Annotated in this window: 56 protein-coding genes (1 of these 56 running past the window's edge); 49 read left to right on the top strand and 7 right to left on the bottom strand. The window is 50.8% G+C overall.

Annotated features, from left to right (window positions below; all coding sequences use genetic code 11):
• Positions 1-706 carry the 5' portion of an alpha/beta fold hydrolase gene (locus EIZ37_RS22125; protein WP_134686941.1) on the bottom strand. 77 nt of this gene lie to the left of the window's left edge, so 706 of the gene's 783 nt are visible here — the first part of the coding sequence; it begins with the start codon at positions 704-706; its stop codon lies off the left edge, out of view.
• Positions 707-796: 90 nt separating this feature from the next.
• Between EIZ37_RS22125 and EIZ37_RS22120 the strand changes: the two genes are divergently transcribed.
• The 3 genes from EIZ37_RS22120 to EIZ37_RS22110 all read left to right on the top strand — a co-directional run bounded on the left by EIZ37_RS22120 (position 797) and on the right by EIZ37_RS22110 (position 4,339).
• Positions 797-1,888, top strand: a complete 1,092-nt coding sequence (locus EIZ37_RS22120; protein ID WP_134686940.1) for a M24 family metallopeptidase — start codon at positions 797-799, stop codon at positions 1,886-1,888.
• A 772-nt stretch (positions 1,889-2,660) separates the two neighbouring features.
• Positions 2,661-3,338, top strand: coding sequence for a sigma-70 family RNA polymerase sigma factor (locus EIZ37_RS22115; RefSeq protein ID WP_328591375.1), 678 nt, complete (start codon positions 2,661-2,663; stop codon positions 3,336-3,338).
• Positions 3,329-4,339, top strand: a complete 1,011-nt coding sequence (locus EIZ37_RS22110) for a hypothetical protein (RefSeq protein ID WP_134686939.1) — start codon at positions 3,329-3,331, stop codon at positions 4,337-4,339. Before EIZ37_RS22115 ends, EIZ37_RS22110 begins: the two co-directional genes overlap by 10 nt.
• A gap of 74 nt (positions 4,340-4,413) precedes the next feature.
• Here EIZ37_RS22110 and EIZ37_RS22105 read toward each other — a convergent pair whose 3' ends face one another.
• Positions 4,414-5,103: a VOC family protein gene (locus EIZ37_RS22105; RefSeq protein ID WP_167569084.1), complete on the bottom strand. Its 690-nt coding sequence runs from the start codon at positions 5,101-5,103 to the stop codon at positions 4,414-4,416.
• Positions 5,104-5,314: 211 nt separating this feature from the next.
• Between EIZ37_RS22105 and lepA the strand changes: the two genes are divergently transcribed.
• The 12 genes from lepA (at position 5,315) to EIZ37_RS22045 (ending at position 18,096) form a co-directional block, all read left to right on the top strand.
• Entirely contained in the window at positions 5,315-7,132 is a 1,818-nt protein-coding gene (lepA, locus tag EIZ37_RS22100; RefSeq protein WP_134686937.1) for a translation elongation factor 4, read from the top strand.
• 105 nt (positions 7,133-7,237) lie between these two features.
• Positions 7,238-8,386, top strand: coding sequence for a radical SAM family heme chaperone HemW (gene hemW / locus EIZ37_RS22095; protein WP_134686936.1), 1,149 nt, complete (start codon positions 7,238-7,240; stop codon positions 8,384-8,386).
• A gap of 201 nt (positions 8,387-8,587) precedes the next feature.
• Complete coding sequence (gene hrcA, locus EIZ37_RS22090; protein ID WP_134686935.1) at positions 8,588-9,619, top strand: heat-inducible transcriptional repressor HrcA; 1,032 nt, start codon at positions 8,588-8,590, stop codon at positions 9,617-9,619.
• A 38-nt stretch (positions 9,620-9,657) separates the two neighbouring features.
• Positions 9,658-10,203, top strand: coding sequence for a nucleotide exchange factor GrpE (gene grpE / locus EIZ37_RS22085; RefSeq protein ID WP_134686934.1), 546 nt, complete (start codon positions 9,658-9,660; stop codon positions 10,201-10,203).
• 56 nt (positions 10,204-10,259) lie between these two features.
• Positions 10,260-12,101: a molecular chaperone DnaK gene (gene dnaK / locus EIZ37_RS22080; RefSeq protein WP_134686933.1), complete on the top strand. Its 1,842-nt coding sequence runs from the start codon at positions 10,260-10,262 to the stop codon at positions 12,099-12,101.
• 121 nt (positions 12,102-12,222) lie between these two features.
• Positions 12,223-13,359 carry a molecular chaperone DnaJ gene (gene dnaJ, locus EIZ37_RS22075; RefSeq protein WP_134686932.1) on the top strand — a complete coding sequence of 379 codons (1,137 nt, stop codon included), beginning with the start codon at positions 12,223-12,225 and terminating at the stop codon, positions 13,357-13,359.
• A gap of 46 nt (positions 13,360-13,405) precedes the next feature.
• Positions 13,406-14,347: a 50S ribosomal protein L11 methyltransferase gene (gene prmA / locus EIZ37_RS22070; RefSeq protein ID WP_134686931.1), complete on the top strand. Its 942-nt coding sequence runs from the start codon at positions 13,406-13,408 to the stop codon at positions 14,345-14,347.
• Positions 14,348-14,365: 18 nt separating this feature from the next.
• Positions 14,366-15,112 carry a 16S rRNA (uracil(1498)-N(3))-methyltransferase gene (locus EIZ37_RS22065; RefSeq protein WP_134686930.1) on the top strand — a complete coding sequence of 249 codons (747 nt, stop codon included), beginning with the start codon at positions 14,366-14,368 and terminating at the stop codon, positions 15,110-15,112.
• Between the two features lie 36 nt (positions 15,113-15,148).
• A complete protein-coding gene (gene mtaB, locus EIZ37_RS22060; protein WP_134686929.1) occupies positions 15,149-16,507 on the top strand; it encodes a tRNA (N(6)-L-threonylcarbamoyladenosine(37)-C(2))-methylthiotransferase MtaB in 1,359 nt (452 codons plus the stop codon).
• Entirely contained in the window at positions 16,504-16,932 is a 429-nt protein-coding gene (locus tag EIZ37_RS22055; RefSeq protein WP_134686928.1) for an NUDIX hydrolase, read from the top strand. Before mtaB ends, EIZ37_RS22055 begins: the two co-directional genes overlap by 4 nt.
• Positions 16,933-17,056: 124 nt before the next feature.
• Positions 17,057-17,440 carry a CidA/LrgA family protein gene (locus tag EIZ37_RS22050; protein ID WP_167569083.1) on the top strand — a complete coding sequence of 128 codons (384 nt, stop codon included), beginning with the start codon at positions 17,057-17,059 and terminating at the stop codon, positions 17,438-17,440.
• Positions 17,441-17,442: 2 nt separating this feature from the next.
• Entirely contained in the window at positions 17,443-18,096 is a 654-nt protein-coding gene (locus EIZ37_RS22045) for an LrgB family protein (protein WP_134686926.1), read from the top strand.
• Here the strand turns inward: EIZ37_RS22045 and EIZ37_RS22040 are convergent.
• Entirely contained in the window at positions 18,093-19,043 is a 951-nt protein-coding gene (locus EIZ37_RS22040) for a Na/Pi cotransporter family protein (RefSeq protein WP_134686925.1), read from the bottom strand. The two genes, EIZ37_RS22045 and EIZ37_RS22040, sit on opposite strands and share 4 nt — an antisense overlap.
• An 83-nt stretch (positions 19,044-19,126) precedes the next feature.
• On the opposite strand from EIZ37_RS22040, the gene EIZ37_RS22035 reads away from it, so the two are divergent.
• Together EIZ37_RS22035 and EIZ37_RS22030 are read left to right on the top strand one after the other, a co-directional pair.
• Entirely contained in the window at positions 19,127-20,488 is a 1,362-nt protein-coding gene (locus EIZ37_RS22035; RefSeq protein WP_134686924.1) for a class I SAM-dependent rRNA methyltransferase, read from the top strand.
• A gap of 229 nt (positions 20,489-20,717) precedes the next feature.
• Positions 20,718-22,217: a DEAD/DEAH box helicase gene (locus EIZ37_RS22030; RefSeq protein ID WP_134686923.1), complete on the top strand. Its 1,500-nt coding sequence runs from the start codon at positions 20,718-20,720 to the stop codon at positions 22,215-22,217.
• A gap of 70 nt (positions 22,218-22,287) precedes the next feature.
• Here EIZ37_RS22030 and EIZ37_RS22025 read toward each other — a convergent pair whose 3' ends face one another.
• Entirely contained in the window at positions 22,288-22,779 is a 492-nt protein-coding gene (locus EIZ37_RS22025) for a hypothetical protein (protein ID WP_134686922.1), read from the bottom strand.
• Positions 22,780-23,024: 245 nt separating this feature from the next.
• Between EIZ37_RS22025 and EIZ37_RS22020 the strand changes: the two genes are divergently transcribed.
• Entirely contained in the window at positions 23,025-24,140 is a 1,116-nt protein-coding gene (locus tag EIZ37_RS22020; RefSeq protein ID WP_134686921.1) for a D-alanine--D-alanine ligase, read from the top strand.
• A 170-nt stretch (positions 24,141-24,310) separates the two neighbouring features.
• Positions 24,311-25,468, top strand: coding sequence for an aminotransferase A (locus tag EIZ37_RS22015; RefSeq protein WP_134686920.1), 1,158 nt, complete (start codon positions 24,311-24,313; stop codon positions 25,466-25,468).
• Between the two features lie 108 nt (positions 25,469-25,576).
• On the opposite strand, the gene EIZ37_RS22010 is transcribed toward EIZ37_RS22015, so the two are convergent.
• Positions 25,577-26,953 carry a UDP-N-acetylmuramoyl-tripeptide--D-alanyl-D-alanine ligase gene (locus tag EIZ37_RS22010; protein ID WP_134686919.1) on the bottom strand — a complete coding sequence of 459 codons (1,377 nt, stop codon included), beginning with the start codon at positions 26,951-26,953 and terminating at the stop codon, positions 25,577-25,579.
• Positions 26,954-27,157: 204 nt separating this feature from the next.
• Between EIZ37_RS22010 and EIZ37_RS22005 the strand changes: the two genes are divergently transcribed.
• The 23 genes from EIZ37_RS22005 (at position 27,158) to EIZ37_RS21895 (ending at position 47,061) form a co-directional block, all read left to right on the top strand.
• Positions 27,158-27,481, top strand: a complete 324-nt coding sequence (locus EIZ37_RS22005; protein ID WP_134686918.1) for a histidine triad nucleotide-binding protein — start codon at positions 27,158-27,160, stop codon at positions 27,479-27,481.
• Positions 27,482-27,588: 107 nt separating this feature from the next.
• Positions 27,589-27,762 carry a 30S ribosomal protein S21 gene (gene rpsU, locus EIZ37_RS22000; protein ID WP_134686917.1) on the top strand — a complete coding sequence of 58 codons (174 nt, stop codon included), beginning with the start codon at positions 27,589-27,591 and terminating at the stop codon, positions 27,760-27,762.
• A gap of 21 nt (positions 27,763-27,783) precedes the next feature.
• Positions 27,784-28,230, top strand: coding sequence for a GatB/YqeY domain-containing protein (locus tag EIZ37_RS21995; protein ID WP_134686916.1), 447 nt, complete (start codon positions 27,784-27,786; stop codon positions 28,228-28,230).
• A 162-nt stretch (positions 28,231-28,392) separates the two neighbouring features.
• Positions 28,393-29,748: an NfeD family protein gene (locus tag EIZ37_RS21990; protein ID WP_134686915.1), complete on the top strand. Its 1,356-nt coding sequence runs from the start codon at positions 28,393-28,395 to the stop codon at positions 29,746-29,748.
• Positions 29,749-29,763: 15 nt separating this feature from the next.
• Positions 29,764-30,747, top strand: coding sequence for a flotillin-like protein FloA (gene floA, locus EIZ37_RS21985; protein WP_134686914.1), 984 nt, complete (start codon positions 29,764-29,766; stop codon positions 30,745-30,747).
• 9 nt (positions 30,748-30,756) lie between these two features.
• On the top strand, positions 30,757-31,191 hold the full coding sequence (locus EIZ37_RS21980; protein WP_134686913.1) for a hypothetical protein: 435 nt from the start codon (positions 30,757-30,759) through the stop codon (positions 31,189-31,191).
• A gap of 284 nt (positions 31,192-31,475) precedes the next feature.
• Positions 31,476-31,760, top strand: a complete 285-nt coding sequence (gene yqfC, locus EIZ37_RS21975; protein WP_134686912.1) for a sporulation protein YqfC — start codon at positions 31,476-31,478, stop codon at positions 31,758-31,760.
• A gap of 14 nt (positions 31,761-31,774) precedes the next feature.
• The gene (gene yqfD / locus EIZ37_RS21970; RefSeq protein WP_134686911.1) at positions 31,775-32,998 is read left to right on the top strand and encodes a sporulation protein YqfD; all 1,224 of its coding nucleotides are present in this window, start codon (positions 31,775-31,777) and stop codon (positions 32,996-32,998) included.
• Positions 32,999-33,049: 51 nt separating this feature from the next.
• Positions 33,050-34,012: a PhoH family protein gene (locus tag EIZ37_RS21965; RefSeq protein WP_134686910.1), complete on the top strand. Its 963-nt coding sequence runs from the start codon at positions 33,050-33,052 to the stop codon at positions 34,010-34,012.
• 27 nt (positions 34,013-34,039) lie between these two features.
• The gene (gene ybeY, locus EIZ37_RS21960) at positions 34,040-34,519 is read left to right on the top strand and encodes an rRNA maturation RNase YbeY (RefSeq protein ID WP_134686909.1); all 480 of its coding nucleotides are present in this window, start codon (positions 34,040-34,042) and stop codon (positions 34,517-34,519) included.
• A gap of 9 nt (positions 34,520-34,528) precedes the next feature.
• A complete protein-coding gene (locus EIZ37_RS21955; protein ID WP_134686908.1) occupies positions 34,529-34,903 on the top strand; it encodes a diacylglycerol kinase family protein in 375 nt (124 codons plus the stop codon).
• Between the two features lie 40 nt (positions 34,904-34,943).
• Positions 34,944-35,660 (top strand): DUF502 domain-containing protein, encoded by a 717-nt coding sequence (locus tag EIZ37_RS21950; RefSeq protein ID WP_134686944.1) that lies wholly within the window; start codon positions 34,944-34,946, stop codon positions 35,658-35,660.
• On the top strand, positions 35,638-36,036 hold the full coding sequence (locus EIZ37_RS21945) for a cytidine deaminase (RefSeq protein WP_134686907.1): 399 nt from the start codon (positions 35,638-35,640) through the stop codon (positions 36,034-36,036). The genes EIZ37_RS21950 and EIZ37_RS21945 overlap by 23 nt, the downstream gene beginning before the upstream one ends.
• The gene (gene era, locus EIZ37_RS21940; RefSeq protein ID WP_134686906.1) at positions 36,029-36,949 is read left to right on the top strand and encodes a GTPase Era; all 921 of its coding nucleotides are present in this window, start codon (positions 36,029-36,031) and stop codon (positions 36,947-36,949) included. Before EIZ37_RS21945 ends, era begins: the two co-directional genes overlap by 8 nt.
• A gap of 100 nt (positions 36,950-37,049) precedes the next feature.
• Positions 37,050-37,205, top strand: coding sequence for a YqzL family protein (locus EIZ37_RS21935; RefSeq protein ID WP_134686905.1), 156 nt, complete (start codon positions 37,050-37,052; stop codon positions 37,203-37,205).
• Positions 37,196-37,951 carry a DNA repair protein RecO gene (gene recO, locus EIZ37_RS21930; protein ID WP_134686904.1) on the top strand — a complete coding sequence of 252 codons (756 nt, stop codon included), beginning with the start codon at positions 37,196-37,198 and terminating at the stop codon, positions 37,949-37,951. Before EIZ37_RS21935 ends, recO begins: the two co-directional genes overlap by 10 nt.
• A 316-nt stretch (positions 37,952-38,267) precedes the next feature.
• Positions 38,268-39,158 carry a glycine--tRNA ligase subunit alpha gene (glyQ, locus tag EIZ37_RS21925; protein WP_134686903.1) on the top strand — a complete coding sequence of 297 codons (891 nt, stop codon included), beginning with the start codon at positions 38,268-38,270 and terminating at the stop codon, positions 39,156-39,158.
• Positions 39,151-41,229: a glycine--tRNA ligase subunit beta gene (gene glyS, locus EIZ37_RS21920; protein ID WP_134686902.1), complete on the top strand. Its 2,079-nt coding sequence runs from the start codon at positions 39,151-39,153 to the stop codon at positions 41,227-41,229. The genes glyQ and glyS overlap by 8 nt, the downstream gene beginning before the upstream one ends.
• 115 nt (positions 41,230-41,344) lie before the next feature.
• Entirely contained in the window at positions 41,345-41,989 is a 645-nt protein-coding gene (locus EIZ37_RS21915; protein WP_134686901.1) for a helix-turn-helix transcriptional regulator, read from the top strand.
• Between the two features lie 11 nt (positions 41,990-42,000).
• Positions 42,001-42,828: a pyruvate, water dikinase regulatory protein gene (locus tag EIZ37_RS21910; RefSeq protein WP_134686900.1), complete on the top strand. Its 828-nt coding sequence runs from the start codon at positions 42,001-42,003 to the stop codon at positions 42,826-42,828.
• A 157-nt stretch (positions 42,829-42,985) separates the two neighbouring features.
• Positions 42,986-44,833, top strand: a complete 1,848-nt coding sequence (gene dnaG / locus EIZ37_RS21905; RefSeq protein ID WP_134686899.1) for a DNA primase — start codon at positions 42,986-42,988, stop codon at positions 44,831-44,833.
• A gap of 37 nt (positions 44,834-44,870) precedes the next feature.
• Positions 44,871-45,983: an RNA polymerase sigma factor RpoD gene (gene rpoD / locus EIZ37_RS21900; protein ID WP_134686898.1), complete on the top strand. Its 1,113-nt coding sequence runs from the start codon at positions 44,871-44,873 to the stop codon at positions 45,981-45,983.
• 103 nt (positions 45,984-46,086) lie between these two features.
• Complete coding sequence (locus EIZ37_RS21895; protein ID WP_134686897.1) at positions 46,087-47,061, top strand: hypothetical protein; 975 nt, start codon at positions 46,087-46,089, stop codon at positions 47,059-47,061.
• Positions 47,062-47,134: 73 nt separating this feature from the next.
• Here EIZ37_RS21895 and EIZ37_RS21890 read toward each other — a convergent pair whose 3' ends face one another.
• A complete protein-coding gene (locus tag EIZ37_RS21890; protein ID WP_235828159.1) occupies positions 47,135-47,710 on the bottom strand; it encodes a pyridoxamine 5'-phosphate oxidase family protein in 576 nt (191 codons plus the stop codon).
• Positions 47,711-47,979: 269 nt separating this feature from the next.
• Here EIZ37_RS21890 and EIZ37_RS21885 point away from each other — a divergent pair, with 269 nt between their 5' ends.
• From EIZ37_RS21885 to EIZ37_RS21855, 7 genes are all read left to right on the top strand, one after another.
• On the top strand, positions 47,980-49,119 hold the full coding sequence (locus tag EIZ37_RS21885) for an acyl-CoA dehydrogenase (RefSeq protein ID WP_134686895.1): 1,140 nt from the start codon (positions 47,980-47,982) through the stop codon (positions 49,117-49,119).
• Between the two features lie 109 nt (positions 49,120-49,228).
• Positions 49,229-49,984: a tRNA (adenine(22)-N(1))-methyltransferase gene (locus tag EIZ37_RS21880; protein ID WP_134686894.1), complete on the top strand. Its 756-nt coding sequence runs from the start codon at positions 49,229-49,231 to the stop codon at positions 49,982-49,984.
• Entirely contained in the window at positions 49,939-51,054 is a 1,116-nt protein-coding gene (locus EIZ37_RS21875) for a Nif3-like dinuclear metal center hexameric protein (RefSeq protein ID WP_134686893.1), read from the top strand. The genes EIZ37_RS21880 and EIZ37_RS21875 overlap by 46 nt, the downstream gene beginning before the upstream one ends.
• Before the next feature lie 27 nt (positions 51,055-51,081).
• Positions 51,082-51,579 (top strand): hypothetical protein, encoded by a 498-nt coding sequence (locus EIZ37_RS21870; protein WP_134686892.1) that lies wholly within the window; start codon positions 51,082-51,084, stop codon positions 51,577-51,579.
• A 36-nt stretch (positions 51,580-51,615) separates the two neighbouring features.
• Positions 51,616-53,622: an S-layer homology domain-containing protein gene (locus tag EIZ37_RS21865; RefSeq protein WP_134686891.1), complete on the top strand. Its 2,007-nt coding sequence runs from the start codon at positions 51,616-51,618 to the stop codon at positions 53,620-53,622.
• Entirely contained in the window at positions 53,619-55,109 is a 1,491-nt protein-coding gene (locus tag EIZ37_RS21860) for a S41 family peptidase (protein ID WP_134686890.1), read from the top strand. The genes EIZ37_RS21865 and EIZ37_RS21860 overlap by 4 nt, the downstream gene beginning before the upstream one ends.
• A 131-nt stretch (positions 55,110-55,240) precedes the next feature.
• Positions 55,241-56,716 carry an alkaline phosphatase family protein gene (locus EIZ37_RS21855; protein ID WP_134686889.1) on the top strand — a complete coding sequence of 492 codons (1,476 nt, stop codon included), beginning with the start codon at positions 55,241-55,243 and terminating at the stop codon, positions 56,714-56,716.
• On the opposite strand, the gene EIZ37_RS21850 is transcribed toward EIZ37_RS21855, so the two are convergent.
• Positions 56,691-57,356: an endonuclease/exonuclease/phosphatase family protein gene (locus tag EIZ37_RS21850; protein ID WP_167569082.1), complete on the bottom strand. Its 666-nt coding sequence runs from the start codon at positions 57,354-57,356 to the stop codon at positions 56,691-56,693. The two genes, EIZ37_RS21855 and EIZ37_RS21850, sit on opposite strands and share 26 nt — an antisense overlap.
• Between the last annotated feature and the right edge of the window lie 315 nt (positions 57,357-57,671).

Raw genomic sequence — 57,671 nt, 5'->3', positions numbered from 1 at the left:
CTTGATGCTTGACACCGGGTACGAGGTGCAATTGGGCATGAGGGAGCTTATGCTGGAGAAGCTGCGCGTAAGGAAGCATGGCGCGATCTTCTTCCCCATAGACAAGCATGACGGGGATTTTGATCGTCGGGAGTTGGTCCGTACATGTGTAATGGTGCCCGGCCAGGTACATCTGATGAAGAGAAAAGCCATCTGTTTTTTCTGCGTGAGCGATCCACCGTTTTTGCTCGTCGGGATCATCAAGATGCGAGCGGGCTGTGGAGTGTGCCAACCATTTCACGCCGTGCATGGAAGTGAGAGCTTCTGCCAAAAAGAAACGAGCATGCAAATACAGATCATTGACCTCAGAAAAGCTGCTTACCAAGATCGCTGCATGGAACCGATCCGGATAAGCAAGAAGGCATTCCAAGGCAATGGATCCCCCTTGCGAATAACCGCAGATACTGGCTTGCTCCACTTTTTCAGCATCGAGCATGGCGTGGATATCCGCTGCGATCGTTCTTAAAGTGAAGGGTTCACGAGCGGGGCTGCTCTCCCCATGTCCGCGCAGGTCAGGGATCAGCAATCGGTGGGAATGGGAAAGCGGCATTTGGCACGAAAAATTGGCCGACCCAATCCCAGGAGCATGGACCAATACAAGCGGTGGACCATCCCCGATGGACTGGTAGGCCATCGTTGCCGAATCAGAAAGCTGAACGTATTTCATCACTTTCACCTCTGTGCTCAACATAATCTTTTACGGATGCTTTTTTCGTGATATGCTCACAGTAAAACCCTAGAAAAGAAGGTGCCATCTATGGACCAATCTCGTTTGCAAAAGCTTCGTACATACATGGAAGAGCAGCAGCTTGACGCAGTTCTTGTTACTTTACCCAAACATGTGTATTATTTGACAGGCTTTTTGAGCGAACCCCATGAGCGCTTCCTCGGGCTCTTGATTCCACGCGATGGCGAGGCAACCCTTGTCGTGCCTGCCCTGGATCTGGAAGCGGCAGAAAAATCTTCGGCCGTCAAAAAGATAGCAACTCACAAAGATACGGACAATCCGTATGAGATCGTCAAAGGAATCCTTCCTGAGAACGTAAAACGGGTAGGGTTGGAGAAGGATCATCTGACCGTGAATCGATACGAAGCACTGGCAGCTGTTTTAGGAGCTGAGCTGTATGTGGATATGGAGCTTCCGCTGCGTGAAATGCGTCTCATCAAGACAGCAGAAGAAGTCGTCCGGATCAAGCATGCGATCGCCCTTGTGGAAAAAGTGCTGGCGGAAGGGCTGAAAAAGGTAAAAGCGGGTGTCACCGAAGCGGAAATGGTGGCAGAGCTGGAATATTTGATGAAACGCTTTGGAGCGAACGGCCCTTCCTTTGATACGATGGTATTGGCCGGAGAAAATTCGGCACTGCCTCATGGGCATCCAGGGGAGAGAGTGATTCGCGAGGGCGATTTGCTGTTGTTTGATATGGGCGTAGTGGCAGATGGCTATGTCTCTGATATCACCCGCACCTTTGCAGTGGGTGAAATTAGTGAAAAGCAAAAGGAAATCTACAACACGGTCCTTGCCGCCAATCTGGCTGCCATCGAGGCGACTCGCCCCGGCATGACGCTTGCCAGTCTGGACAAGGTTGCCCGTGACGTCATTACGGAAAAAGGCTACGGCGAGTATTTCATGCATCGACTCGGCCATGGAATGGGGATGGATATTCACGAGTACCCTTCCATCCATGGAGCCAATCAAGATACGGTTCGCGCGGGCATGGTGTTTACGATTGAACCGGGCATCTATCTCCCGGGGGTTGGCGGCGTACGGATTGAAGATGATGTATTCGTGACGGAAAATGGCTGTGAAGTACTGACCAGCTTCCCGAAAGAGCTGACGGTAATCGGATAATTGTATCTGCTCTTTCAGACCTGAACTCCTATGATGGGTTCAGGTTTTTTTACTGCTGCATATGAAAGGGGAAGAACATAGCCGAGATCGTTTCACCTCTTTACCACGAATTTTGGACAAACAAATGAGGGTGCTTCGTGACTGCGGTGGAGTGAGCATGTTCCGAAACTCCGCTTCATTCTACGCCCCGCTGCGGGTGGAGACTGTCCGCTCCGCAGCAAATCGCGGGGGTGTGCAAAAAGTAGTAAACGCTTTGTAGCCTAGCCAAGTTTGCACCCCTTTTTCCCGCGATTTTCTGCTCCGCTGGGACGGCTTCGCAGGCGCTCCGTTTCGGAGCATGCTCACTTGCTCGTGACTTAGGTGGAGTGAGCATGTTCCGAAACTCCGCTTCATTCTACGCCCCGCTGCGGGTGGAGACTGTCCGCTCCGCAGCAAATCGCGGGGGTGTGCAAAAAGTAGTAAACGCTTTGTAGCCTAGCCAAGTTTGCACCCCTTTTTCCCGCGATTTTCTGCTCCGCTGGGACGGCTTCGCAGGCGCTACGTTTCGGAACATGCTCACTTGAGTAGCAGCAGCTGTCATATTTTTTTGAAAGCCACGCGAGGAAGGGAAGAACGGGACGGGCGGAGTTTTTGTCACACCTACCGAGGTGGAGCTTGCGAAAACGGGACACGCTTGTCGCGCAACCTCTACGTATGAATACGCTTCCTCGAAACTTTTGCGTGACGTCCCGTTTTTGCGAGCGGAACCGGGCAGTCCTGCTTCCATGCGGGTGTGGCAAGTACGGAGCCCCGCCCGTTCTTCCCTTCCCCCACCACGATGTTTGCACAAACAATAAAAGTGGATGTAACGTTCTGCATCCTTGCTGCATCTAATCAACAAACCGCCACGTCAAAAAAAGAGGAGGAGAGACAACTGGCTGATCTGGAACCGTTACAGCAAACAATTGATGCACAATTGGAGCAGCTGATGCGCGAGTATGGAACCCGGATCTTGCGTCTCGTCTACCTTTTTGTGAAAGATCGCGCATTGGCGGAAGACATCACCCAGGATGTATTCGTGAAAGTGTATCGTCACCTCGATTCGTTCCGCGGAGAGAGTGACATTCATACGTGGATGTATCGCATCGCGGTAAATGAGTGCAAAGGTTATTTGCGGTCCTGGTCGTTTCGTCATATCTTTCCGGGACAGCTGCCCGAGAAAACGGATGAACGTACGGTGGAGCAAACCGTGATGCGGCGAGTGGAGCAAGAAAATATCGCTCATTTGGTATTGCGGTTGACCCGTGGGCATCGGGAAGTCATAGCTTTGCATTACTATTCCGATTTATCAGTGGCCCAGATCGCAGACATTTTGAAGATGAAGGAAGGAGCAGTGCGCACAAAGCTTCATCGTGCCCGCTTGCAATTGAAGGCTTTGATTGAAGAGGAGGAGGGGCTGGAATGGACGTAGAAAAATCATTGCGAGAGCTGAAGGCGGAAGCAGATTCCGGCCCGTTGAAAGAGATTGTCTTTACCTCAGATATGGAAAATGCTGTGAAGGAGAGATTGCGGAACAGACGGCGGCAGAGCATACGGATTCGTCTGCTTGCCTCAGCTGCGGTTGTTGTGTCTGCAGCTGCTATGTTCGTGCTTTCGCCATGGATGCCGGCTTACTGGCGAACAAACCATCAAGAGGCAGCCCATTCTGTAGCGGTGGAAGAACAAGAGCTGCATTTGCCAGGAACGGTATGGAATCCTCCATCACTATGGAAACCGTCTCCCCGCCATCAGGAGACATATATGCAGGATAGCGTTTCCTACATCGGAGAAAAGCCGGTACGCATCATTGCGGGTGATTTATATGAGAATCAAGCAGATAAGGTGATGTGGCTGCTTAATGGACTGCATGCAAATAAAGTGGAGCTGGTCGGCATCCATGAAAATGGTCAGCGCTATTATCTGGGCGATTGGGAGACTGCCGGACCGCTGTATGATGCCGATCGCCATTTCCCATCTGCAATTATGCTGCCTGAGCCGGGCATATGGAAACTGCAGGTGCTGGCCGATGATGTGCATTTCGGCCAAGTATTCGTGGAAGTGAAGCCGGGTATTTCGCCATCGAATAGAAGCTTGGCAGAACCATTAATCCAAACATATGTGGAGACCAATCAAGCATTTGCGGCGTCCGAGAAAGATGTGGAAGTCACCATTGAACTGCTTGGCATTAAGAAATATGATGCGGATCAATTTCAAGTCTACGCATGGATTACGGTCCATTCGGGGGACCCAGCAAGCTCTGCGGGTATCCGGGCACCAGTCAAATTTGAAATCCACTATGTCGGCCAATCCTATCGCGTGCTGGGACATACCATGCCTGAGCCGGGTGCCGCATACTGGGCGCAGGTTGAGCAGATCTTTCCGGCCAAGATTGCAGAACTGCTGAAGAAGCGGGCGGTGCAATCGAATCTATAAGAGAATATGGATAAAAAACAAGCCGCCTTCCCGTTATGGAAAAGGCGGCTTTGCAAAAGCTATGGGCAGAGCCTTTAATGGAGCTGTTGATTCGCTTCGTCCTCCAACGGTTTATCGAGCAGCATTCCTGCCGGATCGAAATAGGAGAAGCCATATTGCTCGGCAGATTCAATCCGCAGCGAAGCATTATAAAGCGGCAGCATCGCAGCGGTCGTATTGGGATATTGAATCGTAGTGGCTGGTACGCCCATGATCTTTTCGAGAATCTCCAAGTCAGCTGTAAAGGTAGTGGTGCGCAAGACGGCTGCTTGCGGATATCCGCGAGGGGTGTCACGAGGCTTGTCATACATGACAAACCACGGCAGATGAGGATATGTGCCCAGCATTTGAAACTGAAAAGGATTCCCGGATGCATCGGTCATGTGCTGGACAGGGGTCACGGTGACCGGGTACTTTTCTTCTTCAAGAATGCGTTTAACACGATCGAGATCATCGGTTTCTAAGACCATCGCCGTAAAGCTGTCCCCTTGTTCTTTCAGCAGCTCGGCCATGGCTTGTCCTTCGTTGGTTTTATTTGCTTCCACCGCATTTTCAATGAAAGCGACTTCAAGAAAGCCGCCGCCTGCAAATGGATAAATCCGGGTGGCTACCCCCGGAAAAGAGTGACCGGATGCCGTAAGCGTGAGCCCGCGCTTGGTTCGTATTTGTAAATCTACTTGATCTGGCTGGTTGGTGGCATAAACCAACCGGTCGAATTGAAACATGGCAGAATCTCCCTTCGAAAGTGACAGAAATATTTTCCAACTTCTCGTAATCCAATCTACCACAAGTATGAGACGGAGGCGAGACATGATGATCATTGGTTGCCGTGGGAATAGGGCTTTGCTATAATAAACCTTAGTGCATTTTTTCGTAAGGTAGCTCGCAAAGCAGGGATTTTACGAGTCTCGCTTGCGTGGGAGGGAACTAATCGACATGGATCGCCGTGAAAGACAGAAAAAAATCCGCAACTTTTCCATCATTGCCCATATTGACCATGGCAAATCGACATTGGCTGACCGCATCTTGGAAATGACAGGTGCGCTTACAGCCCGTGAAATGGAAGCCCAATTCCTCGATACCATGGAGCTGGAAAAAGAGCGCGGGATTACCATCAAGCTGAATGCCGTACGTTTGAATTACAAGGCGGATGACGGCGAGGAATACATTCTTCATCTCATCGATACCCCAGGGCACGTGGACTTCACATACGAAGTATCACGCAGTTTGGCAGCCTGTGAAGGAGCTTTGCTGGTCGTTGATGCTGCGCAGGGGATTGAAGCCCAAACGTTGGCGAACGTATATCTGGCACTCGACAACAATCTGGAAATTATCCCGGTTATCAATAAAATCGACCTGCCCAGCGCCGAGCCGGAGCGGGTAAAAGATGAAATTGAAGAGGTAATCGGCCTGGATGCCAGCGAGGCATGTCTCGCGTCGGCAAAAGCCGGGATCGGGATCAAGGAAATTTTGGAGGCAGTTGTGAAAAAGGTGCCTGCGCCAGAAGGAGATCCGGATGCGCCGTTACAAGCGCTGATCTTCGACTCTTATTTTGACCCATACCGTGGCGTGATCGCGTCCGTTCGTGTGTTGAACGGAACCATGCGCAAAGGCATGAAGATCAAAATGATGGCGACGGGCAAAACGTTTGAAGTGACGGAAGTAGGTACGTCTACTCCACGACAAACGCAAGTTGAAGAATTGACAGTAGGCGATGTAGGGTATGTGGCTGCAGCTATTAAAACAGTCGGGGATACGCGTGTCGGGGATACGATCACTGATGCGAGCAGACCGGCTACAGAGCCGCTCGCAGGTTACCGCAAAATTAACCCGATGGTATTCTGCGGTCTGTATCCGATCGATACGAGTGACTACAACGATTTGCGGGATGCATTGGAAAAGCTGCAGTTAAATGATGCTTCCTTGCAATTCGAGCCGGAAACTTCGCAAGCGCTTGGCTTTGGTTTCCGTTGCGGATTCCTCGGACTTTTGCACATGGAAATTATTCAAGAGCGGATCGAGCGTGAATTCAACATTGATCTGATCACGACAGCACCAAGCGTAATTTATCGTATTACAAAGACAGATGGCACTACGCTTGAAATCGACAATCCGTCCAAAATGCCGGAAGTGCAGAAGATCGAGCATATTGAAGAACCATACGTTACTGCGACTGTCATGGTACCGAAGGATTATGTCGGAGATGTCATGCAGCTTTGCCAGGGCAAACGCGGTGATTTCCTCGATATGCAATATCTTGGGGAGAACCGTGTGCAGCTGAAATATGACATGCCGCTATCCGAGATCGTGTACGATTTCTTTGATCTGTTGAAATCGGGTACGAAAGGCTATGCTTCCTTCGACTATGAGATGGCAGGCTACAAAATTTCAAAGCTGGTGAAGATGGACATTTTGTTGAATGGCGAAGTGGTGGATGCCCTTTCCTTCATTGTTCATAAAGACAGTGCCTACGCTCGTGGTAAGGTCATTTGCGAAAAGCTGAAAGAGTTGATCCCTCGTCAACAATTCGAGGTGCCGATCCAAGCGACGATTGGTCACAAGGTCGTCGCTCGTGAGACCATCAGCGCGATGCGCAAAAACGTATTGGCCAAATGTTACGGAGGAGACATTTCCCGTAAACGCAAGCTGTTAGAGAAGCAAAAAGAAGGGAAAAAGCGGATGAAAGCCGTTGGTTCCGTAGAAGTTCCACAAGAAGCATTTATGGCGGTACTCCGCATGGATGACAAGAAATAATCGAAGGAAGCAGATTTCCTTCCCATCAATGGACCTGGCGGGGGCAACCACTGTCAGGTCTCTCATTTTACTATCAACCTGTTAGCAGGGAAGGAGGGGAATGAGTTGTCCCCACATTCTGTCTATATTCATATTCCGTTTTGCACCAACAAGTGCTACTACTGTGATTTCAATTCGTTTGTGACCAATAACCCGCAGTTGATCTGGGATTACCTCGAAGCGCTCGATCGTGAAATGACATTGACCTTTGAACAAATGCCGCCGACGCGGATCGAGACGATCTTCGTTGGGGGAGGCACTCCTACGTTTTTGGATCATGCGCAAATGAAACGTTTTCTGGAAATAGTCCAGCGCCATCTGGGCAAGCATATGGCAGAAGGTAACGAATATACCATGGAAGCCAATCCGGGAACGACCGACAAGGAAAAGCTTGCCTTGATGCATGAGTACGGAGTGAACCGCCTCAGCTTCGGCGTGCAATCGTTTGATAATGAATTGCTCAAAAAACTGGGTCGCATCCATAGTAAGGACGATGTCTACCGCAGCGTGGATAATGCCTTGGCCGTCGGCTTCCAAAACCTATCGCTTGACTTGATGTTCGGCTTGCCCGGCCAAACCGAAGAGATTTTTCAAGCGACTTTGGAAGAAGCGCTGCGCATGCCGACTACCCATTTTTCCGCATATAGCTTGAAGGTGGAGGAAAACACGCTGTTCCACACGCTCTATCAAAAAGGGCAACTGCTGCTGCCGACCGAGGATGCGGAGCTTGCGATGTATCTCCAGTTGATTGATGCGATGGAAGCGAACGGCTACCAGCAGTATGAAATCAGTAATTTTGCCAAAAATGGCATGGAAAGCAGACACAATAAAACCTATTGGCTGAATAATGACTATTATGGAATCGGGGCAGGCGCACACGGCTATGCTGCAGGAGAGCGCCATGTAAACGCGGGTCCGCTGGCTATCTACATGCAGATGTGCAAAGAAGGCTTGCCGCGGGTAGACCAGTTCTCGGTAAGCAAGAGAGAGGCCATGGAGGATCAGATGATTCTGGGGCTTCGTCTGCGGGAAGGGGTTGACCTCCAACGTTTTGCCGACCGTTTTGACAGGACGGTGGAAGAAGAGTTCGGCGAGATCGTGGATGATGAACTGAAAAAAGGAATGCTCGAGCGCACAGCTACTCATCTTCGCTTGACCAAGAAGGCGCTGCCGCTAGGAAACGAAGTGTTTGCGCGCTTTTTGGGAGCTGAGTAAAAGGAGAAGCAGTTTGCCAACAATGATTGACAAATGCTGTATCAATTGATAATTTTATAGTATGGTTTTAGCACTCGTTTGTCAGGAGTGCTAACAATCTACAAGCAAGATTGTTTTTGCTAGGACGCATGCCTATGATCCCGCATGAAGGAACGGTTTCCCGTAAATAAGCTGGTATGAGACAAAGGGGGAAGAAGCAGCATGTTGACAGATCGACAACGCATGATTTTGAGTGCTATTATCGACAATTACATCCAGTCGGCTGAACCCGTTGGCTCCCGTACCATTTCAAAGCGTGAAGGGGTTGGCTTCTCTTCGGCAACCATCCGAAATGAAATGGCGGACCTGGAAGAACTGGGTTATTTAGAGCAACCCCACACGTCAGCAGGGCGTGTACCATCGACCAAGGGATATCGCTTTTATGTAGACAACCTGATCCAGCCCCGGAACATTTCCGAGAAGGATCTCTTCAATATAAAGCAAGTGTTTGCCGATCGGATCAGCAAAATGGAACAAGCTATCGAAAGCACGGCTTCCATTTTGTCGCAAGTGACCAATTATACCTCCATCGTCCTTGGACCAGAGATGTTTGAGCATCGACTCAAGCATATCCAGATCGTCCCGCTGAGCGAATCACAGGCAGTAGCGATCATCGTGACCCATACCGGCCGCGTTGAGAATAAGCTGCTCGACTTGCCGGTAGGCGTACATCCCGGGGAGATCGAGAAACTGGTGAACATCCTGAATGCGAAGCTGGTCGATGTGCCGCTGTGGCAATTGCGTCAGCGCATCTATCAGGAGATTGCGGGAGAGATGAGACGGCACGTGGAGCAGTATGAAGAGATGCTGCACATGCTGGAGAATTCGTTCATGACGGAAGAGGCGGATCGCGTATTCCTGCGTGGTGCGACCAAAATCATGAATCAACCAGAATTCCGTGATGTGGATAAAGTAAAAGATATCATGGAACTGTTTGAACAAAATGATCAATTGATCAGGCTGCTTGATTCACCGGCTGAAGGCTTGCAGGTGCGCATTGGTCAGGAGAATGGTCTGGATGCGATCAAGGAATGCAGCATTGTGACGACCCCTTACTACATTGGCGGAAAAGCCATTGGTGTTGTCGGGATCCTCGGCCCCACCCGTATGGAATACGATAAAGTCATCTCCGTGCTGGATTATCTGGCACGCGGATTGTCAACCATGTTAACCAATCAATTTGATAAGAAATAAAGCCGTTATTAAAGCGTGCTAGGCAGGAGGTCAGTGTTTTGAGTGAAGAAAAAACAACCGTTGACGTGGATCAGAACAACGAAACGGTAGAAGAGCAAAACGGCGAAAACGCTCCGACAGAAGCAGGGGATCTTGCGGCTGAGGTAGAACGTTTGAAAGCTGTGGCAGACGATTTTCAGAACCGCTATCTGCGGGCGATGGCGGATATGGAGAATATCCGCAAACGGATGCGTAAAGAGCAGGAGGACTTGGCTCAGTATGCATCCTTGAAGGTCATCTCTGAATTGCTGCCAGCGCTGGATAACTTCGAACGTGCGTTGGCTGCTGACAAGGATTCCACTACCGTTGAGTCTCTCCTGCAAGGGGTAGGCATGGTTCACCGCCAGATGGCACAGGTTTTCGAAAAGGAAGGCCTTGTCGCAATCGAGGCAGTTGGCAAGCCGTTTGACCCGCATCTTCATCAGGCGGTCATGCAGGTGGAAGACAGCAACTATGAATCGGGTGTCGTGATTGAAGAGTTCCAAAAAGGCTATCTCTTCAAGGATCGCGTCATTCGCCCATCCATGGTGAAAGTGAACAGCTAAAATTCTCAATTTGAAAAATGATACTCGTTTGAATCACAGAAGGAGGACATATCGATATGAGTCGCGTTATTGGGATTGACTTAGGGACAACTAACTCTTGCGTAGCAGTGATGGAAGGCGGCGAGCCAGTCGTTATCGCCAATGCGGAAGGAAACCGCACGACGCCATCCGTGGTCGCTTTCAAAAATGGCGAGCGCATCGTCGGTGAAGCGGCAAAACGTCAAGCAATCACAAACCCTGACAACACCGTTATTTCTATCAAACGTTGGATGGGTACCAACCATAAAGAAACACTTGAAGGAAAAGAATATACCCCACAAGAAGTTTCTGCGATGATCCTGCAAAAATTGAAAGCCGACGCAGAAAGCTATCTGGGTCAACCGGTTACACAAGCGGTTATTACGGTTCCTGCTTACTTCAATGATGCTCAGCGTCAAGCTACCAAAGACGCTGGTAAAATTGCCGGTCTGGAAGTACTGCGTATCGTCAACGAGCCAACAGCGGCTGCATTGGCATATGGGATGGAAAAAACAGAAGACCAAACCGTACTGGTCTATGACCTCGGCGGCGGTACTTTCGACGTATCCATCCTGGAACTTTCCGAAGGCTTCTTTGAGGTAAAAGCGACTTCCGGTGACAACAAGCTGGGCGGCGACGACTTCGACCAAGTCATCATCGACTATCTCGTAAACGAGTTCAAAAAAGAAAACGGCATCGATCTGTCCAAAGACCGCATGGCGATGCAACGTCTGAAAGACGCAGCGGAAAAAGCGAAAAAAGACCTTTCCGGTGTATTGACCACCACCATCTCCCTGCCGTTCATCACAGCAGATGCGACTGGTCCGAAGCACTTGGAAGTGAACCTGACTCGCGCGAAATTTGAAGAGCTCTCTGCCCATCTGGTAGAGCGTACGATGGGTCCAACCCGTCAAGCGCTGCAGGATGCAGGCCTTTCTCCAAATCAAATCGATCGCGTCATCCTGGTAGGTGGATCGACTCGTATCCCGGCTGTACAGGAAGCGATCAAAAAATATACAGGCAAAGAGCCGCACAAAGGCGTGAACCCGGACGAGGTTGTAGCGCTGGGTGCAGCTGTGCAAGCGGGCGTATTGACTGGGGACGTAAAAGACGTAGTCCTGCTCGACGTAACTCCGCTCTCTCTCGGGATCGAAACATTGGGTGGCGTCTTTACCCGTCTGATCGAGCGCAATACTACGATTCCTACAAGCAAATCTCAAGTATTCTCGACTGCGGCTGACAACCAGACTTCCGTAGAGATCCACGTCCTGCAAGGTGAGCGTCAAATGGCAGCGGACAACAAAACCTTGGGCCGCTTCACGCTGAGCGATATCCCGCCAGCGCCACGCGGCATTCCGCAAATCGAGGTATCCTTTGACATCGACGCCAACGGTATCGTGAACGTACGTGCGAAGGATCTGGGTACAGGCAAAGAGCAGCGCATCACCATCACATCCAACTCCGGATTGAGCGATGCGGATATCGAGCGCATGGTAAAAGACGCTGAGCTGAATGCGGAAGCGGACAAAAAACGCAAAGAAGAAGTAGAAGTTCGCAACGAAGCGGATCAATTGGTCTTCACGACTGAGAAAACACTCAAAGAAGTAGAAGGCAAAATCGATCAGGCTGAAATCGACAAAGCAAACGAAGCGAAAGAAAAGCTGAAAACAGCGTTGACTGGCGGCAACATCGAAGAGATCAAGACTGCCAAAGATGCGCTTTCCGAAGTGATCCAAGCGATCTCGGTGAAGCTGTATGAGCAAGCAGCACAAGCTCAACAAGCAGCGCAAGGCGCAGCAGGAGCCGATGTCAACGCAGGGCAAGCGAAAAATGACAACGTCGTAGATGCCGACTACGAAGTCGTAGACGACAAGAAATAAGCAATCTCTTACATGTCATGGGAAAGAAAGTCAAAGTCAGGTTTGTGACTTTGACTTTTTTTCAAGTCCACTGCGTGATATGATTACATTTAGTCTGTTTTGCTACGGGAGTGATTAGAGAATGAAACGGGACTATTATGAGGTGCTTGGTGTCGGCAAGGATGCGAGCGCGGACGAAATCAAAAAGGCGTATCGCAAGCTGGCGCGTCAGTACCATCCCGATGTCAATAAAGAGGCAGATGCCGAGGAAAAATTCAAAGAAGTAAAAGAAGCGTACGATGTCTTGTCCGATGATCAGAAAAAAGCGCATTATGACCGCTTTGGGCATCAGGATCCGAATCAGGGCTTTGGCGGCGGCGGTTTCGGCGGTTTTGACGGAGCAGGCATGGGCGGCTTTGGCGATATTTTCGATATGTTTTTTGGCGGCGGTGGCGGCCGACGCAACCCGAATGCGCCGCGCAAAGGATCCGATTTGCAGTTCAGCCTGCAGGTAGAGTTTACCGAAGCGATCTTCGGAAAAGAAGTGGACGTGGAAATTCCAAAAGAAGCGGAGTGCGACACCTGCCATGGTTCAGGCGCGAAGCCAGGCTCTGGAGTTGAGACGTGTAAGACTTGTAACGGTTCTGGACAGCAGGAAGTCGTGGCGAATACGCCGTTTGGCCGGATCGTGAATCGCCGTGTCTGCCAGACTTGCGAAGGAAAAGGGCAAGTCATCAAGGAAAAATGCGGATCCTGCCGTGGAACGGGTCGTGTCAAAGTACGCCGCAAGATCCATCTCAACATTCCAGCCGGTGTGGACGACGGTGCGCAGCTGCGCGTAGCCGGAGAAGGGGAACCGGGTGTAAACGGAGGGCCTCCTGGCGATCTTTATGTCGTGCTGCGTGTCAAATCGCATGAATTCTTCGAACGGGATGGAAATGATATATACTGCAAAGTACCGATTACATTCGCCCAGGCTGCGCTTGGTGATGAAGTGGAAGTGCCAACGGTAGACGGCAAGGTAAAGCTGAAGGTGCCTGCAGGTACGCAGACCGAGACCATCTTCCGCCTGCGTGGACACGGCGTGCCGTATTTGCGCGGGAATGGCCGTGGCGATCAGCATGTGAAGGTACGGATTGTCACTCCAGCCAAAATGACAGAGCGTCAAAAAGAATTGCTGCGTGAATTCGCGGGAATCAGCGGAGATGCGCCGTTGGGCGCACCGCATGAAGATGAAGGTTTTTTTGAAAAAATGAAGCGAGCGTTCCGTGGAGAATAAACCACCCTACAGGGGCGAGGCAAGTCAAGCAGGGGAGTTGGTAGGCATGAATTGGACGGAAATCAGTATTCACACGACAGCGGAGTCTGTTGAAGCGGTATCGAGTATCCTGTATGAAATAGGAGCAAATGGGGTGGTGATTGAAGACCCCGAGGTGTTGCACCGTGAGTGGGATACACCGTTCGGCGAAATCTACCAATTATCCCCGGACGATTTCCCGACCGAAGGGGTTTTTGTCAAAGCCTATCTGCCGGTTGGCAGCGGTGAATTGGGAGAGACACTGGAGACTATCAAAGAACAATTGTCCCAGCTGGCATCCTACGGGTTGGATCTAGGCAAAGGTACAATCGCAGTAAATGATGTACACGAAGATGAATGGGCGCATGCCTGGAAAAAATATTACAAGCCGGTCGCTGTATCGGATCGCATCACGATCAAGCCGGTCTGGGAAGAGTATACGCCGAAAAACGAGCAGGAGATCGTCATTGAGATGGATCCGGGCATGGCGTTTGGGACAGGAACGCATCCAACGACTGTGCTCTGTCTGCGGGCTTTGGAAAAGTACCTGACGCCGGGAGACAATGTCTATGATGTAGGTACAGGCACAGCGATTCTCAGCGTCGCTGCGGTCAAGCTGGGGGCATCGGATGTCGTCGCGATGGATCTGGACGAGGTAGCGGTTCGCTCGGCCCAAGCCAATACGGAATTGAATCAGGTGCATGAGCGCATCCAGGTCATTCAGAACAACCTGCTGGACGGCATGGAAGGACCGGTCAAACTGGTCGTTGCCAATATCCTGGCTGAAATCATCGTCCGCTTTACCGATGATGTTCATCGCGTGCTCGTTCCAGGAGGGACATTCATCGCATCCGGCATTATCAGTGCAAAAGAGGCGGATGTAAAGGCAGCCTTGGAGCGATCCAAATTGGAAGTCGTTGAGACAGTTTCCATCGATGATTGGGTAGCTATCGTTGCGAAAAAAAGGTAAAATAGTGAGGTTGGAAAGATGCAGAGATACTTTGTGGAGCCTGCTCTTTTTACCGAGCAGGAAGTGACGATCACGGGGGATGATGTCCACCACATCGTCACGGTCATGCGCTCGGAAGTGGGGCAGGAGATTATCGTCTGCGACGGACAAGGACGGGTTGCCATAGCCCGTCTTTCACAGCTTTCAGCCAAAGAGGTGAAAGCGGATGTGATCCGCATGCTTGAGTTACACCGCGAGCTGCCCGTACGCGTGACGATCGCCCAAGGCTTGCCCAAAGGCGACAAAATGGAATGGATCCTGCAAAAAGGGACCGAGCTGGGTGCCCATGCGTTTATCCCATTTTCTTCGGAGCGGACGATTGTGAAGCTGGACGCAAAAAAGGAAGGGAAGAAGCTGGAGCGCTGGAGCAAGATCGTAAAGGAAGCAGCCGAGCAATCGCATCGCGCCTGGCTTCCGCAGGTGCTGTCGCCGCTTACCTTCAAACAGATGGCCGAGGAAGCTGCAGGCTATACGCGTGCCGTGATTGCCTACGAAAAGGAAAATGGAGTTACGCTGCACGAAGTCTTGCAAGACCTATCCTCAGGCGATTCCTTACTGGTCATGATCGGGCCGGAGGGTGGTTTCAGCGAAGCCGAGGTAGCGCTTGCCCAAAGCAAAGGGATCATCTCGGTCGGTCTAGGTCCTCGCATCTTGCGGACAGAGACGGCCAGTCAATATGCGTTATCCGCCATCTCCTATCATTTTGAGCAGATGCCGAACAAATAGACGATATACTTCTTCCGGAAGAAAGGAGGAACAGCAATGTCAACAGTTGCTTTCCATACGTTAGGTTGCAAAGTGAACAGCTACGAAACGGAAGCGATTTGGCAGCTCTTCAAGTCCAACGGCTACCAACGCGTTGATTTTGAATCCGATTCTGCGGATGTTTACGTGATCAATACATGTACCGTTACCAATACAGGGGATAAGAAAAGCCGACAAGTCATCCGCCGTGCGATTCGCCGCAATCCGGACGCGATTGTCGCCGTGACAGGCTGCTACGCGCAAACCTCTCCGAATGAAATTGCCGAAATCCCCGGAGTGGATATTATCCTCGGTACGCAAGGCCGGGAACGATTGCTGGAATACGTAGAGCAAATCAAGGCCGACCGCCAGCCGATCAATGCCGTAGGGAATATTATGAAAGCGCGCGATTTCGAAGATCTGGATGTTCCAGCGTTTACGGACCGTACGCGTGCTTCCCTGAAAATTCAGGAAGGCTGCAATAACTTCTGTACATTCTGCATCATTCCTTGGGCACGTGGCCTGATGCGCTCCCGCAAGCCGGAGAGCGTTATTGAGCAGGCACAGAAGCTGGTGGACGCAGGTTATTTGGAAATCGTACTGACCGGTATTCATACGGGTGGCTACGGGGAAGACTTGGAGGATTACAATCTGGCCAAGCTGCTGGTGGATTTGCACCAGGTAAAAGGCTTGAAGCGGATTCGCATCAGCTCGATCGAAGCGAGCCAGATTACCGATGAAGTGATCGAAGTCATCAACAACTCCGACAAGATTTGCCGCCATCTCCACGTGCCGCTTCAGGCCGGCGATGATGATGTGCTGAAACGCATGCGCCGTAAATATACGACCGCTGAGTTTTATGAAAAAATGGTCAAAGTTCGCGAAGCGTTGCCGGGTGTAGCGATCACGACTGACCTGATTGTCGGCTTCCCGGGAGAGACGGACGAGCAGTTCGAAAACGGGTACAACTACATCAAACAGATTGGCTTTGCCGAACTGCATGTATTCCCTTACTCGATGCGTACAGGCACACCTGCCGCGCGGATGGAGGATCAGGTGGATGATACGGTGAAGCATGCCCGTGTCGCGAAGCTGTTGGAACTTAACCAGACACTGACCATGGATTATGCGAAAGACTTTGTAGGCGACGTCCTGGAAGTCATTCCAGAGCGTCCATACAAAGAAGATCCGACCAGCGGCCTCCTGATGGGATACTCTGACAACTATTTGAATGTGGTGTTCCCTGGAAGCGAAGACTTGATCGGCAAGCTGTGCATGGTGAAAGTCGATGAGCCGGGCTCGGAATATTGCAAAGGCACGTTGGTTCGCGTACTCGATGAAAGCACTGCGCCTTTCCTCAAGGAGAAGGCGATATGAAAGAAATCTCAGCTGGCGGAGTTGTCTATCAAAAGCTAGATGATGAATTGAAAGTTCTCATGATTGTCGACCGCTATGGCAAGGTGACCTTGGCAAAAGGCAAGCAGGAGCCGGGGGAAACCATCGAGGAAACAACCCTGCGGGAAATTTCCGAAGAAACAGGGATTGCCGGAAAGCTGGTCCAGCATCTGGAGACGGTTCATTACGACTACCATCATGCCGTCACAAAAGAGCTGGTCAACAAGGTTGTTCATTACTACCTGGTGGAGGCTCTTTCCAGCGAGATTACCGTACAGGTGGAAGAAATTCAAGGGGTTCGCTGGTGCGCTCCTATGGAAGCATGGAAGCTGCAGCAGGAAAAAGGATACCTGAACAATGAAAGCGTGCTGCGAAAAGCACTTGCCCATTTCGGCCTTCAGGTATGATGCCAGATGGCTTGGAAAGAATGCCGCATTTCCTTTTCATAAGGAAAGATGCGGCTTTTTTTCTCTTGTCACCCCACCTTTACCCACTTACAATGAAGGGAAGCATGCGGAGGAGGGGAAACGAATGCGTGGTTTTTTCGTTTTGCTGCTTTTCTACGGGGTGGGAGTTGCCGGAGCAAAATGGCTGCACATCCCGATTCCCGGCAATATGCTTGGCATGCTCCTGCTTGCAGGCTGCCTGCTGACAGGGATGGTAAAAGTGGAAACAGTCGAAAAAGCAGCGTCCTTTTTCATGCGGCATATGCTGCTTTTTTTCATTCCCATCCTGATAGGTGTGACGGCTTATTTTCCCTTGCTGAAGGGCCAAATGTCACCGATTCTGTTTGCCCTGCTGCTGGGGCCGCCGCTTGTGATGATTGTGACTGGGTGGATTGTGCAATGGGGCAGCAGTCGCTTGGTGAAAAAAGATACCGAGATCGAGCCGATCCATAAGCAGGAGGGAGCCTGAACATGACCGTGGCAGCCATCCTTGTGACGATATTGGGATATGCAGGGGCCAAGCGTCTGCAGGCCCGTCATGCTTCTTTTCATCCCTTGCTAGTGTCGACTTGCTTGGTCTGGTTGATCTGGTGGGGAATCAGCAGCGACTGGGAGACCTATAAAACCGGGGGAGAGTGGATCTCCTTCTGGCTCGGACCTGCGACGGTTGCGCTGGCTGTCCCATTGACCAAGCAAATCAGGTCTCTTCTGCCGATCTGGCGTCCTGTACTGCTCGGCGTTGCAATCGGCTGCGGTACGACCCTCTTCTCCGGCTGGCTCGTCATGTGGCTTGCAGGCGGCAGTGATCAGTTGATCCGCAGCATCCTGACGAAATCGGTCACGACTCCTTTTGCGGTAGAACTGACAAAAACCGTGGGGGGAATCCCGGAGCTTGCCGCTGCGTTTACCGCCACAACCGGCTTGATTGGGGCTGTGATCGCGCGTCCCTTTTTGAAAATGGCCAGGATAACCGACGATTGGGCAATCGGTATGGCGATTGGCACCAGCTCCCATGCCATCGGCACAGCCAGTTTGAGCGGCAAGTCGGAAGCCCAGGCGGCGGCCTCCAGTGTGGCTATGATTTTATCCGGCATTATTACGACTTTTTATCTCATTCCTTTTTAAACCCGCCTTGGACCATCAGCAGGGATCCCCCATTGAATCAGCGCCGCGATGTGATTGGCGAAGGGGAGAGCAGCAATGGAACAGACCAGATTGAATATCGTCTGGGCATGCGCGATCTGCATCGAAGGATTATCGGTAAGAACAGCGGATACACTGGCAAGACTAGAGAGAAACGGCATGAACAAAAGGGCGCCGACAAGATTGAACAGCGTATGGCACCAGGCTACCTGCTTGGAAGCAGCATTCGTGCCAATGCTGGCGATGACTGCGGTGAAGCAGGTCCCGATATTGGCGCCAAGCACGACAGCCAATCCGGTTTCCATGCTCATGATCTGATGACTCATCAGGCCCATTGTAATGGCTGTGGTGGCAGAGCTGCTGTGGATCAAAGCGGTGAAGATCATGCCGGTCAAAAGACCAATCCAGATCGATTGACTGCTTTCCAAAAACAGATGACGAAACGTGGCGGATGCTTGCAGCGGCTTGGCCATCACCTGCATGGTGTCGATGCCGAGAAAGATCAAGCCAAATCCGGCGACGATCAGGCCAATGCAGCGGACCATATGCTTTCGTTGTAGCCAGAGGGCCACCCCGATGAGGAGCATCGGTACGGCGAGCCTTTCCAGCCGCAGCGCGATCAGCTCGGTGGTGACCGTCGTGCCGACATTGGTTCCAAGGATGATCCCGACGGTTTGCGAGAAAGTGATCAAGCCTGCATTCGTCAGGCCGATCGTAAGCACGGTAACGGCACTGGAGCTTTGCAGCACAAAGGTGGACAAGACTCCGGTGAAAAAACCATGTGTCGGTGTTTTTGTAAAGCGGCGAAGCGCCGCCTCCATGCGTTCGCCAGCCAACTGTTGAAAACCCGAGCGCATGGCATACATACCAAGCAAGAAATACCCCAGCCCCAGCGTAAAAGGGAGGAGAATTTCAGTCAGGACTCGCATCTGATAGGTCCCCCTTGCGCATCTCGATACTATACGCTATGCCTGTACACAGACAAGCATGACAAGGAGGTCATTTTCACCATATGGCAAAAGTACTGCTGCAAAAAAATCGGAAACGCCGCCTGGAAGCGGGGCACCCGTGGATTTTTCAGTCCGAGGTGCTGGAGATTCAGGGAGAATACCAACCAGGCGATCTCGTCGAGGTAGCCAATCACCAGGGACATTTCCTTGCCCGCGGATATATCAACCCGGCTTCGCAAATCATCGTTCGTATATTGTCCTATCATCCGACAGAGGAGATTGATCAGGCTTTTTTTACCCGTCGCATTCGGGAAGCGATGGAATTTCGCACGCGCTTTGTCGATAATCCGCAAGCCTGCCGTGTTGTCTATGGGGAGGCGGATTTTCTGCCGGGTCTGATCGTGGATCGCTACAATGACGTGCTGGTTGCTCAGATCCTTTCCCGTGGGATGGAGAATCGGCTGGACCTGATCAAGCAAGCCTTGATTGATGTGTTTCAGCCAAAAGGGATCTTTCTGCGCAATGATGTGCCTGTGCGCGAGCTGGAGGGTCTAGAGCAGACGAAGGAAGTGCTGTACGGCGAATGTCCGCGGGAAGTCGAGATCGTGGAAAATGGTCTCACCTATATCGTGGATATTGTAGAAGGGCAAAAAACCGGCTTTTTCTATGATCAACGGGAAAACCGAGCGGCCATTGCCCCATTGATGCGTGGATGGGGCGAAAAGCATGGCATCACGCTGCAGCCGGTGGGAACAGATGGGGAACCGTTATGGGACCGTACGGGTAAACTGCGCGATGGAGTAGAACCTTTGCTGGATGACGCAGAGCAGCCAGTTACCAAGCCTGTAGACAAGCGTGGCAAAATCGTGAAAAATCCATTCTGGGATGGAGCCGAGGTGCTGGAATGCTTTACGCATACCGGATCGTTCACCATGAACGCTTGCAAGCACGGGGCGAAAAAGGTTACTGCCCTGGATATATCGGAGCATGCGATTGAAACAGCGAAGCGCAACATCACGTTGAATGGGTTTTTGCACCGGGTGGATTTCGTCGTCGCGAACGCATTTGATTATTTGAGGGAAAGCGTGGAGGAGGGGCGCTCGTGGGATGTTGTCATTCTCGATCCGCCAGCCTTCGCCAAGTCAAAATCCGCAGTGAAAGGCGCAGTGCGCGGCTATAAGGATATCAATCTGCACGGGATGAAGCTGGTTCGTCCGGGCGGCTTCTTGGTAACCGCTTCTTGCTCCTACCATATGTCGCCGGAGCTGTTTCATGAGACCATCATGGAAGCTGCGTATGATGCCAAGAAAATTCTCCGCCTGATCGAGTGGCGTGGGGCAGGAAAAGACCATCCCGAGATCAGTGGAACACAGGAAGCGCACTACCTCAAGTTTGCGATTTATGAAGTGCGTGACCGGAAATAATAGGGCGAAAGGCATGTTGTTGCCGTACAACATGCCCTTTTTTTTCTTACTTGTTTCTTTTTCTTATTTGGTTTGGTAAAATGAGGAGTCTATTGATGAGCGGTTTTTACTTTCGTGTGTATGCCAAACCTGACAATCAGGGAAAATATACGAGACTGTACGCGCATGTACAAGCGTTGAATATAAAAACTGCTATATGTTTCGCCTATAAGGAAGGGGTAATTAGTTAGTGAAAACATTTTTTGAATTTGGTTTGCATCAAGCCATTACACGTGCGATTTCGGAGATGGGTTTTGAGGAAACTACACCGATCCAGGAGAAGGTCATTCCGATTGCACTCTCCGGGGTGGATTTGATTGGGCAAGCGCAAACAGGTACAGGGAAGACAGCGGCCTTCAGTATCCCGCTGCTTCAAAAGATCGACATCCAATCGGATAAAATCCAGGCATTGGTGCTCGCGCCAACTCGTGAGCTTGCGATTCAAGTAGCGGAGGAGCTGTCCAAGCTTGGCTCGCTGAAAGGCGTAAAACAGCTGCCGATCTATGGCGGCCAGGATATCGGCCGACAAATCCGCGCGTTGAAAAATCGCCCTCATGTGATCATCGCTACTCCGGGACGATTGATCGACCATCTGGAACGTCGGACCATCCGTCTGAATGACGTGGAAACCGTCGTATTGGATGAAGCGGATGAAATGCTGAACATGGGCTTTTTGGAGGAGATTCAAAAGATCCTCACAGCAGTTCCCGAACAGCGCCAGACGATGCTCTTCTCTGCGACAATGCCGCCGCAGATCCGCAAGCTGGCCGATCAATTTTTGCAGAATCCGGAGCACATCACAGTTACGCCAAAAGTGATGCAAAAGCCGTCCATCGCCCAGTACTATTGCGAAGTGTCGGAGCGCCAAAAATTTGACACGCTCTGCCGTTTCATCGATATGGAGTCTCCGGACCTGGCGATTATTTTCGGCAGAACGAAAAGAAGGGTCGATGAGCTGAGCACCGCGCTGCAAAAACGTGGATATTTCGCAGAAGGCCTCCATGGGGATCTGTCCCAAAATCAGCGCGACCAAGTCATGCGCAAGTTCCGCGATGGCCAGATTGAAATCCTGGTTGCAACTGACGTGGCTGCACGCGGGATTGACGTTTCCAACGTAACGCATGTGTACAACTTCGATATCCCGCAGGACCCTGAAAGCTATGTTCACCGTGTGGGACGTACGGGCCGGGCAGGACGCAAAGGGGTAGCAACCACGCTGGTGACACCGCGTGAAACCGATCATTTACACTTTATCGAGCGAATCAACAATTTTAAAATTGCGAAGCGCGCTGTACCTACGACCGCCGAAGCCATCAGTGGGCAGCTGCGTTTTACCGTAGAGAAGGTAGTCAATACCATCGAAGCAGGTCAACTCGAATCGTATTTGGCGGTGGCGAATGACCTGTTGGACGAACACGATGCCAACCGTCTGGTAGCCGCTGCGCTGAAGCTGCTGACTCGTGAATCCAATGATATCCCGGTAGAGCTGACTCCGGAAAAACCGGTGATGGGCAAGCGCCCCAAATTCAGAGACAACCGTGGACCAGGCAACCGAGACCGTCGCGGACCACGCCCAGGCTTCAAGTCTGGCGAACGCGGTGACGGGGGCAAACGTCCATATGGTGGCGGCGATCGCGACCGCGGCGGCAAGATGAAGCGCACACCAAGCCGTACTCCTGTTAAGCTGTAAGCGAAGGTCATGCATACAAATAACCCCGTGATTCGATCGCGGGGTTTTCTCTTTTTGGATAGGGCTTCACTCAGGCATATTGCTTGTTGGAACGGACCTCGCGCAATATTTCAATCGCACGTTTTATCCCCAGTTCTTTCCCGATCAAGACCTGTCCCTCCGCCGGTGTAGCAGCGCGGATATCGGAAAGGGAATTCAGCTCATGCTCCAGTAAATGCTCGACGATGTGCAGCTGGACTTTCCCGATTTCGCGTTCACTGCGCCTGTTCCATTCGCGATATTTCATCTCTTCCATGCTTTCTTCCACATACTTGTCGATGTCATCTTCGAGAAAATGATTGTCGTTACAGATGATATTCATATACTCGTCGGTCTTGGAAGGAATGGTACGCAAGGTATGCCCCAGGTGCGTAAGCAAAAATTTATGAAGGACGACGCTATTCCGGGTATATTCATTATGCAAAAGCGAATACTCGCCGAGAAAGGTGTTTGTTTCTTTGTCATAGCTGTGCAGCAAAGTATAAGAGGAGCAATACGTGCAGTACACCAAAAAGTCTCTCATACGCGCATACCTCCAGTCTTGCGTGTTTGCCTGAGCGGGAAGGACTTTCCCCCCATCGTTTTCCTACAGCTTATGAGGCTGCGGAATTGGTGGTGAGTCGCTCTCCTCTTGTATTCGCCCAAGTCATTGTGTATGCTGGATTAATGACCAAAGAGGTCAGGGCAAGCAAAAATCGACAGCTGTGCATAGCATAGGGAAGGACCCTGCACGGGCTAGATGGTGCAGAGGAGAAAGGAGCAATTCAGATGGGGAACAAAATCCGACTCGGGGTCATTTATGGGGGGAAATCTTCAGAGCACGAAGTATCGCTGCGCACCGCCTATTCGATCATGAAAGCGGTCGATCCCGGTAAATATGAGGTTACACCGGTTTATGTTCAACTGGATGGTTCATGGGTCAAGGGAGAGCCTGCAACCGGCATTTTACCCAATGTAGAAGCGCTGCGACTCACCGATTCGGGAAATCATGTGGATAAAGAAGGTTCGGTCGTTGAATTGACAAGCGGTGGGAGGGCAGCATCCGCTCTGGCGCTTGGCAAGGACCTTGATGTCGTATTCCCGGTCATTCATGGACCGAACGGTGAGGACGGCACCATGCAAGGGCTGCTGGAACTGGCTAACCTCCCTTATGTAGGAACTGGTGTAATGGCTTCCGCTGTCGGGATGGATAAATGGATGATGAAAAATGTGTTCGCGCAGGCGGGTCTGCCCCAGGTCAAGTATCTGGGTATCATGCGTAACCGCTTGAAAAGCGAATTAAATGATATCGTGAAAGAAATTGAAGAAACATTGGGGTATCCTTGCTTTATCAAGCCGGCAAATATGGGCTCCAGCGTGGGCATTAACAAAGCGAAAACACGTGAGGAACTGGTGGATGCTTTGCAAATCGCGGCCAAATTTGACCGACGCATCGTCGTGGAACAGTTCGTCAAAGCGAGAGAGCTGGAAATCGGCGTGCTGGGTAACGAAGATGTCATTACCTCGGTAGTAGGAGAAGTCATTGCCGCCAAAGAATTTTATGATTATGAAGCCAAATACAAAGGTGCCGGCACTGAATTGCAGATTCCGGCGATTGTTCCCGAGCATGTGGCCGCTGGCATTGCCGAGATGGCGGTCCGTGCCTTCCAGGCGATAGACGGCTCCGGATTGTCTCGTGTCGACTTTTTCTGGGATGAAGCCAATGATCAGCTGTATATCAACGAAATCAACACGATGCCTGGCTTCACTCCATTCAGCATGTATCCGATGCTGTTTGAAGCTGCTGGCATCCACTATCCCGAGCTGATTGACCGCTTGGTGCAGCTGGCCATCGAGCGACATACTGACAAAGCGCAAAATATCGTGGCTGCGGAAGATTTCTAATCAACTGCGCGTTTCACCCCTGCAGATCGGCTGTAGGGGTTTTAAATTTTTCGGGGACAGCGGTAAGAATCGTAGCAAATCAATGCAGGGGATGAAAAGGAAACTGGGTGATCCAGGCAATTTTGTGGTAAGATCGAGGAAAAGGAAAGACCAGAAAGCGGGTTAAAAACGTGAAGCATCTGTTAAATCCACGTGTACAAGACATTCAAATTTCCGGTATCCGGAAGTTTTCCAATATGGTGCTGCAGGTACCTGACGCGATCTCTTTGACCATTGGACAACCAGATTTTGCGACTCCTGCCCATATCAAGCAGGCCGGCATTGCGGCCATTGAGAACAATCGGACCATCTATACACCGAACGCGGGGCTGCCCGAGCTGCGCAAAGCCGCATGCCATTTCGCAAAGAGCAAGTATCAGTTGGATTATGACGCAGCGACCGAAGTGATCGTGACCAATGGAGCCAGCGAAGCGCTGGATATAGCCATGCGCACGATCCTGACGGAGGGAACCGAAGTGATTCTTCCCGGACCGATCTACCCAGGCTACGAACCGTTGATCCGTTTGAGCGGGGCAGAACCGGTTTACGTGGACACGACGGGCAGTGGTTTTAAGCTCAATGCCCAGCTGCTAGAGGAGAAGATTACCGAGCGGACACGTTGCATCATCCTCCCGTATCCTTCCAATCCGACAGGCGCACTGCTGACGAAAGAGGAATTGGCGGATATCGCACGCGTGGTTGGGGATAAGGAAATTTTTATCCTTTCCGATGAGATTTACAGCGAACTGATTTATGGCTGCGAGCATGTTTCCATCGCGACTTTTCCTAAGATGCGCGAGAAAACGATCGTCATCAACGGGCTCTCCAAATCCCATTCGATGACGGGCTGGCGGATTGGCTTTACGTTTGCTCCTGCCTACCTGACGGAACAGATGCTCAAAGTCCATCAGTACAATGTGACCTGTGCAAGCTCCGTCAGCCAGTATGCGGCCCTGGAAGCATTGGAAAACGGTCCGGATGATGCTATGCCGATGCGGGAGCAGTATCTTGTGCGCAGAGATTATGTGTATGACCGACTGGTTGCGATGGGGCTGGAGGTGGAAAAGCCGGACGGTGCTTTTTACATTTTTCCATCCATCAAGCCATTTGGCCTCGGATCGTTTGAATTTGCAACGAAGCTGCTGCATCAAGAAAAGCTGGCGGTCGTGCCGGGGGACGCATTTTCTCCTTTGGGGGAAGGCTACATCCGGATTTCCTATGCGTACGCCATGCCGCAGCTGGAAGAAGCGATGGATCGATTGGAGCGTTTCATTCATAGCCTTTCTTGATAAACGAGAAACCTCACCGGAGGCCTTGCCCAGTGAGGTTTCTTTTTCTCATCGACACATGAGCAACTAAGCTCCGCCAAAGACTTGGCGGAGCTTAGTTTTTTCTAACTATTTTTCGAGCGCCTCGATCAACGTCCAGAGCGACATTCCTTTTGATGCTTTAAACAAGAGCGCGTACTGGTTCGTCCATAGCGGGCGAAGCGTTGCCAGTGCCTCTTCCTTGGTCGGGAAGTAGCGTTTTTCCCCTTCGTACGCATCGTATAAATGGCGGGACTGCTCCCCGATCGCCACCAGTAAGGAAAGCTTCCCTTGAAAACGGTTGGCGGTTCTCCCCACATCGGCATGCATGGCCGCGCTGTCGTTCCCCAATTCAAACATATCTCCGAGTACAGCCACTTTTTTACGGTCCGGATAAATTTCCGCAAAAGTAGAAATGGCTGCTTCCATGGAAGCGGGGCTAGCGTTGTAGGCATCGTTAACGACGATGGCTCCAGAGTCGGCATGCTGCACTTCGAAACGCATGGCGGACAGCCTCAGTGTGGAGAGGGCTTCCCGAATCTCATCCATGGTCATACCAAAGTGCCGCGCGATCGCAATGGCAGGAAGCACATTCAATACGTTATGTCTGCCAAAAAGCGGGAGGAACAACCGATCGTTCAGCCCATCCGCAAAATGCACGGTGAAATGCATGCCCTGCTCGTCAGAAACGAGATTGTCTGCCCAGATGTCGGCAGGGCCTTCCGTCGAGTAGTAACGCACCTCGCCTGTATACAGGCTGGCTATTTTGCGCAAATACGGGCTGTCGCCGTTAAGCAGGACGAAGCCCTCCGGATCGGTATGGGGCAGCAGCTCGGCCTTGGCCAGCGCGATTTTTTCCAAGGATCCGAAGTACTCCATATGAGAAGGTCCGATGAACGTAATCACGCTGATCTGAGGTTTGACCAGTGAAGCTAATAGGTCGATTTCCCCGGCATGGTTCATGCCCAGCTCGAGGACGGCGGCTTCATGGGAGTCATTCAGCTGCGTGAGCGAGTAGGGAACGCCCAGATGGTTATTCAAATTCTTATAGGTTTTATATAAGGAACGCTTATGTCCGAGAATGTGTCCGATCATGTCCTTCGTCGTGGTTTTGCCGTTGCTTCCGGTTACCGCGATCATCGGGATGGAAAAGGCGTCGCGATAGGCTGCGGACAGCTTTTGAAAGGCACGCAATGTATCGTTTACCAAGATGATGCCAAAATCCTCAGGCAGATCCTGAGGTACGCTCGCCGGCTCGGAGACAATTGCCGCTTTCGCTCCCGCCTTGGCAGCCACTCCAATAAATTCATGACCGTCCCTCGCTTCCCCGCGGATCGCGACAAAAAGCGATCTTTCCCGAAGCTGTCTCGTGTCAAAGTGAACGGAATCGACGGTGTCGGCAGGCTTCCCTTTTATCAACAGCCCTTGGGCCATCTGTGCAGCTTGTTGCAGTGATATCGGATTCATGCAGATATCCCCTTCCATTTGTATCGAAGCCATGCTACCACGCGTATGACCTTTTCGCAAGGAGAAGATCGCAGTTAGCGGGCGGCTGGCTTGCCAATCATTGGATGACTGGGCTATAGTGGAAATGAAGTGTCCCATCGTGAAAGCATTTTTAAAGAGTATGAGTCGTAGTGTTTTTTTACGATATGTATAGGAGGGTTTCGAGTGGAAAAAAGTATCTTTACGCGTATTATGGATGGTGAGATCCCGGGACGTTTTGAATATGAGGATGAGCAGGTGATTGTCATTCATGACATCGCTCCGAAAGCTCCGATTCATCTGCTGATCATTCCGAGAAAACCGATTCCGACGTTGATGGATGTGACCGAGGAAGATTTGCCGTTGATTGGACATATTCATGTGGTCGCGCAAAAACTGGCGCAAAAATTGAACCTGAAGGGTTTCCGTTTGGTAAACAACTGCGGCAAAGAGGGCGGGCAGGAAGTTTTCCATATTCATTATCACTTCTTGGCCGGTTTCCAGGAATAATTTCATCGTGAGGTTGACCTAGGCGGGTGCTCTGTCCTATAATGTAATTTGACAGTCTGTGCTTGAACAGTTTGTCCCACTGTTTATAGCGGAGGGAGGGAAGACAGATGGCAGAAATTCGCGTTAAGAAAAACGAGACGTTGGATAGTGCTCTTCGCCGCTTTAAGCGTGAAAGCGCAAAGGCAGGGGTACTTGCTGAACTTCGTAAGCGCCGCCACTTTGAAAAGCCTAGCATTAAGCGTAAGAAAAAATCCGAAGCGGCTCGCAAACGCAAGTTCTAATTGGATTACGGGGGACTAATCATGAGTGTAATAGAGCGGTTAAATCAAGATATGAAGCAGGCGATGAAGGACAAGGCGACCTTGAAGCTCTCTGTAATTCGCATGGTGAAAGCTGCTATTACCAACGAACAGATTAATAAAGGCGGCACTTTGTCTGAAGACGAAGAGCTAACCATCTTGACCCGTGAGCTGAAACAACGCCGTGAATCCCTCCATGAGTTTGAAAAAGCCGGTCGTGAAGATTTGGCGAGTAAAACAAAAGAAGAGATTGAAGTTCTTACAGCATACCTTCCTGCGCAATTGAGCGAGGATGACATACGTCAAATCGTTCGTGAGGCAGTCGCAGCATCCGGCGCATCTTCCAAAAAGGAGATGGGCAAAGTGATGGGGTTGATCATGCCAAAGGTAAAAGGAAAAGCTGATGGAAATCTCGTCCAACGAATCGTTTCCGAAGAACTTCCATCATAAAGTATATAACCCGGTCGGGCTTTCCGACCGGGTTTTACTATGTTCGCCGATCTTTCCGTTGCTTCGTTTTTCCAATCAGATCAGGAAAATAATGAAACATCTTTTCAAGTTGATCGTATACCAAGTTAGCGATCGTGAGAGTATGTCAGGAAGGAGGGAAAAATGACAGTGATTGTGGAAAAAGTCGATCTCCAAAAACGCAGCCGACTCTTCGTGTGTCTCTTTCTCGTGATCTTTAGCCTCTCGATGCTGTTAGGAGCAGCAAAGCCGATGCATGCGCAGGAGTATAAGCATGCGGTCTGGATCTCGGTTCAGCAAGAAATCGAACGGGGACTGGAAAGCTATCTGACACGTGCTTTTGCGGAGGCGCAAGAGCAGGGAGCCGATCTCGTAATTCTGGACATGGATACCCCGGGCGGAGAAATTACCGCTGCGGACAGTATCGGGCAATTGGTGCGGCAAGCTCCGATGGATGTGGTCGCATTTATTGATAATCAAGCGTTTTCCGCGGGCACGTATATCGCTTTGAATGCGGATCAGATCGCGATGGCTCCAGGGGCGAGCATCGGTGCAGCTACACCGATCGACACGGCTGGAAATGCTGCAGGGGTAAAGTTGATCTCGGCGTGGTCGAATAAAATGCAAGCCGCCGCTGAATTAAATCAGCGGAATCCGGAAATTGCCCGCGCGATGGTGGAAATGGATCTGGAGCTTCCAGGGATAAAACCCAAAGGAACCGTCCTTTCTCTTGATGCCATGAAAGCAAAAGAACTGGGCTATGCAGATTTGGTCGTGAAGGATCGAGATGCCCTCTTGCAATCAATAGGGGTCGATTCTCAGGCAGTCCAGCAAATTGAACCGACCGTCGGGGAAAAAATCGCCCGTATCGTGACGAGTCCGGTTGTGATGAGTATTTTGCTTATCATTGGACTGGTGGGCATTGCAGTAGAGATCTTCCATCCCGGTTTTGGGATTGGGGGTGCAATCGGGATATGCGCGTTTGCGTTGTATTTCTTTGGCCATTACGTAGCGGGATTTGCGAGCTGGGTCCATATCATGCTCTTTTTGCTCGGGGTATTGATGCTGATCCTTGAACTGTTTCTGCCAGGAGGTATAGTAGGTGCGTTGGGCTTTGCCAGCATGGTTAGTGGACTGGTATTGGCTGCGTATGATACCACGCAAGGCATTACCTCGCTCGGGATCGCCCTGCTGGTCACGGTGATCGTCTCCATTGTGCTTTACAAATACTTTGGCTTCAAAGGGATCTGGAAAAAACTGATCCTCGATCACTCCCAGCAAAACGAGGAAGGCTATGTAGCTCCGCAAAATCAGCGGGAGCTCCAAGGAAAAACCGGGATCGCCTTGACGCCGCTGCGGCCATCGGGTGTCGTCAAGATTGAGGGCAAGAGGGTGGACGCTGTCACATCCGGAGGCTTTATACCCGCAGGAACTGCGATCGTGGTGGCTTTCGTGGAAGGCACCCGTGTCGTCGTGCAAGAGCAAGACAAAATAGAGTAAGGAGCGATACTTCGCATGGATGGACTATTACCGATTATTTTTATTGCCTTTGTGGCAATTATCGTACTCTCAATCTTCTTTACCTTTGTGCCGGTGATGCTGTGGATCTCGGCATTGGCTTCCGGTGTCAGAGTCGGGATCCTTACGCTGATTGCGATGCGTTTGCGCCGGGTTATCCCTTCCCGGATCGTAAACCCGATGATCAAAGCGCATAAAGCAGGGCTGGCTATTGATACGAATCAATTGGAGAGCCATTATCTGGCCGGCGGGAATGTAGACCGTGTGGTTGATGCGCTGGTAGCGGCACAGCGTGCAGATATTCCGCTTGGTTTCGAGCGTGCGGCGGCGATCGATCTGGCAGGTCGTGATGTGCTGGAAGCCGTACAAATGAGCGTAAATCCAAAAGTGATTGAGACTCCGATTGTGGCCGCGATGGCAAAAGACGGGATTGAAGTAAGAGCAAAAGCCAAAGTAACCGTACGTGCCAATATTGACCGTCTTGTCGGTGGTGCAGGCGAAGAAACGATTATTGCCCGTGTTGGCGAGGGGATTGTCACTACGATCGGTTCCTCCGGCAGTCATAAGGATGTGTTGGAAAACCCAGACCGCATTTCGCAAACCGTACTGAATAAAGGGCTGGATGCCGGCACAGCGTTTGAAATCCTTTCCATCGATATCGCAGACGTAGATGTAGGCAAAAACATCGGAGCGCAGCTGCAGACCGACCAAGCCGAGGCGGACAAACGAATCGCTCAGGCAAAAGCGGAGGAAAGACGCGCGATGGCGGTCGCTACCGAACAAGAGATGAAAGCCCGCGTGCAAGAAATGCGTGCGAAGGTGGTCGAGGCGGAAGCCGAGGTGCCTCTCGCGATGTCGGAAGCGCTTCGCAGCGGCAAGTTGGGCGTGATGGATTATTACAATCTGCAAAATCTGGCGGCGGATACCTCCATGCGTCAATCCTTTGGCAACACCAAACCGACAGAAGACGAAAAGAAGTAGGGCAAGCTTATGGAAGAGCTAATTGAGTTAGCGATTGCCCTGATCGTCAAGTTTTGGCCGGTTATATTGGCTTTCCTCGGCTTTAAAGCGCTGGGTAGGCTAAAAGGCGATGCAAGAAACAAGACAAGTACCCGCCGGCCAGTATTAACCCCGGTGCACGGTGGCGGCATCCCCCAGCCTCAGCCGGGAGATGTAATGCGTTCCGAAAGGGAAGAAACCGTATTGCCTCAGTCAGATGCGTTCAGCTACGAGGAGACACGGGAAGAAAGCGCTGTTCAGGCGCAGGTATGGGAACCGACCCCAGAGGCTCCGATCGAGACCCCGTCTGTTCAAAGGAGCGCGAAAGAGATTGCCGCCCGGGAAGGCATGAAGTGGGCGATGATTTTCTCTCCTCCCCGCGCCAAGATGCCGTATAGGCCCCATGAATATCAAAAAAAGCAGTGATCGATGGAAAAGCTCTGTCGCCTTGATGAACGAGGCAGCAGAGCTTTTTCCATGCTGACCATTATCTCTCGTTCAAGGGAATCGACAGACGTTTTTCCTAGCATGAAACCTTCCCCCATCCGCATAGGGTTATAAGAGGAATGTACCCCTTTTGGGAGCAAGCTGGTTTGCTTTTTTAAAAAGTCGAAGCGCTACTACGAAGTACCCGCGGGGCACTTGGATGTGGCTTGCCAATGTAGATATTCGAGGTAGTTGCGCCACTACGATGGGGGGAGGGGCTTACCATGAAGCGATGGAGCCGTCGATTGCGCCATTTAGCAGTTGGCGTACTGGATTTGCCGCAGGATGTGGTTTTGGAAGTCCCGCGCATCACGATGATCGGCCAATTGCAAATGTACATAGAAAATCATCGCGGAGTTCTTCATTTTTCAGAAAAAGAGCTTCGCTTGCTCTTAACGAATGGCCAATTGATCGTTCGTGGCGAACAGCTGGTCATTCGGGCAATTTTGCCGGAAGAGGTGCTCTTGGAAGGCAAGATCGGAGGAGTCAAATTCGTGGAGAAATCGTAAGGGGGGCCTATCGGATGCGAAATTTGATGAGGGAATGGTATGAAGGACACATTACCGTGACAATTCGGGGGAAACGGTTTGAACGATTGGTGAATCTGGCGGTGCGGGAGGGGATCCACATCTGGAATATCTCCCGCAGTGGAAGTGGACAAGGGCAATTTGACATCCTCATACGGGACTACTACCGTCTCCGTCCGCTTCTTCGTGAGACAGGCTGTAAAAGTCATGTGACCAGCCGCGGCGGATTCCCTTTTTGGCTGATACGGATTCGCAGGAGAGCTGGTTTCGCTGTTGGCGCTTTTTTATTTCTTTTCGGAATGTACATGCTCTCCACTTTTGTGTGGACCATCGAGGTTCAGGGGACAGTAAGGTTAACACCCGGGCAGGTCGAACAGGTTGCTGAAAAAGTGGGGATTAAACAAGGGGCGTGGAAGGTCAAACTAAAAGAACCGCAGATCCTGCAAAAAGAAATGACCGCCCTTCTTCCGGAAGCATCCTGGATTGGGGTGCATATCGAAGGAACCAAAGTGACCATTCAGGTCGTGGAAAAAGAGGTGCAAGAGCCAGCCAAGCAGTTGGGCCCTCGTCATCTGATCGCCAAAAAGAAAGCCGTCATCCATCGGGTGGAAGCGGAAGCGGGGAAGAGCATGGTGCAGGTCAATCAATTTGTTGACAAAGGACAAGTTCTGATTTCCGGCGTAATTGGCAATGATACGAGACAAGGGCTGGTCGCAGCCAAAGGGAAAGTGGAAGGCGAGGTATGGTACGTCAGCAACGTTTCGGTGCCGCTCAATCGCAAGAGCTCGCATCTGACGGGGCAAAAGCAGGACTTGTTCTATCTGGTCGTAGGATCCTATGCCGTGCAGCTGTGGCCGCTGCAAACGATCCCGTTTGAAAAGTACGAGGCCAGCGAGACCCGGGTCCAACTGGGCTATTCCCAATATTCTCTGCCGGTTGGCTGGAAGAAAGTAAGCCTGTATGAGCAGGAAGACCGCAGCAAAAGCCTCACGCAAGAGGAAGCTATCGCGTTGGGCAAACAATTCGCTCGTCAGGACATCCTTTCCAAAGCCGGCAAAGAGGCCGTGATCAAGGATGAAAAAGTTTTGCACGTCAAGACAGAGAATGGTAAAGTTTACTTGAGTATTCACTATGCGGTCATTGAGGATATTGCCCTTGAGCAGCCGATTGTGGCCTTGCCACCGGCTCCGGGACAAAATACCAGTGACAAAGCCAATTAGTAATGTTGGCCAATAAATTTCCCATCACCGTGGCAAGGAGTTGGAGACCTTTTGCAGGTACAAGAAGAGGTAAAAATCCAGTTTTCAGACGCAAACGAGGCATTATTGCTGTTAGGTCCGCATGATGTGTATTTGAAGCAGATTGAGGAAAAGACGACAGCAAAAATCTTCACCCGCAATGACGAATTGGTGATAAGTGGCGACAAGGCGGAAGTGGATAAGCTGACGGAGCTGTTTGACAAGCTTCTGCAGCTGATCAAACGCGGGATCACCCTGTCCGAACGAGACATCACCTATGCGATGCAGCTTGTCGAGCGCGGGGAAGGCGATCAGCTCCTGGAATTGTATGAGGAAGAAGTAGCCCGTACGCAAAAAGGCAAGCTGATACGCGCCAAAACGTTGGGACAGCGTCATTACCTATCGGCCATCAAACGATCCGACATCGTGTTCGGTATCGGCCCTGCTGGTACAGGGAAAACCTATCTGGCGGTGGTCATGGCGGTTAATGCTCTGAAAAACGGAAGAGTCAAACGCATCGTCTTGACTCGCCCTGCTGTCGAAGCGGGAGAAAGCCTGGGCTTTTTGCCCGGTGATTTGCAGGAAAAGGTGGATCCTTATCTGCGTCCGCTTTACGATGCGTTGTATGACATGCTCGGCAACGAACAGGTAAGCAAAATGATGGAGCGCGGCTTGATTGAAGTGGCTCCGTTGGCATATATGCGCGGCAGAACGCTGGAGGACTCGTTTGTCATTTTGGACGAGGCCCAGAATACGACTCCCGAGCAAATGAAAATGTTTTTGACGCGGCTTGGGTTTGGCTCCAAGATGGTCGTAACGGGCGATATTACCCAGATCGACCTGCCAAAAGGAAAAAAATCCGGCCTGCGGGAAGCGGAACGGATACTGGAGCGAATCAAGGAAATCGCCTTCATCCGGTTCCAGGAGACGGACGTGGTTCGTCACAGCTTGGTGCAAAAAATCATCGAGGCTTACGGAAAAGAAGAAGTGGTTTAATCGTAATCCGAAAAAAGGGGCATGCCTGTGTTAACCATTGAGATTTTACACGAAGAAGTGGAAGAATTGTCTGCTTCCGTACAAGACCAAATCATGCAATGTCTGCAAAAAGCAGCCGAGCTCGAGGGAGTCAACGGGGAAGTCGTGATCACCATGGTGACAGACGAACGAATCCATGAGCTGAATCGCGATTACCGCGGCGTAGATCGCCCGACCGATGTGCTGTCTTTCGCCTTGAATGAAGGCGGCGAGGAAGAGCCGGACATTTTCTTGGATGAAGAAGAATTGGACGAGTACCCCAATATGCTGGGTGACATTATCATATCCGTGTCGAAGGCCGTCTCCCAAGCAAATGATTACGGCCATTCGTTTGAAAGGGAAATCTGCTTTCTCGCCGTTCATGGCTTCCTGCACCTGCTCGGCTATGACCATGGCACGGAGGAAGAGGAGAAAGCCATGTTTTCTCGCCAAGAAGAGGTTTTGCAAGCGATTGGCCTGACGAGGTAGGAGATCGTATTGAAAGAGTGGCATCGGTTTGCCAGGAGTGTTTCATACGCGTGGGCGGGAATTCTTCATACCATCCGCACCCAGCGCAACATGCAAATCCATTTGACGGTTACCGTGCTGGTTCTCGTGGCGATGTGGTGGCTGGAGATACCACGGGGAGACCGCTTGCTGGTGTTTTTTGCCATCGGGCTGGTGCTTGCGCTGGAAACGTTCAACACGGCTATCGAAGCGGCGGTGGATCTGGTCACGACAGAGCGGCATCCTCTTGCCAAGATCGCCAAGGATGCCGGCGCTGGTGCCGTATTGATCGGTGTCTTTACGGCCGTACTGATTGGGCTGTATGTCTTTGTACCGCCTCTCTGGACCTTGGTAAACACGATGTGAGAACCTTCGCCTGACGAAAGGAGACTTCCGCAAGATCGTGATGCAGCGAATCCGTTCGGCGTTGTTCGTAGGCTTTATGGTGTTGTTGCCTTTGTTTGTGACGGTGTACTTGCTACAGTTCATTTTTGGAGTGATTGATCGCACGGTTGGAAGCCTTTTTTCACGCTTTTTGGTGAATGCCGGATTCGCCCTACAGCAGGGAGACGTAATCTGGTTTCTTGGCGTCCCCTTTCACGGAAGAATCCCGTTGATCGGCGTATTGCTGGTGATCTTGATCCTGCTGTTGATCGGCGGCCTGGCCCGCACGGTGGTTGGCCGTCATGTTTTCTATCTCATCGAACGATTATTTGGCCTTATCCCGATTGTCCGAGGTATTTACAATACGGTTCAGCAAGTGTCTCAGGCGTTTGTGAAAGAAAAATCAACGTTTAAGCAAGTGGTGCTCGTCGAATATCCGCGAAAAGGTGTATTTACGGTAGGATTCCTGACCGGCGAATCACAGGGAGACATACTGGATTTTACCGGGCGGGATTATATTAATGTCTATTTGCCCAAGTCACCGAATCCGACAAATGGCTGGATGGCCCTTGTGCCACGGGATGAAGTGAAGTTCCTGGATATGTCTGTCGAAGCGGGACTGAAGTTCGTCATCTCAGGAGGGGTAGTTCCGCCCAGTATGGGAGAGCGAAGCGAAACCAAGGAAATCGGAGACTCAGAAAGTGAGGGGAATCGTCTTGACAAAGGAAGAGTTGATTAAGCAAGCATTGGAAGCAAGAAAGATGGCTTATGTGCCCTATTCGAACTTTGCGGTAGGGGCAGCGTTGTTGACGGATACGGGAAAAGTATATTTGGGCTGCAATATCGAAAACGCCGCCTACCCGCTGTGCAACTGCGCGGAACGAACAGCATTGTTTAAAGCGCATTCGGAGGGGGATCGCCGCTACCAGGCGATCGCGGTTGCAGCGGATACGCCGGGACCTGTCTCCCCGTGCGGAGCCTGCCGGCAAGTGATGGCGGAGCTGTGCGAGCCGGATACAAAAGTGTTTTTGAGCAACCTAAAAGGTGATATTACGGAAACAACTGTCGAAGCTCTTTTGCCGGGAGCTTTCACCAAGGAGGATTTACGTGGATAAACGGGCAACAACTAAGCAAGCATTCAAATCAGGCTTCGTTTCGATTGTCGGGCGGCCAAACGTGGGGAAATCGACCTTGCTGAATCATATCGTCGGGCAAAAAGTGGCGATCATGTCCAACAAGCCGCAAACAACCCGCAACAAGATTACCGCCGTTCATACGACGGAGCAAGGGCAAATCATTTTCATCGATACCCCAGGGGTGCACAAGCCGAAATCAAAGCTGGGCGATTACATGGTGAACGTGGCCATCAATACGCTCAATGAGGTTGATTTGATTCTCTTCGTCATCGATGTGACCGAGGGAAGGGGCGGGGGCGAAGAATTCATCCTCGAACGCCTCAAACAAGTCAAAACACCGGTGTTTCTGGTACTGAACAAGATTGACAAGGTCCATCCCGAAAGCTTGCTGCCGATCATCGATGAGTACCGCAAGCAATTTGAATTCAAGCAAATCATCCCGATCTCCGCTCTCGAGGGGAATAACACCGGAGCGCTTCTGGAAGCCATTTATGGCGAAATGGAAGAAGGACCGATGTACTATCCGGCCGACCAAGTGAGCGAGCATCCAGAGCGGTTTATCGTAGCTGAGCTCATTCGGGAAAAGGTGCTCCACCTCACACGGGAGGAAGTGCCGCATTCGATTGCGGTGTCCGTAGAGGAAATGAAGCGGGGCGATGACGGAAAATCGCTGTACATTTACGCGGCGATTTACACCGAGCGCGACTCGCAAAAGGGCATCCTCATCGGGAAAAAAGGCGAAATGCTCAAGGAAATCGGGAAGCGTGCCCGCTTTGATATCGAGCGCCTGCTGGGCGATAAAGTGTTTCTCGAGATTTGGGTGAAGGTGAAAAAGGATTGGCGCAACCAGGAGCGGATGCTTCGCAACTTCGGGTTCTACGACGAAGAGTAATTTTATCCTTGTCAATTTTTCCAAGGCATAGATTAACGGGCACAGGCGGATGATAAAGAGGTAATGGATACAGCCGATACAAGAAAGGAAGATGCTATCGATGCTTCGGGACTTTTCTTGGAATTACTTTGCTACAACCGGTGACATCCATGCTTACCTGCTTTATCGTGACCACCATCGATCAGCTCTTGTAACAGAGGAGGAGCCAGTGGACAGTGCCCAGGAGGAGCTGGGTGACTCGCAAGTATGCTTGTAAAATGGGAAGGCATAATCATTCGTAGCGTAGACTACGGAGAATCAAGCAAAGTCATTACCTTGTTTTCACGAGAACACGGCAAAGTAGGGATCATGGCTCGCGGCGCCAAAAAGCCCAAGAGTCGCCTTACTGCCGTGTCTCAACTGTTTACGCATGGTTATTATATGTGTAAGACTGGTGCAGGGAGCGGGATGCCTGATCTGTCGCAAGGAGAGATCGTGGAGTCCTATCGCGAGCTGCGCCAAGATATCATGCGTACCGCCTATGCAGCCTATGTCGCGGAGCTGATCGATCGGTTGACACATGAGCGTGAGCCGAATCCTTTTTTGTTTCAATTGTTGGCGTTAACCTTTCGCTACCTGGATGAGGGAAAAGATCCGGAAATTCTGGCGCGGATTGTGGAAAGCAAAATGCTGATCGTGGCCGGGATCAGGCCGCATCTGGAAGCCTGCTGCAATTGCGGACGGGAAGAAGAGCCGTATACCATCAGTGTTTCCCAGGGCGGATTGCTCTGCCCGCGCTGCCAAGCAACAGATCCATATGCGATCGCTGTTACCGCTGGCACATGGAAGCTGCTGCGGCTGTTCCAACTGTTCGATTTGGAGCGATTGGGAGAGATTGAAGTGAAGCCGGCGACGAGGAGCCAGCTGCGTCATGTGCTGCGCTCGTTCATCGACGAGCATCTCGATCTCCGTTTGAAAAGCCGTTCTTTTCTCGATCAGGTAGAGAAATTATCGCTCCCCTGAGACAACGCTGCATTGACATCATTTTTATTTTTCGCTATCATATAAACCAATATGTACTTCATACGGATGCAAAGAAGGAAAAGAGTAGTTGACAGCTAGGCTGTGTAGCGAGTCAGGGATGGTGGAAGCCTGACAGTCCGCGTCAATGAATGGCATTTCCGGAGTGTCCAAGGTAACTGGAAAGTGGACGAGTGTCAAGGATGCTCGTCAAGTAGGGTGGAACCGCGGGAACCTCTCGTCCCTACACTGTTGAAAGCTTGAACAGTGTAGAGTCGAGAGTTTTTTTGTTTTTTAGCTAACTGGAGGTGGAAAGACCATGAAAAAGAGTTTTCAAGACATTATCTTGACTCTGCAAAATTTTTGGGCCAAGCAAAACTGCCTGATCGTTCAGCCCTATGACGTAGAAAAAGGGGCAGGTACGTTGAATCCGATGACGTTTTTGCGCAGCATCGGGCCGGAGCCGTGGAATGTCGCGTATGTCGAACCATCGCGCCGCCCGGCAGACGGTCGCTACGGAGAAAACCCGAACCGTTTGTACCAGCACCATCAATTCCAGGTAATCATGAAGCCGTCACCTGACAACATTCAGGAGATCTACCTGGACAGCTTGCGTGAGCTGGGCATTGAGCCGTTGGATCACGACATCCGCTTTGTAGAAGACAACTGGGAGCACCCAGGTCTCGGTGCATGGGGCCTTGGCTGGGAAGTGTGGCTCGACGGTATGGAAGTCACCCAGTTTACGTATTTCCAACAGGTCGGCGGGATCGAGTGCAAGCCGGTAGCCGTAGAGCTGACCTACGGATTGGAGCGCCTTGCTTCGTACATTCAGGAAAAAGAAAATGTCTATGACCTGGAATGGGTGAACGGCTATACCTACGGCGACGTGTTCCTGCAGCCGGAATATGAGCATTCCAAATACACCTTTGAGCATTCCGATGTGGAAATGCTGTTTACCTTGTTCAATACGTACGAGACAGAGGCGAAGCGCCTGATGGCCGAGCATCTGGTCTACCCGGCCTATGATTATGTGCTGAAATGCTCCCACACCTTCAACCTGCTTGATGCGCGTGGAGCGATCAGCGTGACGGAACGTACAGGATATATCGCCCGCGTACGCAATCTTTCGCGTGAAGTGGCGCAGACGTATTATGCCGAGCGTGAGCGACTGGGCTTCCCGCTCTTGAAGGAAGGTGCGAAAAGTGAGTAAGCGCGACTTGTTGTTGGAGATCGGAACAGAAGAGATGCCTGCCCGCTTTATTACGGGGGCAGCCGAGCAGCTTAAGGAAAAAGTGGAAAAATGGCTGAATGCCGAACGGATTGCTTTTGAGCAGGTTGACGTATTGGAAACGCCTCGCCGTCTGACGATTTTGGCCAAAGGCGTTGCCGAAAAGCAAGCCGACCGTAACGAAGAAGCGAAAGGACCCGCTCGAAAAATTGCCCAAGATGAAAACGGCAACTGGTCCAAAGCGGCACTCGGCTTTGCCCGCAGCAACAATGTCGAGCCGGACGCGCTTTTTTTCAAAGAAGTGAATGGTGTCGAGTACGTCTTTGCGCAAAAAAATGAGCAAGGCAAAGAAACGATTCAATTGCTGCCTGTGCTAAAAGAAATCGTGGAAGGCATGAACTTCCCGAAAAATATGCGCTGGGGAGCGAACGAACTGAAATGGGTTCGTCCGATCCGGTGGTTGGTGCTGTTGTTTGGCAATGAACAGGTAGACATCGAGATTGCCGGTGTAAAAAGCGGACGCATCTCTCGTGGACATCGCTTCCTAGGCGAAGAGGTGAGCATTGACTCGCCTGCTACGTATGCAGCGCAGTTGGAAGCGCAAAAAGTCATCGTCGATCCTGTGAGAAGACAGGAAATGATCACCCAGCAGCTGAAAGCCTTGGCGAGCGACAAAGGGTGGAAAATCCCTGTCGATGAAGGCCTGCTGGACGAAGTCGTTCACTTGGTGGAGATCCCGACGGTCCTCTACGGAACCTTTGATCCGGACTTCCTCCAGATTCCCCGCGAAGTGCTGATCACCTCCATGCGCGAGCATCAACGCTACTTCCCGGTGGAAAACGAAGCGGGCGAGCTGCTTCCATACTTTGTCACTGTACGCAATGGCGACAGCCGCTCGCTCGACGTGGTGGCCAAAGGGAATGAAAAAGTGCTGCGCGCTCGTCTGGCGGATGCCCGTTTCTTCTATGAGGAAGACCAGAAGCTGTCCATTGACGCTTGCTTGAAACGGTTGGAAACTATCGTCTTCCACGAAGAGCTGGGGACGATTGGGGACAAGGTCCGCAGAATCGGCAGCAATACCAAACAGATCGCGGCCAAGCTCGGCTTCGATCAAACGGAAACGGCCGATGCTGCCCGGATAGCGGCAATCGCCAAGTTTGACCTGGTAACCAATATGGTCGGTGAATTCCCGGAGCTTCAGGGGATTATGGGTTCCGATTACGCGCGCAAAGCGGGCGAGTCTGAAAAAGTGGCAAGCGGCGTATTCGAGCATTATTTGCCGCGCTACACAGGTGATCAGCTTCCTGCATCCGCAGAAGGAGCGGTAGTCAGTCTGGCCGATAAGCTGGATACGATCATTGGCTGCTTCTCCATCGGGATTGTTCCGACAGGCTCTCAGGACCCGTACGGACTGCGCCGTATGGCAGCGGCTATCGTGCAGATCCTGCTCGCACGAGGGTGGAAGCTCTCTTTGGACGCGCTGTGGGATGTAGCGCTGCAGTCTTACGGAGAGGCCGCTTTCAAAAAACGCTCTGCGGATGAAATCAAGCGAGATTTGACCGACTTCTTCTCCCTGCGTTTGAAAAATGTCCTGCAGGATGAACAGGTTCGCTATGATATCATTGATGCAGTATTGGCGACTGACATTACCGTAGTGCCGGATGTGCTCGCCCGTGCGAAAGCGCTCGTCCATGCGGTTGCGCAGGATGACTTCAAGCTGACGGTAGAACAGTTCAACCGGGTCAACAATCTCGCGCAAAAAGCAGAGAGTGACGAGATCGCGGAAGCCCTTTTCCAAGAAGATGTGGAACGCGCTTTGTATCAAGCGTATCTGCAGACAAAGGGAATTGCGGACGCCCATTTCGCCGCAGGAGATATGGATGGGGTGATCCAAGCGCTCGCCGGACTGCGTGAGCCGATTAAAGCGTTTTTCGACAAGGTCATGGTCATGGCGGAAGATGAACAGATTCGCAAAAACCGCCTTGCGCTTTTGCTGAATCTGTCCCGCATGATTTATCGTGTCGTGGATTTCTCGAAAATTGTCTTCGCGTAAAGGCTTTTTTTACGCCTCCGTTCAACGGGGGCGTAGTTTTTTCTGTAAAGAAGAAGGAAAACACCAGTCGATAGAGTAATACTAGGGATAGATATTGTGTAAGAACCGGTGGTGAATGGTCATCGAGCTGACGAAACGGCAAGAACGAATCTTGCAAATTGTAAAAGATGAAGGACCGATTACAGGCGAGCAGATCGCAGAAAAGCTGAACCTGACAAGAGCCACCCTTCGTCCTGATCTTTCGATTTTGACGATGTCCGGATACTTGGATGCACGTCCGCGCGTAGGATATTTCTACTCCGGGCGGCCGGCAGGATCCGTGATCAGTGAAAGTCTGCACAAGCTCATCGTGAATGATTACAAAGCTGTCCCTATTGTGCTGCAGGAATCGGCATCGGTGTATGATGCGGTCGTGACGCTCTTTTTGGAGGATGTGGGCACCTTGTTTGTCGTCAATCAAAAGGGGTATCTCGCAGGTGTTGTTTCCCGTAAAGATTTGCTGCGAGCCTCTCTGGGCAACAAGGCGTTGGAAGATATGCCTGTCAGCATCATCATGACGCGCATGCCCAATATCATCACGTGCACGGCAGAGGAAAGCTTGTTTGATGCCGCGAAAAAGCTGATTACGTACCAAATCGATTCGTTGCCTGTCGTCAAAGCAAGCGAAGCGGACGGGAGGCAGTACGAACTGTTGGGACGGGTCACCAAAACCACAATTACCAAGGCTTTTGTTGAGCTAGCAGAAGAGCCTCATGTATAGGAGGAGAAGACATGGAGGATAGCCGACAAGGACAACTGATCTATGTTGTCTCCGATTCAATCGGTGAAACCGCGGAATTGGTCGTGCGTGCAGCAGCGAGCCAATTCGACGGACATTTAATTGATGTACACAAATATCCTTATATCGAGGATAAGGACGCTATCGATGAGATCATCGCTTCGGCTAAAGAGTCAAAAGCGATGATCGTCTTTACGTTGGTCATCCCGGAGCTTAAGGACTACATGCTGCAGGCTGCCCACGCAAACAAAGTTCCCGTAATCGATGTGATGGGGCCGCTGATGGTCACGCTGCAGCAGACCCTGAAGGTGAAACCGTCAAACAAGCCTGGATTGGTCAGAAGGCTGGATGAGGAATATTTCCGCAGGGTAGATGCTATCGAGTTTGCGGTCAAATACGATGATGGCCGTGATCCGCGCGGCTTGCTGCGTGCGGATGTCGTGCTGATCGGCGTTTCCCGCACGTCCAAGACGCCATTGTCGATGTATTTGGCCAATAAGCGTTTAAAAGTGGCCAATGTACCTCTTGTACCCGAGGTGGAGCCGCCTGAGGAGCTGTTCGAGCTTCCGCCGGAGCGCGTGATTGGACTTACCATCAGCGGAGAGCAATTAAACGGGATTCGGACAGAGCGCCTGAAAGCGTTGGGATTGACTGCCCAGGCGAATTACGCTGCGCTCGATCGGATACACCAAGAGCTGCAGTATTCGCAAAAAATCATGCAGCGTTTGGGCTGTCCGGTCATCGATGTCTCCAATAAAGCGGTCGAAGAAACTGCCAATATCATTCTGGAAATGATCCGAAAAAGCCGGTTGCACAAATAGAATAATATCGGCAGAAGGATATTGAACGTTTTTGTAGAACTATTGGAGTCGTTGTCATTTCCGTCAAGAAGTTGTACAGAAATGTACATGCAAAGAAGGATTTTGGCGAATGCTGACGAATGTTATATCTTCATTGATCCTATAAAGGTGGAATGAGATGACAGGTCTCAATTCAGAGGAGATAGTAAACCAGGTTCGTGCAGCTGTCGATCTCGTTGATGTGGTCAGCGAATATGTCCAATTGAGGAAGAGCGGTCGAGCGTATTTGGGATTATGTCCCTTTCATTCGGAAAAATCGCCTTCTTTTAATGTGAACGCAGATCGACAATTTTTTCACTGTTTTGGTTGTGGTGCGGGAGGAGATATCTTCTCCTTCATGATGAAAATCGAGCAGTTGACTTTCCCGGAAGCCTTGCAAAAGCTAGCCGACCGGGCAGGGATTATCATCCCGCAGCAGCAAAAGGAAGAATCACCTAAGCATTCAGCCAAACAGCTGATGTATGAAGCGCATCAACTGGTGGCGAAACTATACCATTATGTCCTCATGCATACTCCCTACGGTACGGAAGCCAGACGATATCTGGAGAAGCGAGGGATGTCCGTTCAGACCATCGAGGAATTTCAGATCGGTTTTGCCCCTGATTCTTGGGATTTTCTCACCCAATGGTTGAAAAAACGACAGTTCTCACAGGAGTTGATGGTGGAAGCTGGCTTGTTGGTAAAAAGCGAGCACGGACGCATTTTTGACCGGTTTCGCGGCCGCGTGATGTTTCCTATCCATAATTCACAGGGAGAAGTGATCGGCTTTGGGGGAAGATCACTCGACGGCGCTCATCCAAAGTATCTGAACAGCCCCGAAACACCACTGTTCAACAAAAGTGCAACCATCTTCAATCTGCATCGTGCACGCGCCGTGATGCGCCGCAGAAAGCAAGCGATCCTGTTTGAAGGCTATGTGGATGTCATCTCGGCATCGCAAGCTGGTTTCGGTCAAGGGATCGCAACGCTGGGTACGGCCATTACCGAGCAGCAGGCACGGTTGATCAGGAAGAATGTGGAGCAGGTCATTATTTGTTATGACGGGGATACGGCTGGTCAGGAAGCAACTTCAAAGGCGATCCAGCTATTGCAGGAAACTGGCTGTACGATACGGATTGCCCCGTTGCCAGCGGGAATGGATCCGGATGATTACATACGCAAATATGGAGCGGAATCTTTTTCCCAGCAGGTCTTGCTGCGGGCGATGCCTGTTACAGCTTTTCGTTTGCAACATTTGCGCAGCAAACACGTATTACAAGATAAGGCAGATCAAGCTCGTTATGTGCAGGAAGCACTTCGCATTATTACCCAGCTCAATAGCCCGATCGAACGGGATTTGTATGAGCGGCAGCTGGCTGAAGAATTTTCACTATCACTAGACGCATTAAAGCTTGAAGCAAAACGGGTGTACAAAGAACAAAAAAGTAATGCGCAAAGGGATAAAGTGACGCCGGGATGGAATAATAGTATAAATAATGGCAAATTTGCGCTCGCAAAGTCGCTGGCACCTGCCTATGAAACGGCAGAACGAAAGTTGTTGTACTACATGATGCATAAGCGTGAGATCGCTGACCGCGTGATGCAAGAATGCAAGGCGGACTTTCAAATCGACGAGCACAGTGCACTGGCTGCATACCTTTATGCTTATTACGCCGAAGGGTTTGCCGAAGACCCCGGACAATTCATTCATTACATGCAAGAAGAAAACCTTAAGCAATTAGCCTCGGGATTGGCCATGATGGAGTGCAAGGAAGACGTATCTGATACTGAAATCGGTGACTACATCAGACAAGTGAATAACTACCCGTTGCGTGCCGAGTTGGATCGATTGCGCGAAGAACAGCGAACGCTGAATCTGCAAGCGACCACCGCGGATGACGAAGATACACGCAAGCAACTGGAAATTCAAGCTGCCGTCGTAGGGATGAAGATTCTTGAATTGGAAAATGCTTTAAAGGAAGGGTAGTTCTCAGATCATTCCCGGGGAAGGAGGGATAGTTTAGATGAACAAACAAAATATTACGTCAGACGAAGCCACTTCCATCGAGCAAGTGAAAGAACAGTTGGTGGAGCTGGGCAAAAAACGTGGCAGCCTCACGTATAAAGAAATTATGGAGCGTCTCTCCGGCTTCGATCAAGACTCCGATCAAATTGATGAGTTTTTCGAGTTCCTCGGGGACCAAGGCGTCGAAGTGAACAACGAAAGCGACGAAGAAGTCGATGAAATGATGAAAGACGATGACCAGGAAGAATTTGATTTTGATGACTTATCGGTACCGCCGGGGATTAAAATCAATGACCCTGTTCGTATGTATTTGAAAGAGATCGGCCGTGTACCGTTGCTCTCCGCACAGGAAGAGATCAAACTGGCCCTCGGTATTGAGCAAGGGGACGAGGAAGCGAAGCGCCGTTTGGCCGAAGCGAACCTGCGTCTGGTAGTGAGCATCGCGAAACGTTATGTAGGTCGCGGTATGCTGTTCCTGGATCTGATTCAGGAAGGAAACATGGGTTTGATCAAAGCGGTAGAGAAGTTCGACTACCGGAAAGGCTTCAAGTTCAGTACGTATGCAACATGGTGGATTCGCCAAGCGATTACCCGCGCGATCGCGGACCAGGCGCGTACGATTCGGATCCCTGTGCATATGGTGGAAACCATTAATAAATTGATTCGCGTATCCCGTCAGCTGCTGCAAGAATTGGGGCGCGAACCCACCCCGGAAGAGATTGCGGAAAAAATGGATCTGACACCGGAAAAAGTGCGTGAGATTATGAAGATTGCGCAAGAGCCCGTATCGTTGGAGACACCAATCGGGGAAGAGGATGACTCTCATCTGGGCGATTTCATCGAGGATCAAGACGCGTTGGCACCATCCGATGCAGCCGCGTATGAATTGTTGAAAGAGCAATTGGAAGATGTGCTTGACACGCTTACCGATCGTGAGGAAAACGTACTTCGTCTTCGCTTTGGCTTGGATGATGGACGGACGCGCACGCTGGAGGAAGTCGGGAAGGTATTTGGGGTTACCAGAGAGCGTATCCGACAAATTGAGGCAAAAGCCCTACGAAAATTACGCCATCCTAGCCGCAGTAAACGCTTAAAGGATTTCCTGGAATAGCCGATATAGTAATAGATGCTTGCCTACGTTTGCATGCGTAGGCTTTTCTATTTCTCATCCGTCGCAGGCGGAGGTTGTGTGATTCAAAGGAGAGTGGCTGTTTTTGGACGATCAGCGTAAAAAAATCATTATTTCTGAGATAGAAAACTGGCGCAAAAACCATCTTCTGCCCGAACATTATTGCATCTTTTTATTGAACCTCTATTCAGCAGGTGAGCATAAGGTGAATCCCGTACCTGCGAAAAGCGGTCGAAGCAGTCGTACCATTGTGGCGGAGACACCGGTCATGGCAGCTCACGGTACTTCTGGCTCCTCCGTCATGGTTGAAGCAGGGGAAGGATCCGCAACGGAAGCAAGCGGCGGAGTTCGTTACATTCAGAAAGCCTCCGCTGGATCGCAGAAGATCTCCTGGAAACTCGTGCTTTCCTGGTTTTTAGGCGCGAGTGTAATCGCTTCACTCATTTTGCTTGCTTTTCATTTTAACGGTTTTAGTTCCCCAATGCAAATTGCCATCTTTTCCGTAAGCGCACTGGTTTTCTATATTTTGGCAGTATTTTTCCGCCGAAGAAATGCAGGATACAGCCAGCTTTTTTTAGCACTTTCATTCATTATAGTCACGATGGGCGGATTGTTCATGATTCGTCAGTTGGATTTGGACAAAACGGCATTGCTCTTCTTTTTGACGATCTTGTTCCTGCTGTGGTGTGGAAATGGACTGTTTTTCCGGCTTGGCTATTATCTGTACTGCGGTTTGTTGGGTCTGGGGATTATGTACGGATTTGCCACCATTGGCAGAATATCGGCCGATTACAGCTGGTGGGCGACGGAGTTGTACTGGGTACCGATTTCCCTGCTCATGGTCGGGCTGGGGTTTCTGCTGCACGAGCGACAGCGTCAGCTGGCTGGCGCGTTGGCGATATGCGGCTTGCTCTTGTTCTTTGGCGCAGAAGTACAATCGTTGTATATTGCCAAAGCGAAGCAAGAGGTCATCCAGTTATTGCTATTCATTAAGGTGTTCGCAGGTTCCGCTTTGTTTTTCCTTACCAGGAGATACTGGTTTTCCTGGCTGAGCTTGTAAGGCATTGGACTTATGAAAAAAGACCGGGGTTACCCGGTCCTTGGCTGTAGGGCTGTCGGACCACCGGCAGCCTTTACGTATGTGTAGAGCCATGACGGGCCACATCCATCTGGACTTTCCGCCCGGGATAAAAGGCGCGCTCCCGATTCAGCGGATTTTCTTTGGCCGAAACATGCTCAGGATCGATGCGGTATACTGCGACCTCGCTGTTGAGAGAAGAGCGGTACTTCGCCACATGTTGCTTGGCTAGAGGCTGATCATAGTAGCCAGGCACATATTTTTCAAGCATCGCTTGCAAAGCAGCGGTGGCTTCGTCAAGTTCGGCAACCCGTGTGGCCTGTCCGAATATCATGACACTCATATAAGCGGTGTCGGTACTGGCTGGAACAGGATCTGCGATGGTCCCGTACTCTTCGCTGACCGTGAAACAAACACGGGCGTTTTGTTGGATGATATCGCATTTTCGACCAGTATCCGCTCCGTGAAAATAAATCGCATTTCGATACCAGACGTAATTCAGCGGGACCACGTATGGCTGCTGGTGTTCGTCGGATAGACCGAGAAAACCCGCCTTGGCGAAAGCGAGGAAATTTTCGATTTTGGTTTGGTCGGTGCAATCGCGTTTCCAATAACGGATGGGTTGGTTCAAAAGACTCACTTCCTTCATGCTTGATGGAATGTATTGTAAAAAAATACTGACCATATAAAAAGGTACAATTCAAAAGATTTATATAAGGACAGATGAACAAATAAAATAATTCACACAATGACCGTTAGATCGTGTATAATAATGGGAGATTAACTGAGCAAGCGCTCGGTCAAAATCAGGAATTTCAATATCGACAATTATGTAAGTGCTTACAAAAAGAATGTGAAGTTCCTTTTTCTTTGCGTATAATCGATGAAAGGTGTGGGGACATGTTTTTTGATTTTACGGAAGAACAACGGATGATCAAACGGATGATTCGCGAGTTTGCAGATGAAGTGGTTGCTCCTGGGGCTGACGAGCGAGATAAAACGAAGCGGTTTCCGGTGGAAATCTTTAAACAAATGGCTGACTTGAATTTGCTCGGGCTTCCCTTCCCTGAGGAGTATGGCGGAGCCGGTGCTGACTATATCAGCTTTGCCACGGTGGTCGAAGAATTGAGCCGTGCTTGTGCATCGACAGGGATTACGTATTCCGCCCACATCTCGTTGGGTGGCGCACCCCTGAATCTGTTTGGCACGCAAGCACAAAAAGAGAAGTATTTGACACAGATCTGCAGTGGGGAAAGCATGGGTTCGTTTGGATTGACTGAGCCGAATGCCGGGTCCGACGCGGGTGGAACAAGGACAACTGCTATCAAAGAAGGGCAGGAGTGGGTCATCAATGGCTCCAAGTGTTTCATTACGAACGCTTCCTATGCAAAATTCCTCGCGCTGACGGCAGTGACTGATAAAGAACAAGGGTCCAAGGGCATCACTGCTTTTATCGTTCCGACGGATGCGCCCGGGTTTACGGTGATTGACAACTATGAAAAGCTGGGGCTTCACAGCTCGAACACGACGGAACTCGTCCTTGATCAAGTCCGCGTTCCCGAGGATCATATATTGGGCAAGCAAGGCGAGGGCTTCAAGCAGTTCCTCATCACCTTGGACGGTGGACGCATCGGTATCGGTGCGATGGCGGTCGGTATCGCTCAGGCTGCTTATGACAAAGCGTTGCAATATGCCAAGGAGCGTCAGACTTTTGGCAATTCGATCTCGAAGTATCAAGCGATTCAATTCAAGCTGGCTGATATGGCCATGCAGATCGAGCTTGCGCGGAATATGGTCTATAAAGCCGCGTGGTTGAAAGACAATGGGCGCAAATTCACCAAGGAGGCGGCCATGGCAAAGCTGTACGCATCTGAGATCGCGATGTCCGCGACACACCAAGCGATTCAAATCCACGGCGGCTATGGCTACATGAAAGAATACCAGGTTGAACGTTTCTTCCGTGATGCCCGTTTGCTTGAAATCGGGGAGGGTACATCCGAGATCCTGCGAATGGTGATCGCCAGAGAGATCGGCTGTTAAGCCTTTTTGACATGAATCCCTATCGAAGGATAGGGATTTTTCGCGTTTTTCGCTGTTGGGCTTTTTTCCCGGAATCGGTTAGAATAGACACAACGGAAGGTGAAAATATATGAGCTCGATTATCATTTCCCGGCGTTTGCGACACATCGCGCAATACTGCCTGCCGGGTGCCAGAGTGGCTGACATTGGATCAGACCATGCTTTGCTGGCCTCTTATTTATTGCAAAATGACATCGCCTCCTTTGTGATTGCAGGGGAGTTAAATGAAGGGCCTTACCAATCGGCATTGCGCCAGATTGAATCCCTGCGGCTTCAAGAGAGAGCCTCCGTCAGAAAAGGAAACGGGCTGGCGGTTCTTTCCCCAGGTGAAGTCGATACGATCTGCATTGCCGGTATGGGCGGACAGCTGATCGCCTCGATTCTGGAAGCTGGCAAGGAGAATCTTGCAGGTGTAAAACAACTGATTCTGCAGCCAAATGTCGGTGAAGAAATCGTGCGGCGCTGGCTAATGGAAAATCATTGGCAGCTGGCAGCTGAGACGATTTTGGAGGAAGACGGCATCCTTTATGAAATCCTGGTGGCGCAGCCAGGAGAGCCGCTTGCACCGTATACCGGTCTGGATCGGCCAGTCGAGGACCTGATGAAGCTGGGACCGTTTCTCTGGCAGAAGAAGGATCCTCTGCTCATCCGCAAATGGGGCCGGGAGCTGGACAAATGGCGCCAGATCAGTGAGCAGATCCAGCGTTCCGGACGTGCGGAAAACCAAGGGAGACTCGAAGAAATCAGCAGAGAAATGAAATGGATCGAAGAGGTGATTGCATGCTTGCAAACGGACAGCACATTATCCAATACGTCGAAAAACTAGCGCCGAAATCAATCGCCATGGAAGGTGACAAAATCGGTTTGCATGTCGGCACCCTGCAAAAGCCTGTGAAAAAAGTCATGATCGCGCTGGATGTACTGGAAGAAGTCGTCGATGAGGCGATCGCAGAAGGAGTCGACCTGATTGTGGCTCATCATGCGGTGATTTATCGCCCGCTGAAAAATATCAGAACCGATCTGCCGGGTGGACGTCTGTTTGAAAAATTGCTCAAGCACGACATCGCCGTTTATACAGCCCATACCAATCTGGATGTCGCGGAAGGCGGTATGAATGACTGGCTGGCAGAGGAACTCGGATTGACACAGGTGGAAGTGCTGGACCCTCTCCATACCGACTTCCTGAAAAAACTGGTCGTATTTGTTCCGAAAACCCATCGGGATGCCGTTTTCCAGGCGATCACCGCTGCTGGAGCGGGAGCTATCGGCAATTACAGCCATTGTTCATTCCAGGCAGAAGGCATCGGTACTTTTTTACCTGCGGAGGGCACAAAGCCTTATATTGGGACGACTGGACAACTCGAGCGGGTGGAAGAGGTGCGCATCGAAACGGTCATCCCTGCATCCCGACAGTCGGCGGTCATCTCGGCGATGAAGGCGGCCCATCCGTATGAGGAAGTCGCCTATGATATTTATCCGCTTGATCTCCCCGGGAAGGTATTAGGGATTGGTCGAATCGGCAAGCTGCCCGAACCGATGACACTGCGTGCCCTTGCGGAGAAGATAAAGGAGCGCTTTTCGCTCACGGGTGTGCGAGTCGTCGGGGGTCTGGACGACCTTGTCAAGCGCGTGGCAGTGGTCGGCGGAGACGGCAATTCCTTTGTAGGAAAGGCTGGTTTTCGCGGTGCGGACGTATTTATCACGGGAGACATCAACTACCATGTCGCTCATGACGCGGCTGCAGCCGGACTTCGTCTGATCGATCCGGGCCATAACATTGAGAAGATCATGAAGCATAAGCTGGCAGCATTTTTGGCCGAGCGGCTGCAAAAGGATGGCTATGCTACCGAAGTCATCCCTTCGCAAACCCATACGGATCCGTTCCAGTTTGTATAGGTCTGTGGGAAAGGTGAGGTGAAGCATATGCTGCCCGCTAAAAAGCTGTGGCATTGGCATAAAGCGAAGCAAGCAATGAATGCGGCTCGTGACGAATGGCAGCAATTGGAGGAAAAGCGCAGCCAGATGGAGCGGCAGGTACGAGACTTGGAAACGAAGTCCAGCCATTTGCCTGCGCCCTCCAATCCAGATGAAGAAATTGCCAAGCTGCTGTTGGAGCAAGAGTTGTGGATGATGAAAAAGGATCAGCAGGAGCAGGCTGCCCGCTGGGATCATCAGGCTCTGGAATTGCAGCAGTCCATCCAAGAATTGCAATTTGAAATCTTGGCTCTGGAGCAGGAGCTGGACGAGGAATTTCTTTCCGCTTACATTCGTTTATCCGAAACAAAAGCAAATCCGATAGTAGAAGTGAGAAACAAAGCGTGCATGGGCTGTTTCCGTCCCTTGTCGCTGCGCAAGGTAGATGAATGGCGGCGCGGCAAGGGACCTGTTTTTTGCGATGAATGCGATCGGCTTCTCGTGTAAATTGTCTGTCAGTTGCTTGCCTTAAGGAGGATCCTTGTGCAAAAAAGAAAAATGTGGAAGGCCACCGCAGGTCTGCTGCTCTGTGCGCTGCTTGCGCCACAGAGCACCTATGCGGAAGAAGAAGTATACATTCCTTTTACCGATATCTGGTCCCATTGGGCAAAGAAATCGATTTTTAGGACGGTGGAGGAAGGGATGTTCGCGGAGAGCAAGGATGGTCATTTTTATCCGGACCGTCTGATGACTCGAGCGGAATATCTGGTTCTTCTGGATCGTCTCTTTCTTCGGAATCAACAGCAGCTTCAACCACTTTCCCTGCTTTCGGAAAGTTTTTTGCTGGGACGCGAGGACGATTTTGAAAATCCATCGCTGCCCTATACCGATGTGAATCGTTTGACTTGGATGTATCGTCCGATTCTTCGCGCTTCTTTGTTCATGGAGACGCTGTATGGACCGGATGCTCTGCATCAGGTCTTTCCGGGAAAAGAGCTGCAGCCGGCCAAGCCGATTACGAAAGGAGAGGCGGCACGGTTGCTCCAGGTCTTTGTCGGGGCGAAGGACAATGCAGAGGCGTGGCAGGAAATCACCACACGTTCCTGGCTGAATGGAAAAGAGACAGACCCGCTCACCAGGGCTGAATCGGCCGTACTGGCGGATCAAGTGATCAGCCTGGTTGATGCGGATGGGCTGTTGCCCACTTTGGATGTGGACGGCACCAAATACCCGTTGGTGCCGGATATCCGTGAGCTTTTCCCTTTGTTTGCGACCTACACGGAATGGAAGACAGCCGATGACGATGCCTATTTGCAAGCGGTGGAAGCCATTCGCAACAGGGCAGACGACGAAAAGACGTATGAAACGTTGACGCGTTTGTCGCAGACGGATTACCCGAACAAGGTTGGGATTTACTACTATTTAAGCTGGAACCCGAATACACCGTTAGAAGACAATTTGACCAACGCATTTTCTGCGCTGGATGCTTACTTCGCGGATCGGATTGTTTTGCCAGATACCATGCGATTGCTGGTCGCGAATATTTACGACATCATTTTGCAAATGCAGTCTGAAGACAAAGAGATTTTTGAAAAGACGCTCGATCGCCTCCACCAATATGAAAGCAAGATGAAGAAAGGCACAAAGGAATGGGAAGCTTTTTCGATTTACCTGGCGGCCATGGAAGCGAACAGGGGAGATCTCTCTCGGACGATCGCTGCTTACCGCGAAGTTGGAGAAACTTCGGAATCCTTGCGCAACATTGTATACTATCTCATTTCCCAAGAACGGATTGAAGAGGCGGAACAAGAGCTTAACGCTTCGGCGGGCATCAGCAATTCACCCGAGTTTCAGACATTGAAGCGGGGGATTTTGCAAGACCTCACGCAGCTGAAGGACCAAGATTCGATCGCCAACCACCTGACATTCGTACTGGGCCATTTCCAACAACAGCAGGATTATCGGGTAGAGGGAACGGCCGCATTGAACGGTTTTCGCTTCAAATACTGGCAGGACATCGATCAGGATCGGCAGGTTGCTCATACGACCGGTTATTATCAATCTCCTCGAGACCTAGTGCTGCAAAAGATGGAATCTTATGTCGATGCTGCGGAAAATGTCGAATATATTCATCATTTCGATGAGCAATCCTGGTCGCTTAGCCAGACGAATTCAAATGATTATATGCATGAATGGATCGAGAAGCAGTCTATCCGTACTCGCGTCCATGAATTGCAGGCTCGGTATGAAATGCAATCATTCGGCTCGTATGACATCATCACGGAGTGGATTCCCGGAGACGCAATCGTTGAAAAAGCCGGAACGGTGAGCTTGGAGAATGGCCGTGTCGTAAACGTGCCGCTCTTCATCAACAAATATTATATCGACCGGGTAACCGATCAGCTCATCGCTCATCAATGGCGCTATGAGGAAATCTATGATTCCAGACAGTACGTGTCTTATATCGGCAAAGAAAGCTACACACCGAATCAAGCGATTTCGATCTACATTCCGGAAGAAGTCCGAAAAGAGGTGAACAACAAGCGATGATCAAAATCATTCTTACGAGTATGCTGGCCGGAAGCCTGTTGTTCTCCAGCCAAGCTGGAATCGCTGCTGAAAACGATGTTCCATACGTAGAAGTAGGGGAAGTCTTTCAGCTTTTGGAAGAAAATCACGTCAATAAGCCCACTGAGCCACAGCTTGTGACAGGGGCACTGAATCAAGTAGGGCAGGAGATTCAGAAATTGAACAAAGGCAAGGTACAGACGGATCCGGAGGACGATACCCTGCCGGAGCTGATCGGGCAGCTGCAGGAGTGGGAGCAGGCTTACCTCTTGGACGAGACGGATGTCAATCGCTGGGCCATCAATGGCATGCTCAGCACTCTGGAAGATCCGCATACCGTTTTTTTCACAAAGGAAGAGTTGCAGCGCTTTGAAGCCAACGTCAATAACGAATATGTCGGCTTTGGATTTCGGATGCGCATTCAGGATGCGCAGCTGATCATTCGGGAAGTATTCCCGAACTCACCTGCAGAAACGGCCGGACTGCAGCCGGGGGATCATCTCATTGCAGCCGACGGAAAAGATCTGAAGGGCAAGAGCTTTGAAGACGCCTATACCCTGTTGCAAGGAAAAGAAGGGACAGAGGCGGTGCTGACGATTTTTCGCCCGAAAGAAAATGCGACCAAGGAGTTCAAGGTTAAACGAGCGGTACTGAGCATCCCGGAAGTGGTAAGTAAGCCATTTCAGGGAGATATCGGGTATATTCGCCTGGATACCTTTGGTGCCGAAGCAGCGCAAGAGTTTCAGCGGCATTTGTATGCGCTAAGCAAAGGGTCAAAACCTGTGAAGGGATTGGTGTTCGATCTGCGTGACAACGGCGGCGGTTATTTAGGGGCAGCGCAGGATATCGCCAGCTTGTTCATGGAGGACGGATTGCTCACGTATATGCAGGATCGAAACGGTGTGGAGATTGCACGCTGGGTGCATAATGGCGAAGAAATCCACATCCCGGTTAAAATCCTCGTCAATGAAGGGACAGCATCTGCTTCAGAGCTGCTCTCAGGGGCGCTTCGCGATCACGGGATAGCCACCCTGGTTGGAACGAAAACGTACGGAAAAGGAAGTGCTCAGCAGGTGATCGACCTGGAGGAAGGGGATGCCTTGAAAATCACATTGCATCAATACCTGACTCCGAATCGCACGGTCGTCAATCATGTGGGGCTTACGCCTGATCTGGAAGTAAAAGACGATATTGCGCAAGTTATCGAAGCTCTGCGTTCGCTGGGAGTGAAACACTTTGAGGTAAAAGAAGCAGATGGCGATGTGTTGATTAATGGCGTTCCTTTTGTCGTTACCCATCCGCTCTTCAAAGCAACTCCGCAAGGCTTGATGATGCGTGCGGAAGTTTTCAAAAGCGTCATGAAGCAGTCTGAGCAGGCAAACACGGATTATGTGCTGATTCCATCTGCGGTCCAGTCGAAGATCGTACAAAACAGCGGGGAGATCACGTTGACCTTCACCGATTCATAATGGCATGTTGGGATAGCCCGTCATCGTTCGCGATTACGGGCTGTTTTCTTTTCTCACGCATAGCCGATTGTTTAAGGCAAACACTAAAGACTACGACTGACTGATTCTTATTCCGCAAAGGAGGAAGGGACATGAAGAAAATAATCCTGTTCCTCGTGGATTCCATGATGCCCGATGTCGTACATGCCTGCATCGCGCAAAAAAAAGCCCCGGCGTTGGAATTTTTCCAGCAGCATGGGGAGATCATCCCGGATTGTGTGACGGTTTACCCTACTATGACGGCTTCGGTTGACTGCTCTTTGCTGACAGGAGTATATCCTGACGAGCACAAGGTGCCGGGGCTCGTTTGGTTTGATCCTCAGACCAAGTGCATCATCAACTATGTCAACGGAGCTATGCCCATTTATAAAATCGGATTGGGGAAGTGCGCAAATAATGTCCTTTACGATTTGAATGAACGTCACTTGAGCAAGTATGTGAAGACCATTCATGAAGAATTGGAAGAGCAGGGCTACATTAGCGGATCCATTAATGTGATCGCCCATCGGGGACATAAGCAGCATAAGATGAGTCTCCCGTTAGTGCTTGATGCCATCATGGGATTTCAACCCGCCAAGGTTTCCGGACCGACCTTTTTGAGTCTTGGAACGCTTGTACAGCCGAATTTGTTCAGACCGCTCAATTGGAACTGGTCGCACGGTCCTATGTCCAGCTATGGCATTAATGATGCCTTTGCGATTGATGTGCTGCTGGAAGTGATCCGGAGCGGCAAGCAGCCGGATTTTACCCTTGTATACTTGCCGGATAATGATCACAAGGTACATAGGGACCCCAGCGCGGCTGTCGATCATCTTGCCGAAGTAGACAAGCAATTGGTCCGCTTTCTCGACTCTTTTGATTCCTGGGAACAAGCGATGGAGCGAAACACGATTCTGTTGATCAGCGACCATGGACAAACATCGATTGGAACTGACAAGGATCTCAATATACCGTTGGATGATTTGCTGGCTTCCTTTTCGTTGTATAAATTAGGGACAGATTTTGACGTAGAGAATGAAGTGGTGGTTTGCAACAACGAGCGGATGGGGTATATCTATCCGTTGTCGAACGAATTGCATGATAAAGTGATTGCTGCTGTTTCGAATGAAAGTAGGCTCGATATCATTGCCTGGAAAGAGGATGAATGGGCTGTTGCGCAAAAAGGCGGAACGGACGAGATGGTTCGGTTTCGCAAAGGCGGACGATACAAAGATGCGTATGGAGCGGAATGGACCATTGAGGGAAATGCGCAGGTGCTTGATTTACAGATCACCGGAAATCTCGTCGCTTATGATTCCTTTCCGGATGGCATGGCCAGACTGTACGGCGCTCTTTTTTCACAAAGCGCTCCGGTAATTGTGGTGAACGCAGCGCCTGGTTACGAGTTATTATCCGAGTATTCTCCGACTCACTTAGGAGGAGGCAGCCATGGTTCCCTGCATAAGCAAGACTCTACGATTCCATTGATCGTAGCAGGTGCTTCTCATCCTTTTCCGCGTCCTGCCAGACTGATTGACGTGAAGGCTTTTATCGCTCAGGAGATCAAGGCTCTGCAAGCTGTAAGGTGACCAGGATGGGATAATGATCAGACCATTTGACATCAATTCGTTGATACTCGGTTACCTTCCACTGGGAAGAAACAAAGATATAGTCTACTCGCTTCGAAAAGGGTACAAGGGTAGAGAGTCGGTGCATGTGTTGGATGCGACCACAATCCAAAAGGTGAGGGGTAAACTCGGTGTGACGGCTATTGAAGTCACCGAGCAGAACAAGCGGTTTATCGTTGAGTGGAGCGATCTCCTTGCGCAATGCTTCAACCTGTGCTTCTCTGCTGGATTCATCAAGACTGAAATGGGTCACCCAGAAGTCAAGATATCGGTTGTCCCATTTTACGGTTGTCTGCAGCAGACTGCGCGGCTCTTTTTTTGCAGGGAGGGACTTAACCGTGCTAAAAACCAATGGGTGCTTTGTTAATAGGGCGTTTCCATAAGAGCCGTCGGCAATCGGTAACGCGGGTCCATAAGCATAACTCGTTTGCAACCGTTCAGCGAGATAAGCGGCCTGGTACCCCGACCGATTGTTTTGGTGTACTTCCTGCAGTCCAATAATATCAGCTTCTAAAGAAGAAAGCGTTTCGGCCATCTGATCCAGACGCTTTCTCATGAACAAGTCTTTACCACCGTGAATGTTATATGAAACAATGCGCAATGAAATGCTCCTCCCTTCAACTACTCTGTTGTTTAGTATGGTCAAATTTTCTAGTTGCTTTCACTAGAGGACAATGATATGATCTAACTCCTGGCTTCGTTGGAAGCGAAGTCGCTTTAACCGATAATTTCCTGTTGCAATACAATTTTGTCTATGCTATATTAAAAAACGTCGCCTCCGCTGAAGGGCGATTGACTTACAAGATTCGTTCCTTGAAAACCGGATAGAAGTTGTTTTATGCCTCGTTCAATTATATTTTGCTTGACCATTGATCAACACCAATTTATTGGAGAGTTTGATCCTGGCTCAGGACGA

The sequence above is a fragment of the Brevibacillus migulae genome (assembly GCF_004521915.1).
Lineage (GTDB): Bacteria > Bacillota > Bacilli > Brevibacillales > Brevibacillaceae > Brevibacillus_F > Brevibacillus_F migulae.
Note: the sequence above shows the minus strand (reverse complement) of the source record. Positions and strands in the feature narration are given on the sequence as shown.

Excerpts from the sequence above, each read along its gene's own strand:
- EIZ37_RS22120 (WP_134686940.1), top strand. The coding sequence starts at position 797 with ATGGACCAATCTCGTTTGCAAAAGCTTCGTACATACATGGAAGAGCAG.
- EIZ37_RS22110 (WP_134686939.1), top strand. The coding sequence starts at position 3,329 with ATGGACGTAGAAAAATCATTGCGAGAGCTGAAGGCGGAAGCAGATTCC.
- EIZ37_RS22105 (WP_167569084.1), bottom strand. The coding sequence starts at position 5,103 with ATGTTTCAATTCGACCGGTTGGTTTATGCCACCAACCAGCCAGATCAA.
- lepA (WP_134686937.1), top strand. The coding sequence starts at position 5,315 with ATGGATCGCCGTGAAAGACAGAAAAAAATCCGCAACTTTTCCATCATT.
- hrcA (WP_134686935.1), top strand. The coding sequence starts at position 8,588 with ATGTTGACAGATCGACAACGCATGATTTTGAGTGCTATTATCGACAAT.
- dnaK (WP_134686933.1), top strand. The coding sequence starts at position 10,260 with ATGAGTCGCGTTATTGGGATTGACTTAGGGACAACTAACTCTTGCGTA.
- dnaJ (WP_134686932.1), top strand. The coding sequence starts at position 12,223 with ATGAAACGGGACTATTATGAGGTGCTTGGTGTCGGCAAGGATGCGAGC.
- prmA (WP_134686931.1), top strand. The coding sequence starts at position 13,406 with ATGAATTGGACGGAAATCAGTATTCACACGACAGCGGAGTCTGTTGAA.
- EIZ37_RS22065 (WP_134686930.1), top strand. The coding sequence starts at position 14,366 with ATGCAGAGATACTTTGTGGAGCCTGCTCTTTTTACCGAGCAGGAAGTG.
- mtaB (WP_134686929.1), top strand. The coding sequence starts at position 15,149 with ATGTCAACAGTTGCTTTCCATACGTTAGGTTGCAAAGTGAACAGCTAC.
- EIZ37_RS22055 (WP_134686928.1), top strand. The coding sequence starts at position 16,504 with ATGAAAGAAATCTCAGCTGGCGGAGTTGTCTATCAAAAGCTAGATGAT.
- EIZ37_RS22050 (WP_167569083.1), top strand. The coding sequence starts at position 17,057 with ATGCGTGGTTTTTTCGTTTTGCTGCTTTTCTACGGGGTGGGAGTTGCC.
- EIZ37_RS22045 (WP_134686926.1), top strand. The coding sequence starts at position 17,443 with ATGACCGTGGCAGCCATCCTTGTGACGATATTGGGATATGCAGGGGCC.
- EIZ37_RS22040 (WP_134686925.1), bottom strand. The coding sequence starts at position 19,043 with ATGCGAGTCCTGACTGAAATTCTCCTCCCTTTTACGCTGGGGCTGGGG.
- EIZ37_RS22035 (WP_134686924.1), top strand. The coding sequence starts at position 19,127 with ATGGCAAAAGTACTGCTGCAAAAAAATCGGAAACGCCGCCTGGAAGCG.
- EIZ37_RS22025 (WP_134686922.1), bottom strand. The coding sequence starts at position 22,779 with ATGAGAGACTTTTTGGTGTACTGCACGTATTGCTCCTCTTATACTTTG.
- EIZ37_RS22020 (WP_134686921.1), top strand. The coding sequence starts at position 23,025 with ATGGGGAACAAAATCCGACTCGGGGTCATTTATGGGGGGAAATCTTCA.
- EIZ37_RS22010 (WP_134686919.1), bottom strand. The coding sequence starts at position 26,953 with ATGAATCCGATATCACTGCAACAAGCTGCACAGATGGCCCAAGGGCTG.
- rpsU (WP_134686917.1), top strand. The coding sequence starts at position 27,589 with ATGGCAGAAATTCGCGTTAAGAAAAACGAGACGTTGGATAGTGCTCTT.
- EIZ37_RS21995 (WP_134686916.1), top strand. The coding sequence starts at position 27,784 with ATGAGTGTAATAGAGCGGTTAAATCAAGATATGAAGCAGGCGATGAAG.
- EIZ37_RS21990 (WP_134686915.1), top strand. The coding sequence starts at position 28,393 with ATGACAGTGATTGTGGAAAAAGTCGATCTCCAAAAACGCAGCCGACTC.
- floA (WP_134686914.1), top strand. The coding sequence starts at position 29,764 with ATGGATGGACTATTACCGATTATTTTTATTGCCTTTGTGGCAATTATC.
- EIZ37_RS21980 (WP_134686913.1), top strand. The coding sequence starts at position 30,757 with ATGGAAGAGCTAATTGAGTTAGCGATTGCCCTGATCGTCAAGTTTTGG.
- yqfC (WP_134686912.1), top strand. The coding sequence starts at position 31,476 with ATGAAGCGATGGAGCCGTCGATTGCGCCATTTAGCAGTTGGCGTACTG.
- yqfD (WP_134686911.1), top strand. The coding sequence starts at position 31,775 with ATGCGAAATTTGATGAGGGAATGGTATGAAGGACACATTACCGTGACA.
- EIZ37_RS21950 (WP_134686944.1), top strand. The coding sequence starts at position 34,944 with ATGCAGCGAATCCGTTCGGCGTTGTTCGTAGGCTTTATGGTGTTGTTG.
- EIZ37_RS21935 (WP_134686905.1), top strand. The coding sequence starts at position 37,050 with ATGCTTCGGGACTTTTCTTGGAATTACTTTGCTACAACCGGTGACATC.
- recO (WP_134686904.1), top strand. The coding sequence starts at position 37,196 with ATGCTTGTAAAATGGGAAGGCATAATCATTCGTAGCGTAGACTACGGA.
- glyQ (WP_134686903.1), top strand. The coding sequence starts at position 38,268 with ATGAAAAAGAGTTTTCAAGACATTATCTTGACTCTGCAAAATTTTTGG.
- EIZ37_RS21915 (WP_134686901.1), top strand. The coding sequence starts at position 41,345 with ATGGTCATCGAGCTGACGAAACGGCAAGAACGAATCTTGCAAATTGTA.
- EIZ37_RS21910 (WP_134686900.1), top strand. The coding sequence starts at position 42,001 with ATGGAGGATAGCCGACAAGGACAACTGATCTATGTTGTCTCCGATTCA.
- dnaG (WP_134686899.1), top strand. The coding sequence starts at position 42,986 with ATGACAGGTCTCAATTCAGAGGAGATAGTAAACCAGGTTCGTGCAGCT.
- rpoD (WP_134686898.1), top strand. The coding sequence starts at position 44,871 with ATGAACAAACAAAATATTACGTCAGACGAAGCCACTTCCATCGAGCAA.
- EIZ37_RS21885 (WP_134686895.1), top strand. The coding sequence starts at position 47,980 with ATGTTTTTTGATTTTACGGAAGAACAACGGATGATCAAACGGATGATT.
- EIZ37_RS21880 (WP_134686894.1), top strand. The coding sequence starts at position 49,229 with ATGAGCTCGATTATCATTTCCCGGCGTTTGCGACACATCGCGCAATAC.
- EIZ37_RS21875 (WP_134686893.1), top strand. The coding sequence starts at position 49,939 with ATGCTTGCAAACGGACAGCACATTATCCAATACGTCGAAAAACTAGCG.
- EIZ37_RS21870 (WP_134686892.1), top strand. The coding sequence starts at position 51,082 with ATGCTGCCCGCTAAAAAGCTGTGGCATTGGCATAAAGCGAAGCAAGCA.
- EIZ37_RS21860 (WP_134686890.1), top strand. The coding sequence starts at position 53,619 with ATGATCAAAATCATTCTTACGAGTATGCTGGCCGGAAGCCTGTTGTTC.
- EIZ37_RS21855 (WP_134686889.1), top strand. The coding sequence starts at position 55,241 with ATGAAGAAAATAATCCTGTTCCTCGTGGATTCCATGATGCCCGATGTC.